Source organism: Pseudomonas sp. BF-R-30, assembly GCF_019956175.1.
Lineage (GTDB): Bacteria > Pseudomonadota > Gammaproteobacteria > Pseudomonadales > Pseudomonadaceae > Aquipseudomonas > Aquipseudomonas jessenii.
On the sequence record NZ_JAHBDE010000016.1, the window covers coordinates 1 to 56650 of the forward strand.

Genomic DNA, 56650 nt, shown 5'->3' on the forward strand with positions numbered 1-56650 from the left:
CCGCCGTCCTTCGCGTATGCGGAACCCATGATCGACAGGCCATCAGGGAGTAACGGAGCGGCTGCAAGCATCATGGCGCATGACATTACAGCAACGAGACTCTTGTTTTTAAAAAGCATGATTGCTTCCGTAGGAGGTTGATATCGCGTGACGTATGACGCGATATCCCTCGGACAGTTCAAGTGCCACGACAGACGGCTGGAGCGCCCTCAGTCAACGGGAAGACGACCTTCCCCACGTTAATCAAACGCACCGTCGAGAATCTCATAGACAAGCCCGGTGGCCAGCGCAACCAGGATCAGGTCCGTACCGACTTGCTGCCATTCGTAGCCATCGTAGTGGGGCAGCCTGCCGACCAGCCGGCCATCCAGTTTTTTGGCGATGCCGGGTGGAAGCGGCTTGCCTCGGGCAAGGTTCTTTTGAATGCCCGGTGGCAAATCAGGCCCGGGGCTCCAGTAGCCCGTGTTCACGCCAATGATCTGGAGCACGCTGCTGCGGTTGATGCTAGGGCCATTGCTCCAGTCCCCTCCGCCGGAATTCTTGTTCTTGTTGCCATGACTGCCCTGGTTGCCATGGTTGACCTTCCCGCCACCTTGGCCGTTACCGGGATCAGCCAGCGCCGTCGCCGAGCCGCTGATCAGGGTCAAACAGGTGATTGCTGCAATCAAAGATCGAGACCTGAACATGAGTCGCTCCTTCGTGGTGGGAAATGTTCCCTGAAATTTAGACGCTATTGACGTAGTTGGTTCCATCGAGTCACAGAGCCATGAACCGTCTGCGCTCATCCCCTCGAAGCCAGGTTTCGCGTCCAGGCATTCGCTGCAACCTTCTTCGATGTGCATCCACGCTTGATACGTCGCAGATACTTCAATGCGTGGCGCTGTTTCCCGATTGTTACCTCAGCGCCACAGTTGTCACTTCTGCGCCGCCGAACTGGCCAATAGAGTATGGCCGTCGGTGTGGAACAGGGTCGTCGACTTGTCGGCCCGCGTTGGCACCGATCCCCCCATCACGGAAGAGGTGAATCATGAGTTTCGTCAAAGTGGAAAAAAACCAGAGCAGCGCCCCGTCGGATGCCGACATGAAAAAAGCCATGGTCGAGTCGGGCGGCAAGCCGGGCGAGGTCACCGGGACCAATGCGGCCCGCACCCTGACCTACACCGGCGTGGTCAATCACACGGTGTACGAGAACAAGCTGATCGAGATCGCTAAGGGCAAACGCACCAGCTGGAACTTCGTCTGGGCCGATGCCCGGGCCGCCTGAGGTCAAGGCGGGGCGGCCGATCGGCTGCCCCGCTGACCCGGCCCCTGATACACCCCCGATACCCGCTTGTAACACCAAGACACTTAGCCGCCCTGCCCCTCGCCCCTAGAGTGAAGCCGTCAATGGACAGCAGCGCCAAGCGCCAGCAGCCCATTGTTTGCCCAACACACCACCAAGGAAGAAGGAAACCATGAGCAAATCAATCGCTGTCAGCCAACAGAGCCAGCAGCTTCACAATGATGTGCAAGAAGCCGTCAAGTCGATCATGGGTGCAACGCAACTGAAAGCGGCGGATTACGGCCGGGTACTGAGGTCGGCCCTGGCGGCTTCGCAAAAAACCGTCACCATCGAAATCGCCGCCGGCGACCTGGCGCTGCTCAAGAAGTCCGGCTACAAGCTGTGCTTTGCCAAGAAGGTGGGTGACGCCGACTACAACGTGGTCTGGCAGTCCTATGATGCTTACCTGAGCAACAACGAGTTCAGTTGGACGCCTCAATATCAGCTGTTTGCGTCCAACCTGTTCAAGGCAAATGTGCAGGTCAAAGTCTCGACCAACATCGTCAATATCGGCCTGGGGCAAACATCGACACTCGATGAGCACGGTCTGCTGAGTTCGGCGGTTACCGGGGGACCGAACATTTCCATAACCTTTGTAAATGACTACGACCCCATCCATCCGGGTATCAACCAGTTATCTACCGGCATTGATGGCAATCAGGTCAGCACCCCCATTTACGTTGCGGTGGATCAGGTGGTCACCGGTGAAACCGTGCTGACGCCGGTGGAAACCATCCTCGTGTGGTTCGAACAGAACGTACAGACCAGCACCATGTTCAGTACCTCACGCTCCAAGGCGATCGAAATCGACTTGACGTTCGATAACACCGCAGGTCGCCTTTACGAAGGCGGTCAGTGGAAAACCGTGTAACCGTCATGCCGGGGCAACCTTGCGGTTGCCCTTTCACTCCTCTTTGCCCGTCGTGGCGAAGTAGCCCGTCAGCGAGCGACAGATCGACTGCGCGAGGTCCTCCTGGGTGGCGATGCCATGGGGTCGATCACGATCGAACTGCGCCGACCAGCGAATCCGCCCCTGCGCCACATCCACCAGGCGCAATGACGCTCGCACCCGCGAAGGCTCGACCCGCACGCTGCCCTCCAGGCAATAGCTGTAACGCCCGCCACGCTTGAAGTCCGGTACCGGCTCGCTGTTGCGTGCCACCCGCATCAACACATGATTGGTCCCGGTCTGCGCCTGCTCGAACGACTCGAACAGTCGGCAGCTCAACTCCTCGCACAAGCCCCGGGTAAAGTCATCGCCATCGCGGGTGAGGCAGGTAAACGGCTGGATCTGGACCACGGGATGGCGAGTGCCGACGCCCTTGGGCCGCAGCCGCTGATAGGTCAAGCGATAACACCCGGGTGGAATGCTGAAGCGCACCGGGTCCTGCTGGCCGTTGCCGGCGTAATGCGCTGCAAGTTTGCGCCGCAAGCGCCCCACCTGCACTCGCACCACCGGATCGTCGCCCGTGCAATACACTGCCGGGTCACGACGAAACACCGCGATGCCAATGGCGTGTTCGGTCAGCGGCGTATTGCAAGCCTGAAGGTCGTGCTCGACCAGAAAGCGCAACAGACTGCCCATGCGCCTGGATTTGGCAAACAACGGGCTGACCAGCAACAGCGCCAGCACCCGCTCGATTTCTTCCCGATCGAGCGGCTCGGGTCTCCCCGCCGCAGTCGAATCGGCCATGCTTTTGATCACCATCGCCTGCCTCCGTGCAGGTTGCCGACAGGAATGGATGTCGCACTCCGTGATTACCCTTGCAGCGTGAGCAGGAATGGAACTCGGGCACTGCAACGACCAAGCGTAGCAGCCGTGTTGATATCGGCAGGCAATTGCGATGGTAGCAACCCGCCATCCGACGAACGTTCAATCTTGACGTCTGGAAAATTTGTAGGACTTGTCCCTTTGTGGCGAGGGAGCTCGCTCCCGCTGGGCTGCGAAGCGGCCCTGATCCTTTGCAACTCATTTCCTCAGACCCATCGCAGTGCCCGGTTTTACGGCGGCAGAGCCGCCGAACGGGAGCAAGCTCCCTCGCCACAGGGGTCATTTGGCGTCCTACAGGCCGGTTGCAGCGCTGGAGATCGACACCTAATGTGCGCCCGTCGCTGACTTGAATTGGCGACAGGGTTTCGCAGCCCTGTAGATACGTGTAGTAACCTTGCAGTCCATCAAGCCGATGACGGTCGCATCTGCGCCCGCATGTCGCTTTATGGTGGCTGTGTGTGGGAGATCTTCGGGTCTGCCGGGTTCCTCGTATCCTCGGTCTGCGAACCCGCACATAGCTACCACCCCATTCGAATCGCAGCGACCGGGAGTAGTTCTTCTTACAGATACGAGGAAGTTTTACTTATGACGACTAACAGTCCGCATCCCCGCTTCACCCCCATGAAACAAATCGCCACCAGCTACCCCGTCCTCCTCATCGACAGCGACGCCCCGCTGCGCGAGCTCCACAACTGCGCCGCCGAACGCCTCAACGCCGTCCTGCAATACCTCAACCTCATGGCCTGCACCAGCCTCCCCGACTACGCCGAAAACGACATCAACACCGTGACCAACATTTCGCGGATTCTGCTTCAGGATGTGCGGGATGTGTTTGGGGTGATCGAGCAGCGGGGGTTTGAGGGGCCGAAGAAGCAGTGACATTGTTCAAGCAAAAAAAAACCCGCATTTCTGCGGGTTTTCAATGGCCACCGTTCAGTTGGCTACAGCAGCCATCAGCAGACTGAAACGCGCAAAAACCGTTTTTGAGTAACGTCTAAAAAGCTCATCTACCCCGGCCGATTCATTTAGACTCGCCGTTGGCTCATGGGGCCGGGCCATGCCCGATAACGGATATCCAAGACAGCGGTTCATGAAAACAATAATTAGTTATTTGCGAAATAGTTACTGGAAAAGATGGATCCGCAAACACAAATGCAAAGTGGCGGGCGGTTTATTGTCGCTGCACAAAAGATCGACAGTGACCCTAGAAGAAGGCGTGACGCTTGGGCATGTGGTCATAGAGTCAAAAAAGCTGGAGATCGGTGCGCATACCTATATCCGCAGTGACTGCGTCCTTTCCGCGGTCTCATCCATTGGCAGGTTTTGCTCCATCGGCAGCAGCTGTTTTATCGGCCAACAAAAGAGCTCGCATCCGTTGGGCTGGCTCAGTTCACATCCCTTTCAATATACCGACACTGCGCTGGTTTACGACCCGGAGGTTGCGGACATCACGATTGGGCATGACGTCTGGATCGGCCATAGCGCGATGATCCTGGAAGGCGTGACTATAGGCACCGGCGCTGTCATCGCAACCCGCGCCCTGGTTGCCCATGACGTGCCACCGTACGCCATTGTTGCCGGCACCCCGGCAAAAATTGTCAAGTATCGGCATACACCCGAGTTGATTGAGGCGCTGATCAACAGCAAGTGGTGGGATGTTGATGTCGAGGTACTCAAGACATTACCGCTCAATGATCCGCAAGCCACTTTATCTCTGTTGGCCACCCTGCAGAAAGAAACGCGTGCCGACTACCAACAGATCGAAATAACCCGCAAAGGGTGCAGTATTTCGTCTTGAACATTGGAAATGACCAACACTGCACATTCAAGATGCCCGGCCAAACCAGATTCAAATGATAAAAAAACCCGCATCAGATGCGGGTTTTAACGGCTGGATCCTGATGATCCCTGCCCGCAAAGCGGTTATCAGAAGTTCGCCGGTGTGTTGGCGCTGATGATTTCCGCCTCATCTGCCCCGATATTGCGAAACCGGTGCGGCAAGGTCGTCGGGAAGTAATAGCCGTCCCCGGCGTTGAGCACACTCACCTGGCCATCCACGGTCAACTCCACGGTACCCCGGGTCACCAACCCACACTCCTCGCCTTCGGAATGCACGATCGGCTCTTCGCCGGAGCTTGCGCCCGGTGCGTATTGCTCGCGCAGCAAGCGCATCTGCCGGCTTGGCACGGACGCGCCGATCAGCAGCAGGCGCAGGCCATGGCGGCCGAGGTCGGGCTGTTCGTTGGCGCGGAAGACGTACTGGTGTTCGCGCGGCGGCTGATCGAAGGTGAAGAAGTCGGCCAGGGACATGGGGATGCCCTCCAGCAATTTCTTCAGGGAGCTGACGGAAGGACTGACCCGATTCTGTTCGATCAGGGAGATGGTTGCATTGGTGACGCCGCTACGCCGGGCCAGCTCGCGCTGGGACAGTTTGTAGCTTTCGCGTACTAATTTGAGTCGTGAGCCCGTGTCCATGACAGCCTTATGTGCCAACCCGTAGGAGCGAGCTTGCTCGCGATTGCGATCTGACCTTCAACATTGATGTCGACTCAACCAACGCTTTCGCGAGCAGGCTCGCTCCTACAGGGATAATGGAGGGGTGGAGTGCAGGCGCGGATCACGCCGTTTTCCGGTCCCGGAAACGTGAAAGGCGGCTATTAAATCACGTTTGTTGGTAATGCTCAGCAGGTTCGATAAACGGCTGGAAAAATAGCCATTTGCCACGAAGTTGTACAACCTGTGGGAGCGGGCTTGCTCGCGAAAGCGGTGTGTCAGGCGCCATCAGTTTTGGCTGATATGGCCTCTTCGCGAGCAAGCCCGCTCCCACAGGGGATTTGGTGTTTCTGGTATTAAAAAGCCGGCGGCACCCTTTGGGGAGATGCCGCCGGCGAGGTAAAGCTTAGATGCCGAAACGGTCACGCAGCGAGTAGTACACCGCGCCGAGGGCGGTCAACGGCGCCGAGAAGGTACGCCCGCCGATCATCGGCATGTGCGGCAGCGAGGCAAACGCATCGAAGCGCTCGGCGTCGCCACGGATCATTTCCGAGATCAGTTTGCCGGCCAGGTGCGAACAGGTGACGCCGTGGCCACTGTAGCCCTGCATGTAGTAGGCGTTTTTCTCGATACGGCCGAATTGCGGCATGCGCGACATGGTCAGCAGGAAATTGCCGGTCCAGCGGTAGTCGATCTTCACGTCCTTCAATTGCGGGAAGGTCTTGAGGATCTTCGGGCGGATCAGTTGTTCGATGTCGTCCGGCTCGCGCGCACCGTAGACCACGCCGCCGCCGTACAGCAGGCGGTTGTCGGCGGTCAGGCGGTAGTAGTCGAGCAGGTAGTTGCAGTCTTCCACGCAGTAGTTGTTGGTGATCAGGCTTCGGGCCTGCTTTTCAGACAACGGCTCGGTGACGACGATCTGCGAACCGCACGGCATGCTCTTGCTGGTCACGCGGTTGTCCAGGCCCTGCGGCAGGTAGGCGTTACCGGCGATCAGCAGGTACTTGGCCTTCACCACGCCTTTGGCGGTGCGCACGGTGATGGGCTCGCCATAGGTGATTTCCACCGCCGCCGATTGCTCGTAGATCTTGCCGCCCAGGCCGATGATGGCCGAGGCTTCGCCGAGGGCCAGGTTCAGCGGGTGAATGTGGCCGCCCTGCATGTCCAGCAGGCCGCCGACATAGGCATCGGAACCGATTTCGCGCTTGATGTCGGCCGCGTCGAGCATTTTCAGGTTCTTGTTGCCGTAACGTTCCCAGCTCTTCTTCTGTTCGGCCAGGCCCTTGAGTTGCTTTTTGTTCATCGCCGCGAAGATGCCGCCGGGGCGGTAGTCGCACTGGATGTCGTAGTGCTGTATGCGCTGACGGATGATGTCGGCGCCTTCGAAGATCATGCTGCCGAGGACTTCGGCAGTCTTGTCGCCGTAGCGCTCTTCGATGACATCGACGTCGCGGCTATAGGAGTTGACCAGTTGGCCGCCGTTGCGACCGCTGGCGCCGAAGCCGACTTTGGCCGCTTCGAGCACGGTCACGCTGTAGCCCGCTTCGGCGAGGAACAGAGCCGAGGACAGGCCGGTGTAGCCGGCGCCGATCACGCAGACGTCGCAGTCCACCGCCCCTTCCAGCACTGGGAAATCACCGGTGAAGTTGCGGGTGGCGGCGTAGTAGCTGTTTACATGTGCTTGTTTCATACAGTTCTCCGATGGCCGCCGACAGAGCCGGCGACCGTCGCTTTATTGTTATCAGAGCTTGATCCAGGTCGCCTTGAGTTCGGTGTACTTGTCGAACGCGTGCAGCGATTTGTCCCGACCGTTACCCGACTGCTTGAACCCGCCGAACGGCGCGGTCATGTCGCCGCCGTCGTACTGGTTGACCCAGACGCTGCCGGCACGCAGGCCACGGGCGAAGGTGTGGGCCTTGCTCAGGTTGCTGGTCCATACACCGGCGGCCAGGCCGAAGATGCTGTCGTTGGCAATCGCCAGGGCTTCATCGAAGGTGTCGAAGGTGATGACCGACAGCACCGGGCCGAAGATTTCTTCCCGGGCGATGGTCATGGCGTTGGTCACGCCGTCGAAAATCGTCGGTTCCACGTACAGGCCACCGGTGTCTTCGAGGGTGCGGCTGCCGCCGGCGATCAGTTCGGCACCCTGCTCTTTGCCGATGCCGATGTAGCGCAGTACGTTGTCCAGTTGACGCTGGTCGACGACCGCGCCGACGGTGGTCGCAGGGTCGAGGGCGTGGCCCGGTTTCCAGGCCTGCAGGGCTTCGACCAGCAATGGCATGAACTGCTCGCGAATCGAACGTTCCACCAGCAAGCGAGAACCGGCAGTGCAGACTTCACCCTGGTTGAAGGCGATGCCACTGGCCGCCGCCTGTGCTGCCGCGCGCAGATCCGGCGCGTCGGCGAACACCACGTTCGGGCTCTTGCCCCCGGCTTCGGCCCATACGCGTTTCATGTTGCTCTGCCCGGCGTAAACCATCAGCTGCTTGGCAATCGCCGTGGAGCCGGTGAAGGCCAGCACGTCGACGTCCATGTGCAACGCCAGTGCCTTGCCGACGGTGTGGCCGTAGCCCGGCAGGACGTTGAACACACCTTTCGGGATGCCGGCATCCAGCGCCAACTGGGCGATGCGGATCGCGGTCAGCGGGGACTTTTCCGAAGGCTTGAGGATGAACGAGTTGCCCATCGCCAGGGCCGGGGCGAATTTCCAGCTGGCCATGATCAACGGGAAGTTCCACGGCACGATGGCCGCGACCACGCCGGCCGCTTCGCGGGTCACCAGGCCCAGTTGATCCTGGGGCGTGGCGGCGACTTCGTCGTAGATCTTGTCGATGGCTTCGGCGGTCCAGCGGATCGCGTTGGCGGTCGCCGGAATGTCGATGCTCATGGAGTCGCTGATCGGCTTGCCCATGTCGAGGGTTTCGAGCAGGGCCAGTTCTTCCTGGTTCGCCAGGATCAGGTCGGCGAAACGGATCAGGATGCGCTTGCGCTCGGCCGGGGCCAGGTTGGCCCACACGCCGGATTCGAAAGTGCGGCGCGCCACGGCGACCGCTGCATTGGCATCGGCTTCGTCGGTGCTGGCGACGTTCGCCAGGAAACGACCGTCCACGGGGCTGATGCATTCGAACGTCGCGCCGCTGGCGGCTGCGCAGTATTGGCCGTCAATGAATGCGCGACCTTCGATGGTTAGGGACTGGAAGCGCTGCTCCCAATCGCTGCGAGTGTTTGTCATGGTTGTGACTCGACGCAGGGGAATAGGTGGTCGCCGGATTGAACGCCAACCAATTACGACCTTGGAAATACGATCCCCTGTGGGAGCGGGCTTGCTCGCGAAGGCGATGTGTCAGTCGACATCAGTGTTGACTGTGCCGCCCTCTTCGCGAGCAAGCCCGCTCCCACAGTTGATCGGTGTGATCCGTCTTAAACGGTATGCAAGTACCAGTTGTACTCAAGGTCCGAGATGGAGTTCTCGAACTCGGCCAGCTCGCTTTCCTTGCACGCCACGAACACGTCGATGTACATCGGGTCGATGTAGCGCGCCATGACTTCGCTGTCGTCCAGCTCGCGCAGTGCGTCGCGCAGGTTGTTCGGCAGGCTCTGCTCGTTCTGCTCGTAGCTGTTGCCTTCCACCGGGGCGCCCGGTTCGATCTGGTTGGTCAGACCGTGGTGAACACCGGCCAATACCGATGCCATCAGCAGGTACGGGTTGGCGTCGGCACCGGCCACGCGATGCTCGATGCGCACGGCGTCCTTGGAGCCGGTCGGTACACGCACGGCCACGGTGCGGTTATCGATGCCCCAGCTCGGCGAGTTCGGTACATAGAACTGTGCGCCGAAACGACGGTACGAGTTGACGTTCGGGCAAAGGAACGCCATCTGCGCCGGCAGGGTCTCGAGCACACCGCCGATCGCGTGTCGCAGCGCGGCGTTCTGCTCGGGATCCTCGCTGGCAAAGATGTTGTTGCCTTCTTTGTCGAGAATCGAAATGTGCACGTGCAGACCGTTACCCGCCTGGCCCGGATACGGCTTGGCCATGAAGGTGGTGTCCATCTCGTGGTCGTAGGCGATGTTCTTCACCAGACGCTTGAGCAGGACCGCGTAGTCGCAGGCCTTGATCGGGTCAGCCACGTGATGCAGGTTGACTTCGAATTGCGCCGGGGCGCTTTCCTTGACGATGGCGTCAGCCGGGATGCCCTGCTCTTTCGCGCCTTCGAGGATGTCTTGCAGGCAATCGACGTATTCGTCGAGGTCGTCGATCAGGTACACCTGGGTCGACATCGGACGCTTGCCGGACACCGGCGAACGTGGCGATTGCGGACGACCGTTCACGTTGTCCTGGTCGATCAGGTAGAACTCCAGTTCGAACGCGGCGCAGATGGTCAGGCCCATGTCGTCGAACTTGCGCACGATATTGGCCAGCACTTCACGCGGGTCGGCGAAGAATGGCTCGCCTTCGATTTCGTGCATGGTCATCAACAGTTGCGCGGTCGGGCGCTTCTGCCATGGCTCGATGCTGAGGGTGCCGGGGATCGGGTAGCAGATCCGGTCGGCATCGCCGATGTCCAGACCCAGGCCGGTGCTTTCCACCGTGGAACCATTGATGTCCAGAGCAAACAGAGAGGCCGGCAGGTTGATGCCTTTCTCGTAAACCTTATGAAGACTGGTGCGCTCGATGCGCTTGCCGCGCACCACACCGTTCATATCCGCAATCAGAAGGTCGACGTACAAAACCTCAGGATGTTTCTTAAGGAATGCGTTTGCTTCGTTGAGTTGAACGGCACGCAGAGGGACCGACATGATGCACCTATTTTTTTACTGTTAATTATTATGTTCACCGCCCTTTCACGAGCCCAGTCAATCCGAAAGGCAAAGTGAAGTCAATAGCGAACACCTGGCCTTTCAACGTTTATTTTCGGGCCTCACAGGGGGACGAGAGTGCCAGATACGCCCTCAAACACGCGTAAACCCTGAAGATCGGACGTGCGGCGTTTAGAATTTTTTACATGAGAGTTGTTAATTAAAATCAACAAGGCTAAGCTCCGGAAAAGCTCGTTCAAGTGTGAAACTTCGAGGTGATAAAAATGGCACTCAAGCCATTGATCGGCGTTACTGCGTGCGTCAAACAGATTGGCCTGCACCCCTACCACATCAGCGGTGACAAGTACTTGCGTGCTGTCAGCGTTGCGGCGCTGGGGCTGCCTGTCGTTATTCCTTCCTTAGGCGACCTGACCGAAATCGATGACCTGCTGCCGCAGCTCGACGGTCTGTTGCTGACCGGCTCGCCGTCGAACGTGGAACCCTTCCACTATCAAGGCCCCGACAGCGCCCCCGGCACGGATCATGATCCGGCGCGGGATGCCACCACCCTTCCCCTGATCCGCGCCGCTATTGCAGCGGGCGTGCCGGTACTCGGCATCTGCCGTGGTTTCCAGGAAATGAACGTGGCGTTCGGTGGCAGCCTGCATCAAAAGGTCCATGAACTGCCTGGCTTGCTCGACCATCGCGAGGCCGACCATCCGGACCTGGCCGTGCAATACGCACCCGCCCATGAGGTGAATGTGCAGCCCGGCGGTGTGTTCGAAGCGCTGGAGCTGCCTGCGGTGTTCCAGGTGAACTCGATTCACAGCCAGGGCATCGACCGCCTCGCGCCCGGCCTGCGCGCCGAAGCCGTCGCGCCTGATGGCCTGATCGAAGCGATCTCCGTCGAGCACAGCAAGGCCTTTGCCCTCGGTGTGCAATGGCACCCGGAATGGCAAGTGCTGAACAACCCTCCTTATTTGAGTATTTTCCGGGCGTTCGGCGAAGCCTGCCGGCAACGGGCGGCATTGCGTCACTCGAGCTGACGACCTGATATCCACATTCAACGATTGACTGCCCAACGCGAGCGGGCAGGCGCTTGTGCGTGCCTCGCTCGCGAAAACAACACACTGCAATAACAACAAGTACGACCAGGCAGCCAGGATGGCGGCGCCGAATAAACCCGGCCGCAGTGCAATGCCGGTCAACCTGATGCAACCCCATGTGGGAGCGGGCTTGCTCGCGAAGGCGGCGACACAATCAACACAGCTGTCGCCTGACACACCGCTTTCGCGAGCAAGCCCGCTCCCACAGGGTCCTGCGTTGGACTGACAGACATCATCTGATAAGGGTTTGCAATCCACTATTAAGCCGGGCCGTGTTGGCCGGGCGACTGAAACCTGTTGGGAGTTTCACATGGCAAACGCCTCCAGCATCTACAGGAAGGCTCTTGAGGGTCACCAGGCACCGAAAAAGGTGTTGGTGAAAATCGATCGCGTCACCAAGAAGTTCGACGAAACCATCGCTGTGGACGATGTGTCCCTGGAGATCCACCAGGGTGAAATCTTCGCCCTGCTCGGTGGTTCCGGTTCCGGCAAATCGACCCTGCTGCGCATGCTCGCCGGTTTCGAGCGCCCGACCGAAGGCCGGATTCTGCTCGACGGTGTCGACATCACCGACATGCCGCCGTACGAACGACCGATCAACATGATGTTCCAGTCCTACGCGCTGTTCCCGCACATGACGGTAGCGCAGAACATCGCCTTCGGCCTCAAGCAGGACCGTTTGCCAGCGGCCGAAATCGACGCCCGGGTGCAGGAGATGCTACGCCTGGTGCACATGACCCAGTACGCCAAGCGCAAGCCGCACCAACTGTCCGGCGGCCAGCGTCAGCGCGTGGCCCTGGCCCGTTCCCTGGCCAAGCGTCCGAAGCTGCTGCTGCTCGACGAACCGATGGGCGCACTGGATAAAAAGCTGCGTTCGCAGATGCAATTGGAACTGGTGGAGATCATCGAGCGCGTGGGCGTGACCTGCGTGATGGTGACCCACGACCAGGAAGAGGCCATGACCATGGCCCAGCGTATCGCGATCATGCACCTGGGCTGGATCGCCCAGATCGGCAGCCCGGTGGACATTTATGAAGCACCGGTCAGCCGCATGGTCTGCGAATTCATCGGCAACGTGAACGCCTTCGACGGCACCGTGGTCGAGGACCTGGAAGGTCACGCGATCATCCACAGTCCGGACCTGGAGCAGAAGATCTACGTCGGTCACGGCGTCAGCACTTCGGTGCAGGACAAGTCGATCACCTACGCGATCCGCCCGGAAAAACTGCTGGTCAGCACCGTCAAGCCGGATAACCGCTACAACTGGTCCGCTGGCAAAGTGCATGACATCGCCTACCTGGGCGGGCACTCGGTGTTCTACGTCGAACTGCCTGGGGGCAAGATCGTCCAGTCGTTCATGGCCAACGCCGAACGCCGTGGTGCGCGTCCGACCTGGGACGATCAGGTCTACGTGTGGTGGGAAGACGACAGCGGCGTGGTACTGCGCGCATGAAAACCTTCAATCAGCAATTCCTGAGGTGGGTCCCCAGCGGGCGCAAGTTCGTCATCGGGATTCCGTTCATCTGGCTGTTCCTGTTCTTCATGTTGCCATTCTTCCTGGTGATGAAGATCAGCTTCTCGGAAGCAGCCCTGGCCATTCCGCCCTACTCGGAGATCTACACCTTCGCCGAGCAGAAATTCCAGCTGTTGCTCAACATCGGCAACTACACCCTGCTGGGCGAGGATGAGCTGTACCTGTCTGCCTACCTGGGCTCGTTGAAGGTGGCGTTTTTCAGCACCGTGATGTGCCTGGTGATCGGTTTCCCGATGGCCTACGCCATCACCAAGGCCAGCAAGGAAGCGCAGAACGTGCTGATGCTGCTGATCATGATGCCGACCTGGACCGCGATCCTGATCCGCGTTTATGCGTGGATGGGCATCCTCAGCAACAACGGCCTGCTCAACGGGTTCCTGATGTGGACCGGGCTGACGTCGCACCCGATCGAGATCCTCAACACCAACACCGCCGTCTACATCGGCGTGGTGTATGCATACCTGCCGTTCATGGTGCTGCCGCTGTACGCCAACCTGGTCAAACATGACCAGAGCCTGCTGGAGGCCGCATCGGACCTGGGTTCGAGCACCTTCAACAGCTTCTGGAAAATCACCGTGCCTTTGGCCAAGAACGGCATCATCGCCGGTTGCATGCTGGTGTTCATTCCGGTGGTCGGTGAGTTCGTGATTCCGGAACTGCTGGGCGGCCCGGAAACCCTGATGATCGGCCGTGTGTTGTGGCAAGAGTTCTTCAACAACCGCGACTGGCCAGTGGCGTCCGCCCTGGCGGTGGTAATGCTGTTGATCCTGATTGTGCCGATTCTGCTGTTCAACCGCAGCCAGGCCAAAGAGATGGAGGCACGGGGATGAAACGCTTCGGATTTTCAAAGTTCATGCTGATTTTCGGCCTGTCGTTTATCTACCTGCCGATGCTGATTCTGGTGATCTACTCGTTCAACGCCTCAAAGCTGGTGACGGTGTGGGGTGGCTGGTCGATCAAGTGGTACGCCGGTTTGCTCGACAACAGCCAGTTGATGGGTTCGGTGCTGCGCTCGCTGGAAATCGCCTGCTACACCGCGATTGCGGCAGTCGCACTAGGGACGCTGGCCGCGTTCGTCCTGACCCGCGTCACACGCTTCAAGGGCCGCACGCTGTTCGGTGGCCTGGTCACCGCGCCGCTGGTGATGCCTGAAGTGATCACCGGCCTGTCGCTGTTGCTGCTGTTCGTGGCCATGGCGCAGTTGATCGGCTGGCCGATGGAGCGTGGCATCGTCACGATCTGGATCGCCCACACCACGTTTTGTGCCGCCTATGTGGCGGTGGTAGTCTCCGCCCGCCTTCGCGAACTGGACCTGTCCATCGAAGAAGCGGCCATGGACCTGGGTGCGAAGCCGTTCAAGGTGTTTTTCCTGATCACCATTCCGATGATCGCGCCGTCACTGGCGGCCGGCGGCATGATGTCGTTCGCCCTGTCGCTGGATGACCTGGTGCTGGCGAGTTTCGTGTCCGGCCCGGGTTCCACGACCCTGCCGATGGAGGTGTTCTCGGCGGTGCGTCTGGGCGTCAAGCCCGAGATCAACGCCGTGGCCAGCCTGATCCTGTTGGCAGTGTCGATCGTGACCTTCATGGTCTGGTACTTCAGCCGCCGTGCCGAAGAAAGCCGCAAGCGCGCGATCCAGGAAGCCATGGACCAGACCGCCAGCGAATCCTGGCAGCAACCTGAAAAGAAAATGCTAGAAGCCACCGCCTAAGACGCTGTGGTTTGCTCTTTGTGGCGAGGGGGCTTGCCCCCGTTCGGCTGCGCAGCAACCGTAAAACCAGTGCGTTCGGTGTAACTGAAACACCGCGGAATCCGGTTTTGGGGCCGCTGCGCGACCCAACGGGGGCAAGCCCCCTCGCCACAGGTGTTGTGTTCACTGTTTTGTGTTTTTGAATAAAAAAATGGAGTTGTACCGATGAAAATGTTTGGCAGGACTCTGCTGACACTGTCCTTATTGGGCGCAATCGCCACCGGCGCCCAGGCCAATGACAAGGTTCTGCGCGTCTATAACTGGTCGGATTACATAGGCCCGGATACCGTCAAGAAGTTCGAGGAAGAGACTGGCATCCAGGTGACCTACGATGTCTTCGACAGCAACGAAACCCTTGAGGCACGCCTGCTGGCGGGCAAATCCGGCTACGACATCGTCGTGCCGTCCAACAGCTTCCTGGCCAAGCAGGTCAAGGCCGGTGTCTATCAGGAACTGGACAAGTCGAAGCTGTCGAACTGGAAAAACCTCAACCCGGTGCTGCTGAAAAACGCCTCCGCGAGCGATCCCGACAACGCCCACGCCATCCCGTACATGTGGGGCTCGATCGGCATCGGCTTCAACCCGCAGAAGGTCAAGGAAGTGCTCGGCGCCAACGCCCCGACCAACTCCTGGGACCTGCTGTTCAAACCGGAAAACGCCGAGAAGCTAAAAGCCTGCGGCATCAGTTTCCTCGATTCGCCGACTGAAATGATCCCGACCGCCCTGCACTACCTGGGCTACCCGGTGAACGATCAGGACAAACAGCACATCGCCGAAGCCGAGGCGCTGTTCATGAAGATTCGCCCGAACGTGGCGTACTTCCATTCGTCGAAATACATCTCGGACCTGGCCAACGGCAACATCTGCGTGGCCGTCGGTTACTCCGGCGACGTGCTGCAGGCCAAGGCCCGCGCCCAGGAAGCCGGGGACAAGGTGAAGATCGACTACAGCATCCCGAAAGAAGGCGCCGCCAGTTTCTACGACATGCTCGCCATCCCGCGCGATGCCGCCAACGTCGAGAACGCGTACCTGTTCATGAACTTCCTGATGCGCCCCGACGTGATTGCCGACATCACCAACAACATCGGCTACAGCAACGCGAACGCTGCGGCCACGCCACTGGTCGATGAAGCGATCCGCAACGATCCGGGCTCCTACCCGCCGGAAGCGGTGATGGCCACGCTCTATGCCGTGCCGGACCAGCCGATTGCCGTCCAGCGGATCATGACCCGTGGCTGGACCAAGGTGAAGTTGGGCCAGTAATCCAGAACCCCACCTACCTAATGTGGGAGCGGGCTTGCTCGCGAAGGCGTCAGGTCAGTCGACATCTCTCTTGAATGTGCCGGCCTCTTCGCGAGCAAGCCCGCTCCCACAGTTGATCGGAGGGGTTCAACATTTTCCGTTCACGCAGCGCCTTACCACCGCTGCCTCTCCTGCAAGTAGAACGGCCTCACCTGGCTCCCTCGGTTCAGGTGAATTTTGGCGCCCTCGGGCGCCTTTTTTATTGGGGATCGATCAAAGGCCATTCGGCCAGCGCCCGATAGCGGCCCTTGTGGGATTCGAACAGGGTGAACCGGTCGGCACGCAGGAGGAATTCCGGCGCCGTTGCGGACTCCGGCACCGGTGCCCGATACTGCCGTGCCAGGGTCAGATGCGGACGGTATTCCCTTGGCGCTTCCTCCAGCCCGAACGGCAACATCGCCTGTTCCAGGGCGTACACCAGGCGTAACAATGCCGGGGGCGCCTGCTCCGGTGCGAGCACCAGCGCCCCTGCCCTGCGCCACACGTCCAGCCGATCCAGCACCACCGTCAAACGCTCGCCCGGTGTACGGATCGCCGCCGCAGCGGTACAGATATCGGCAATCTGCGCCGCGCCCACCGCCCCCAAAAACTTCAGCGTCAGGTGAAAGTTTTCCGCCGGCACCGGCCGTCCGTTGCGCAGTTGCAGCGCACTGCGCCACTGCGCTATCTCCCGGCGCTGGGCCGGGGCGCAGTTCAGCGCAAAGAACAGACGCTTGAACGGCTCGCGGGATTCGTCGTTCATGCCGGACACCTCGTGGGAAGACTGCCTGAGTGTACCCAACACTCGCGTACCGACCAGCGCATTTCTGGCATCGTGGGGCAAGCGCGTTATAGTTTTAGCATCCCGAAAAACCGGAGGGGGCCATGCGACAGATCATCAGCAAGGAACCATGGTGGGCCAGACCGCCCGAGCCCGGCCAGGATGAACTCAAGCTGGAATGGGGCTGGCTGGTGCACTACAGCGAAGGCGAGCCGCGCTTCGAGTTCATCCGCGAGCGGCCGACGGACGACGAGATCCGCCATCGAAAGAGTTGCAGGATCACCCCGACGCCGGAGTGATCCCGCGTGCGGCGTCAGGCCTGGAAGAGCAATTCGAACCCGCCGTACACCATGCGCTGGCCATCGAAGGGCATCGGATTGACGTCCGGTTTCATGCGCGGGTCCTGCATCATCTTGTCCATTCCGGCATTGCGCCTGGCCTTGTCCGGCCAGACGATCCAGCCAAAGGCAACGGTTTCGCCTTCCTTGAGCTTCACCGACATTGGAAACGAGGTGACCTTGCCTTCCGGGACATCCTCGCCCCAGCATTCGACCACGCTCAAGGCACCGTTTTCCTTGAAAATCGAGGCGGCGATTTCGGCGTGTTTGATGTATTGCTCACGGTTGGCGGTAGGTACGGCAGCAATAAAACCATCGACATATGACATGAGTATCTCTCCTTGGGTCATGGGGTGTTCTGCTGGGTAGTCGATTGCGCTGGCGTCCAATCGACAGCGCCGGTACTCAAACCGACCGGTGGTTCAGTACTCACCGCCAGGCTGCCTTCGATCTGCCCCGCCATGTAAAGCGTGCCAGCCATGACGCCGGTGGTCGGGTTCTGCACCAGTTTGAGCCAGGCCTTGTCGAAGGTATTGCCCAGGCTGCTGCGGATCAGCGCCTCGCTGTCGGGCCGGTCATTGGCCTGAATCAGTGCGCGAATGCCCGCCACCCCTATCGTGATCAAGCCACCGGCGAGTCTCCCGGCTGCCGCGGCCACGGCGCTGGCGGCCCCGCGCGGGGCCATCTCGGCTTCCATCCGCCGGCTGGCGCGCCTGGCCACCGGCGCCATCGCGGTGTCGGTCGAGCCCACCCCCTTGTCGCCACCGGCCTTGTGGATTTTGTCGACCAGCGCGGCGAAGGCCGGCAAGGTGTTCAGCGATTCGGTGTGCACGATCTGGTACAACGAAGCGTCCCGCGCCGGCGGCGGCCCGAGGGCGATGGCCGGGATTTTCTGGATGCGCCCGTTGAGCTGGGCCATCGGCACGCCGTGGCGGGTGGAGATTTTCTGCAGCTCTTCCTTGAGGATGTCGACGTAGAACGCCGCTGCCAGACCGAGAATCGCATCGGGATCGACTTCCAATGCCGCCGGGGCCAGGACCTTCTCCTGATAGGCTTCGAGCAGGTACGCCGCCAGGCGTTTTTCCGATGCGTCCTGCTCACCCCTGGCGCTGAGGGTGTACCAGCTGACCTTCACCGACAGCCATTCCTGGGTCCAGTAGCTGCTGAACCACGGAATGAAATTCTGTTCGGTCAACTCATAGACCCGTGTACGCCAGTACTCCATGGCGCCGCGGGCATAGATTCTGGTCTGCTCGGTGGCTGACTGCGACGCAGCGACGATCTCCCGGTCCACTTGCTGCCAGGTGCTGGCGGGAACGATGACTGGCGCCACTTCCACCGGCGCACGCGGCGGTGTGGCGCACCCCGCCAACACCACCAGCACGGCGACGATCAGCGAACGCAGGCTCAAGATTGCGACTTCCCGCAGTGTGCACCGGACGAAATGCCCGATACTCGAAACCATCGGTTTAAGTATAGGTGGCTGTGCCCTTGAGGCCGCCTTCGCGAGCAAGCCCGCTCCCACCTTGGTTGGCGGTGAACCTGTGGGAGCGGGCTTGCTCGCGAAGGGGTCCGCATCAACAACACAAAAACCACCATCACTGGCGTCGATATTCACCATCGCCGCGATTGCCTTCCGCTTGAACGCCGTCAGCGTAGGATCAATTCCAAGCCAACACGAAACCCCGAATCGGAGGGGAACCTCATGCTGATCCATCTGCTGACCTGCCTGGCCCTGACGGCGTTCACATTGAGTGTGTTTGCCTGGTACGTCCTGAGCGAGGAACAAACATCATGATTCACACTGTCACCCTCGCCGTACGTTTTCCGGTGTTCGGCAACAATTTCTACGCGCAGGAATTCGAGTCACGTAAAGAGTTGACTCTTCTGTTCGACGAGAAGTTCGAGGCGTTGCTGATCCCGGCAGCCGATCATCACTTCAGCAACGAAGTGGTCGGGCTCAATGATCAGTTCCGTTTTTTGAATGATGTGCTGGTCGAGCATCTGCTGGATGTCGAACTGGCAAAAAGCTCGGCCCGTTCGTTCGGGTTCTGACAGCGACCGCCGGTCGCCCGGGCACGGACGGCAACCGCTCACAACGTTCGCTGGCTATTGCCGATCCCCTTGGCAATATCAATCCCCCAATCCATCGCCGCTTCCATGTCCAGCATGTGCGGCCGCGGGTCGTGGTTCTCATCGATGGCCGAGCCGTCCGGCCGATAGACACCGATGAACATACCCAACGAACCGTCCTTCAATATCTCTGCCTTGACTTTGATGTTGCATCCGTTCGATAGCGTTTCCTTGTGCTCCATATGGCGCTCGGTCATGACTGCATTGCTCCCCTGACTGAATTCAAACCCTACTGGCCATGCTAGCTCAGCCCTCCGGAATGCGCCGATTGGCAGGACCGGAGGCCGGCCCTGACAGCGGCGCAATGCCACCTATACTCAAGGCCACCTCCCCCCTGGGGATCTGCACGTCCAACAATAAAAAGCAGAGGTGGAACATGGTCTGGCAGCAAGTCTACGATCCGTTCGGTAACCCGGTGCTTTCAACGCTCATGGCGGCTGTGCCGGTGGTGGTGATGCTGGCGTCCCTCGCGTTTTTTCATATCAAGGCGCACCTGGCGGCGTTGCTCGCCCTGGCCTCGGCCTTGCTGATCTCGATCTTCGCCTTCGGCATGCCGGCGAACATGGCCGGTTCCGCGGCGCTGTTCGGTGCGGCCAACGGCCTGCTGCCGATTGGCTGGATCGTGTTGAACATCATCTTCCTGCATCGCCTGACCACCGAGAACGGTTCGTTCAAGGTGCTGCAAGACTCCCTGGCGCGCATCACCGATGACCGGCGCCTGCAATTGCTGCTGATCGCCTTCTGCTTCGGGGCGTTTTTCGAGGGCGCGGCCGGTTTCGGTACGCCGGTGGCGGTGACCGGGGCGATTCTGATCGGGCTGGGGTTTTCGCCGCTCGCCGCTTCAGGGCTGGCACTGATCGCCAACACCGCCCCCGTGGCGTTCGGCGCCCTCGGCACACCGATCATCACCCTGGCCAAGGTCACCGGACTGGATGAAATGGAGCTGTCGATGATGGTCGGCCGACAGTTGCCGTTCTTCTCGGTGCTGGTGCCGTTCTGGTTGATCTGGGCCTTTGCCGGCTGGCGCAAGATGGTGGAAATCTGGCCGGCGATCCTGGTGGCCGGGGTCAGTTTTGCCGTGCCGCAGTTCCTGGTGTCCAACTATCACGGGCCGATGCTCGTGGACGTGATCGCCGCACTGATTTCCATGGCCTGCCTGACCGGTTTCCTCAAAGTGTGGAAACCGGCCACCGTGCATACCTCCGCCGCCCTGTCCGGCCGGGTCGACAACTCGAAGATCGACGCCGAGCACGACGAAAAGCCTGTACCCACTGCAACCTTTGCCAATGAAGCAAAACCGGCAGTGATGCGGGCGTGGATGCCGTGGCTCATCCTCACGGTCTTCGTGTTCATCTGGGGCACCCAGGGCTTCAAGAACACCTTCGACACCCGCCCCGCCATCGACCCGCAAACCAGTGCCGCCAAGCTCGATCCTCAGGGCAAGCCGATGCGCGAGGCGAACCCGCTGTTTGCGCCGGTCGTGACCTTCACCACCCTGCACTTGCAGGTCGAGAAAGTCCCGCCCGTGGTGGCCGCGCCGAAAACCGAAGAAGCGGTGTACAAGTTCACCTGGTTCACCGCCACCGGCAGCGGCATTCTGCTGGCGGCGATTGTCGGCGGTTTGCTGATGGGGTACTCGATCCCGCAACTGATTCACCAGTACCTGCGCACTTTGTGGGTGGTGCGTTATTCGCTGATCACCATTGCGGCGATGCTCGCGCTGGGCTTCCTCACGCGCTACTCGGGCCTGGATGCGACCATGGGCCTGGCTTTCGCCGCGACGGGCATTTTCTACCCGATGTTCGGCACCCTGCTCGGCTGGCTCGGCGTGGCGTTGACAGGTTCGGACACCGCGTCAAACGTGCTGTTCGGTGGCCTGCAACGGGTGACATCCGAGCAGTTGGGCATCAGCCCGGTGTTGATGGCTGCCGCCAACAGTTCCGGGGGGGTCATGGGCAAGATGGTCGACGCCCAGTCGATCGTGGTCGCCTCCACCGCCACCCGCTGGTACGGCCATGAAGGGGAAATCCTGCGCTACGTATTCTTCCACTCGATTGTGCTGGCGATCCTGGTCGGTGGCCTGGTGACGCTGCAGGCCTACGTCGCGCCGTTCAGCCATATGGTGGTGGGCGGGCATTGAGTCGAATACAAGCGTAATTCTGCTTGAGCCTGATCCCAGTGGGAAACCTGATCCCTGTGGGAGCGAGCTTGCTCGCGATGGCGGAGTGTCATTCAACATAGATGTCGAATGGTCTGCCGCTATCGCGAGCAAGCTCGCTCCCACATCTATGGATGGTGGTACGTCGAGCAGACAACGATCCCATGGACAGCTGAGCCTGACGGGCCAATGATTAAGACAGTGGACCGCGAAAACAGACCTCACGCATCAACAAAACGAGTGTCGAGCGCCGATGAACATTCTCTACGATGAACGCGTTGACGGCGCCTTGCCCGACGTCGACAAACAGGCGCTGTTGCACGCCCTGCAAACCCGCTTGCCAGCTCTTGAGATCCTGCATCAGCGCGAGGAAACCAAGCCCTACGAATGCGACGGGCTGTCGGCCTATCGCACCACGCCGATGCTGGTGGTGCTGCCCCGCTCCATCGACGAAGTCCAGGGGGTGCTGCGGGTCTGCCATGAACTGCGCGTCCCCGTCGTGGCCCGTGGCGCGGGCACCGGGTTGTCCGGCGGCGCGCTGCCCCTGGAGAAAGGCGTGCTGCTGGTGATGGCGCGCTTCAACAACATCCTGCACATCGATCCAGCCGCCCGTACCGCTCGGGTTCAGCCCGGCGTACGCAATCTGGCGATTTCCCAGGCAGCGGCACCCTTCGGCCTGTATTACGCGCCGGATCCTTCCTCGCAAATCGCCTGTTCCATCGGAGGCAACGTCGCGGAAAATGCCGGTGGCGTGCACTGCCTGAAGTACGGCCTGACCGTGCACAACGTGCTCAAGGTCGACATCCTCACCGTCGATGGCGAGCACCTGAGCCTGGGCTCCAACGCCCTCGACGCCCCCGGTTTCGACCTGCTGGCGCTGTTCACCGGATCCGAAGGCCTGCTCGGGGTGATCACCGAGGTCACGGTCAAGCTGCTGCCCAAACCGCAGACCGCCAAAGTGCTGCTGGCGGCGTTCGATTCCGTGGAAAAAGCCGGGCGCGCCGTCGGCGACATCATTGCCGCCGGCATCATCCCCGGTGGCCTGGAAATGATGGACAACCTGGCCATCCGCGCCGCCGAGGACTTCATCCACGCCGGTTATCCGGTGGATGCCCAGGCCATTCTGCTGTGCGAGCTCGATGGTGTCGAAGCCGATGTCTCAGAGGACTGCGACCGGGTGCGCCAGGTACTGCAACAGGCCGGCGCCACCGAGTTACGCCAGGCCAAGGACGAAGCCGAGCGCGTGCTGTTCTGGGCCGGGCGCAAGAATGCCTTCCCGGCGGTGGGTCGCCTCTCGCCGGACTACTACTGCATGGACGGCACCATTCCCCGTCGCGAACTGCCCGGCGTACTGCACGCCATCGCCGAGCTTTCGAACGAATACGGCCTGCGGGTGGCCAACGTGTTCCATGCCGGCGACGGCAACATGCACCCGCTGATCCTGTTCGATGCCAATCAACCCGGTGAACTTGATCGAGCTGAAGCCCTGGGTGGCAAGATTCTGGAGTTGTGCGTGAAAGTCGGCGGCAGCATCACCGGTGAACACGGCGTGGGCCGCGAGAAGATCAACCAGATGTGCGCGCAGTTCAACAGCGATGAGCTGACCCTGTTCCATGCCATCAAGGCCGCCTTCGACCCCAGCGGCCTGCTCAACCCCGGCAAGAACATTCCGACCCTGCACCGCTGCGCCGAATTCGGTGCCATGCACATACATGGCGGTCAATTGCCCTTCCCCGAGCTGGAGCGCTTCTGATGCACGGCCCTGAAGATTTCGATGACAGCCAGTCACTGCTGGAACAGGTCAATCAGGCGCTGGAAAACGCCACGCCCTTGCGCATCCAGGGTTCCAACAGCAAAGCCTTTCTCGGCCGCACCACGGCCGGGGAGATTCTCGACACCCGCTCGCACCGGGGTATCGTCAGTTACGACCCGACTGAACTGGTGATCACCGCCCGTTGCGGCACACCGTTGTCGCAACTGACGCAGGTACTGGACGCCGCGCAACAGATGCTGCCCTGCGAGCCACCATCCTTCGGCGACGGCGCTACCGTCGGCGGCATGATCGCCTGCGGGCTGTCCGGGCCACGGCGCCCGTGGTCCGGTTCGGTGCGCGATTTCGTGCTCGGCACGCGGGTCATCACAGGGCAAGGCAAGCTGTTGCGCTTCGGTGGCGAGGTGATGAAAAACGTCGCCGGCTACGACCTGTCGCGCCTGATGGCCGGCAGTTACGGCAGCCTCGGGCTGATTACCGAAGTGTCCCTCAAAGTGCTGCCCAAACCCCGGCAGTGCCTCAGTATCAGCCTGGAAATGGACGCCGAACGGGCCTTGTTGCGCCTGGCGGAATGGGGCCAGCAGCCGTTGCCGATCAGCGCGGCTTGTCACGACGGTTCACGCCTGCACCTGCGGCTTGAGGGCGGTGAAGGTTCGGTATCGGCGGCCCATGAGCGCCTCGGAGGCGAACGGCTGGAGTCTTGCTGGTGGGACGATCTCAACGAACAGCGCTTGAGTTTCTTCGATGAAGACCAACCGCTTTGGCGCCTGTCACTGCCACACAACACGCCGCTTCTGTCGTTGCCGGGGCGCCAGTTGATCGACTGGGGGGGCGCCCAGCGCTGGCTGAAATCCGATGCCGAAGCGGCGTACATCCGTCAGGTCGTCGACGAGGTCGGTGGCCATGCCACCTGCTTCAGCCACGGCCTGACCGACACTCCATTCCAGCCTCTGCCCCCGGCCCTGATGCGCTATCACCGCAACCTGAAACAACAGCTCGATCCACGGGGTATCTTCAACCCCGGACGCCTGTACGCGGAGCTTTGAACCATGCAGACGACCTTGAGTGAACGCGCCAGCCAATTGCCACGCGCCGCAGAAGCCGAAAGCATCCTGCGCACCTGCGTGCACTGCGGGTTCTGCAATGCCACCTGCCCGACCTATCAATTGCTCGGCGATGAACTGGACGGACCACGGGGTCGCATTTACCTGATCAAGCAGGTGCTGGAAGGCAACGACGTCACGCAAAAGACCCAGCAGCACCTGGACCGCTGCCTATCGTGCCGCAACTGCGAAACCACCTGTCCGTCGGGCGTCGACTACCACAACCTGCTGGACATCGGGCGGGCTGTGGTCGATGCGGCGGTGCCACGCCCGCTCGGTCAGCGCCTGTTGCGCGAGGGTTTGCGGCAGACTGTGCCGCATCCAGAGCTGTTCAAGAGCCTGGTCAATAGCGGTCAGGTGTTCCGCGCGCTGCTGCCCGGCAACCTGCAAAGCAAGTTGCCGCGCAATGTCTACCCGGCCAAGCCGCGACCCATGACCCTGCGCGAGCGTCAGGTGCTGATGCTCGAAGGTTGCGTGCAGCCCAGCCTGTCCCCCAACACCAATGCCGCGGCGGCGCGGGTGCTGGACCGGTTGGGGATCAGCGTCATCGCGAGCCGCGAAGCCGGTTGCTGCGGCGCCGTGGACTACCACCTGGACGCCCAGGCCATCGGCCTCGATCGTGCCCGTCGCAACATCGACGCGTGGTGGCCGAGCCTGGAAAAAGGCGCCGAGGCGATTGTGCAGACCGCCAGCGGTTGCGGCGCCTTCATCAAGGATTACGGCCACCTGCTCGCCAGCGATCCGGCCTATGCCGACAAGGCAAAAAAGGTCAGTGCGCTGGCCCGGGATCTGGTGGAAGTGTTGCGCGACGAACCGCTGGAGCAACTCGGCATTCACGCCTCGCAACGTCTGGCCTTCCATTGCCCCTGCACCTTGCAGCACGGGCAGAAACTCGGCGGTGCCGTGGAAGCGCTGCTGACCGGACTCGGTTTCAACCTGACGTCTGTCCCCGACGGGCACCTGTGCTGCGGCTCGGCGGGCACCTATTCGCTGACCCAGCCCGAACTGTCGCGACAACTGCGCGACAACAAGCTCGAGGCCCTGGAAAGCGGCCATCCGGAGGTCATTGTCACGGCCAACATCGGCTGCCAGTCGCACCTCGACGGCGCAGGGCGAACCCCGGTGCGGCACTGGATCGAACTGGTCGAAGCCAACTTGCCTTAACCGAACCCTGGAGATGCCCATGAACCGCAAAGCTGTCCTGAGCCAGGCCGAAGTCGGCCAGATCCTCACCGCCGCCCGCGCCGAAGCACAGGCCAATCAATGGGCCGTGACCATAGTGGTGGTCGATGACGGCGGCCACCCGCTGGCCCTCGAACGCCTCGATGGCTGCACGCCTGCCAGCGTGTATATCGCTACCGAAAAGGCACGCACCTCAGCCCTCGGGCGGCGCGAATCGAAAAGCTATGAGGACATGGTCAACGCTGGGCGCTACGCTTTCCTCTCGGCACCCTTGCTGACTTCGCTTGAGGGTGGCGTGCCGATTGTTTTTGATGGACAGGTGATTGGTGCTGTCGGGGTGTCGGGCGTCAAGCCCGAACAGGATGCGCAGGTAGCTAAGGCCGGGGCGCAGAGCCTGAAATGAGATGTTGGCTTCACCCTTTTCCCCTGTGGGAGCGGGCTTGCTCGCGAAGAGAGAGTGTCAGTCGAAGACATTGCTGTCTGACAGACCGCTTTCGCGAGCAAGCCCGCTCCCACAGGGGCCCCGTTAAACCAGACGAGAGGAGCTGAATCCATGACCCGTCTAACCGCAAAAGACTTCGCCCCCGAACTGCTGGAACTGTACGACTACTACGCCCACGGCAAGATCAACCGCCGGGAGTTTCTCGACCGTGCGGCGCTGTTTACCTTCGGCGGTTTGACCGCTGGAGCCCTGCTCGCCGCGCTAAGCCCCAACTATGCGCTGGCCGAGCAGGTCTCCTTCACCGATCCGGAGATTATTGCCGAGTACATCACCTACCCGTCGCCCAAGGGCCACGGCCAGGTTCGCGGTTATCTGGTGCGTCCGGCCAAAGCCACCGGCAAAGTACCAGCAGTGGTGGTCGTGCACGAAAACCGCGGGCTCAACCCGTACATCGAAGATGTGGCCCGGCGGCTGGCCAAGTCCGGCTTCATCGCCCTCGCCCCGGACGGCCTGAGTTCGGTCGGCGGTTATCCGGGCAATGACGACAAGGGCCGCGAGCTTCAGGCCAAGGTCGACCCGGAAAAGCTGATGAACGACTTTTTCGCCGCCGTCGAATGGATGATGAAAAACCCTGCCGCCAGCGGAAAAGTCGGCATCACCGGATTCTGCTACGGCGGTGGCGTGACCAACGCCGCTGCCGTGGCCTATCCGGAACTGGGGGCCGCCGTGTCGTTTTATGGCCGTCAGCCAACGGCCGAGGAAGTGCCCCGGATCAAGGCCCCGGTGATGTTGCACTACGGCGAACTGGATACGCGGATCAACGAAGGCTGGCCCGCCTATGAGCAAGCGTTGAAGGCCGGGGGCAAGACCTATGAGGCCTACATTTATCCGGGCTGCAATCATGGCTTTCACAATGATTCGACGCCGCGCTTTGACGAGGCGGCGGCCAAGCTGGCGTGGGAGCGGACGTTGGGGTGGTTTCGCAAGTATCTGGTTTGACTGGAAGTCCGGGGCTGGCCCCTTCGCGAGCAAGCCCGCTCCCACATGGATCTCTGTCGCACACAGATCTTGTGTTCACTGGAGATCCAGTGTGGGAGCGAGCTTGCTCGCGATGGCGGTATGACTGTTGGTGACTACTTCGGTTGAGCCACGGTCCGCAGATACGGCTTCAGGGTCTTGAAGCCATCCGGGTATTTCTTCTTCGCGTCTTCATCGGACACCGAGGTCGGGATGATTACGTCTTCACCCGGCCGCCAGTTCACTGGCGTGGCAACGGTGTGTTTGGCATTGAGTTGCAGGGAATCAAGCAGACGCAACACTTCATCGAAATTGCGCCCGGCGCTCATCGGGTAGATCAGCATGGCCTTGACCTTCTTGTCCGGGCCGACGATGAACACCGAACGCACCGTGGCGTTGTCCACTGCCGTGCGCGCGCCGCCACTGGCATTGGGGTGGATCATGTCGTAGAGCTTGGCCACCACCAGGTTTTCGTCGCCGATCAGCGGGTAGTTCACCGCCGTGCCCTGGGTCTCGGCGATGTCACCGACCCAACGGTTGTGGTCACTGACCGGGTCGACGCTGAGGCCCAGGACCTTGGTGTTGCGCTTGTCGAATTCCGGTTTGAGTTTGGCCAGGTAACCCAGTTCGGTGGTGCACACCGGGGTGAAATCCTTGGGATGGGAAAACAGGATGGCCCAGCCATCGCCGATCCATTGGTGAAAGTTGAGGGTGCCTTCGGTGGTGTCGGCGGTGAAATCCGGTGCTTCGTCGCCAATGCGGATAGCCATGTTCGATCTCCTTGCAGTGATGGACAGGGACGCCGTCAGGGCAGCGAATGCGCTTCCCGCGGCATGGACGCGACTCAGTATAGGAGAGGTTCGGCGACTCGCCGCAACGGGTTGAACACGTCGCTAGCCCACCAGCGCAATCAGTTGCTGACGCTGGGCATCGGTGAGCATCGGGCCGAAACCGGCCCGGACATTTTCCGCCATGTAGCGCGGGTTGCCGGTGCCGGGAATCACGCAGGTCACCGCCGAATGTGACAGCAGGTACTTCAGTGCCAGTTGCGGCCAGCTCTTGACCCCGACTTGCGCCGCCCAGCCTGGCAGCGGCTTATCTTTCAGTTTGGCCAGCAAGCCGCCACCGCCAAACGGCCGGTTGCAGATCACCGCCACTCCCCGCTCGCGGCACAACGGCAGCAAGCGTTTCTCTACGCCGCGATCATCCAGGGCGTAGTTGATCTGCAAGAAATCCACTGGCTCGGCCTTGAGTACCGCTTCCACCTCTTCATAGGCCGACGCCGTGTAATGGGTGATGCCGATGTAGCGGATGCGCCCAGCTTCCTTCCAGTGGCGCAGGGTCGGCAGGTGCGTCCGCCAGTCCAGCAGGTTGTGGATCTGCATCAGGTCGATCCGGTCGGTCTGCAACAGGGCGAAGGATTGTTCCATCTGCGCGATGCCTTCTTCGCGGCCCCGGGTCCACACCTTGGTGGCCAGAAAGGCCGGCGAGCGCGGCTCATGGATCGACAGCAGTTCGCCGGTGGTCTGTTCGGCGCGACCGTACATCGGCGAGCTGTCGATCAGCTTGCCACCCTTCTCGAACAACGCGTCCAGCACCGCGGGCAAGTCCTTGTAGGCCGGTTGCGAAGGCTCGACATCGAATCCGCGATAAGTGCCCAACCCTACGATCGGCAAGGACTCGTTGCTGGAAGGAATGGCGCGGGTCTGCATGGTCTTGCCTCCTGTTCCCGTCGACGGCACGGGTTGTGCCCCCGCCTGACCGAACGTGAAGACCGCCGAAGCACCGGCAGCCAGCGTGAGTATTGCTCTACGGGTGTACCCCACAGGATGGCTCATAAAACGCTTCTCACCAGTCGCCAGGGTCCGGCCTGTTGCGCCGACAATACGGATAACCCGCGCCAAGGGTCGATTGACTACACTCAGAAAGCCTTGTGGCGCCAGCCATTTTCAAACCCCGAGCAGTCAATGCCGCCCACTAACGTTAGTCGAATGTCGCGCACCCTGTTGTTACTCGTCGTCATCGTCGCTGCGTTGTACCTGGCGCTGTGCGTGGCGCTGTTCGTTTTCCAGCGAGCGCTGATTTACTACCCGCAACCGCGCGCCGTCGGGACTGCCGCGACGCTGCTCACCCTGCCGACTGCCGACGCACAGGTGCTGGTGTCCATCCGACCGCACGAGGGTCCCAACGCGCTGATTTATTTTGGCGGCAATGCCGAAGACGTCTCGCGCAACCTGCCCGGGTTCTCCCAAGCATTCCCTGACTACGCCCTGTATCTGCTGCATTACCGGGGTTATGGCGGGAGTTCCGGCTCGCCTTCCGAAGAGGCCATTGCCCGCGATGCCATCACCTTGTTCGACCAGGTACATGCCAGCCATCCGCATGTGGCAGTGGTCGGACGCAGCCTGGGCTCCGGGGTGGCCGTGCGCCTGGCCAGCGAGCGCCCGGCGGCGCGACTGGTGCTGATCACGCCCTACAACAGCCTCGAAGGGCTCGCTGCCCGTCAGTTCCGCTGGTTTCCGGTGCGCTGGTTGTTGAAGGACAAGTTTCAGTCCTGGCGGTACGCCGCCCGCATCACCGTGCCGACATTGTTGATCGCGGCCGAGCATGACGAGGTGATTGCGCGCTCAAGCACCGAGCGCCTGTTGAGTCACTTCACCCGTGGTGTGGCGTCATTGCAGGTCATTGCGGGGTCGGGCCATAACTCGATCAGTGACAGCCCCGACTACCTCAAACGTCTGCGTGAAGGGTTGTAAAACCTGAGTGCGAGGTGCCTTTTCCCATGACGAAATACGACCGTTAATCCGAGAGTTCACCCACGCCGAATAAAAACATATTTTTATGCCTATATTGATATTGTCGAACATTCCCACTCTCAGAGGGTGCCGTCATGAATATCAAGATCCTGGCTTTGCTCCTGCTGGCTTTCTGTGCGCAACCGGTCTGGAGCCAGACGCCTGCCGCCTCACCTGCCGCTGCCGACAGCCCCGCGCTGACCACGCGCCTGGCCCTTCGCGACCTTTGGGTCGAACACATTTTCTGGATCAGAAACTACGCGCTGGCCAATCAATCCGCCGACCAGAAGCAAGCCAAAGTGGCGGCGGACCAAGTGGTCGACAACGCCACCAAAATCGCCAACAGCATCGCCCCGCTCTACGGCCAACCGGCAGCCGATCAGTTGCTCAAGCTGCTTGCCGGTCATTGGGGCGCGGTGAAACACTACAGCGATGCCACCGTCGCGAAAGACGCGAAAGGCAAGCAGGCTGCCGTTACCGAGTTGACCGGCAATGCCAAGGCGATTGCGACTTTCCTGGCCACCGCCAACCCCAATCTGCCTGAAGCCACGTTGGTCAACATGTTGTCGGCCCATGGCGGTCACCACGTTGCCCAGATCGATGAATTCTCGGCACACGATTACACCGGCGAAGCCCGCACCTGGGCGATGATGCGCACGCACATCCTGGCCCTGGCCGACGCCTTGACCGGCGCGCTGGTCAAGCAATTCCCGGACAAGTTCTGATATCGCGCGAGGGCACACCATGCTGGAAGGACTGGGCCGAACACAGCAGGACCTGCTCAACGCACTGCTGCACCATGGGGGCGGCATGAGCATTGACGAGTTGGCTGAGCACCTGGCAGTCACGCGCACGGCGATCCGCCAACACCTGGCGGCGCTGGAGCGTGACGCTCTGGTGCTGCGCGGCGACACCCGGCCGACGGGCCGTCGCCCCGAGCAGTTGTATCAGCTCACCGACCACGCGCGGGAGCAGTTCCCTCGCCATTATCAGCTACTGGCCAGCGTATTGATTGATGAAGTCGCTGCCATCATCGGCCCTGAAGCCCTGGCCTCGCTGATGCGCAGCATGGGCCGCAAACTGGCTTCGGACCGTGAACAGCAGGTCGTGGATGAAGCCAGGATCGTCCAGCACATGAACCAGGCGGGCTACGAAGCCGAGGTGTTTTTTCGCTCAGGCGGCCCCCCGGAAATCGTCGCGCATAACTGCGTGTTCCATCGCTTGGCCGCTGCCCACCCGGTGGTCTGCGAACTGGACCTGGCCTTGATTGGCGCGTTGGGCGGCGGTGAAGTCGAGCACAGCGAGTGCATGGTGCGCGGCGGGCATGTCTGTCGCTTCAGGTTGCGTCCGAGCGAAACCCCGGACGTCGCGACAGAGCCTGCTTCAGGCAATACCGATCAGCCAGCCTAGCGCTGGCGTGACAACCGTTGCTGCCGGTTTCCGACGACCTGACACCCTTCGTCGGACTCATGGCTTCGCCCGCAAATAGACAGGTGCCCGCCGTGAACCTTGTTTCAAGGCACCAGTCATAGCCCAGCGTTTTTCCCCACTTTCTTCGTTGTCATCTCATCAGAGTTGTCCGTCCATGCGCCAAACTGTCGTTGCCTTGCGCTTATCTTCGCTGTGCCTGTTTTCCCTGCTCCCCGTTTTTGCAAGCCCCGCCCACGCCGATGGGCAACGGCAACTGGTAGACGCCATCAACGACTATCGCGCCCATCCGCAACGCTGCGACCGGCGGCCGACGCAACGCTTATCACCCCTGACGCTCAAGTCGAACCTGGCCCTGCCCGTTGGCTATGGCGGTGGGTTGCGGGACCGGTTAAAGGCTTCCGGCTATCAGGCCACCATGGTGAGGTCCATCCGCGTGGTGGGTGCACGGGATGCCGAAGAAGCCTTCGACATGTTCCAGGACGAGCACTGCGCCGCACTGCTCGACAATCAGTACGCCGACATCGGCGTCAGCCGCGCTGGGAGTGAGTGGCAAGTGGTGCTGGCACGGCCGGTGCTCGACGGGAAAACCGGCGATCCACGCAGCGCCGCTCAGGCGTTGCTGGCGCAGGTCAACGCAGCCCGGGCCAAACCGCGACTGTGTGGTCGCCAGCGTTTCGCCGCCGCACGGCCGCTGTCCTGGAGTGCAGCCTTGGGCTCCGCAGCACAAAGCCACAGCAAGGATATGGCCTACGGCAACTATTTCGCCCACCAGGACGCCGACGGTGACATGCCCTCCGACCGCGCCAGGGCCGCTGGCTACCGTGGCCGGCAGATCGGTGAAAACATCGCCGCCGGGCAAGGTTCACCCAGCAAGGCCATGGCCGGCTGGCTCGCCAGCCCCGGGCACTGCGCCAACCTGATGAACCCGATGTTCACCCAGGTCGGTGCCGCTTACGCCGCCAACGCGCGCAGCGACAACGGTGTTTACTGGACGATGCTGTTTGGCGCGCCTTGAGCCGCTGACCGGACCCACCTTGCGGGCATTAAAAAGCCCGCACTGAGCGGGCTTTGTGGGTGAATGTAACAAGTAGGTGGCCGGTGCTGGTCTCCGGCTTACAAGGTTTATCAGGCCTCCCACAAAAGAGTCGTGAAACTGTAATGGAACTCTTCTGCTTCACACGGCATAAGGGCTGGATCCCAGCGCGGGGATCTTTCTAACCGTGTACCCTTCGGAACGCGCCCCACGTCTCCTTGCTATCCTTTTGCGCATCAGTCTGCGTCTTCACCTACAGGTTTGAGGATAGCAAAACAGACACATTTGCCAACCGGGCTTTTAGACCGATTTCGACCAGCAGAAAACATGGCAGGACGGAAAAATACTATCGATCCACGGATGACTTTACATGGATGAGTTTCACCACGGCAGTTGCCTCTGCGGCGCCGTCAAATATCGCTTGTCGACCGAGCTGAAAGCCGTCACCCATTGCCATTGCAGCCAATGCCGAAAGGGCCATGGGGCTGCATTTGCAACCTATGCCAGCGCACCCGCCTCGGCGCTTGGCATCATGACCGGCGCAGATTCGCTGAAGACGTATGAATCGTCCAGGGGTGTCACACGGCAGTTCTGTTCTCACTGCGGATCTTCACTGTTCTGGACTGACTCGACAGGAGCGTTTTCCGAGTGGATTTCGATTGCCCTCGGTACGCTGGATACGGCGTTACGACCAAACAAGCAAAAACATGTTTTTGTCAGCTCGAAAGCGGATTGGTACGACATCAACGATCAGCATCCACGAACGGACTGAGTGGCTGGAGCGAGCTTGCTCGCGATGAGGTCAGCACATTCAACATTGATATCGACTGACCCACCGCTATCGCGAGCAAGCTCGCTCCCACAGTGATTTCGGTTGCTCGCAGATTTTGCGTACATCCACTAACCCTGTGGGAGCAAGCTTGCTCGCGATGGCGTCAAATCAGTCAACATCGATGTTGCCTGACACTCTGCAATCGCGAGCAAGCTCGCTCCCACACAGGTTGCACTTGGTAACCCGGCCTCACTCAGGCAGGCCGGCGCACCACCCTCACCTTGCCGCTATCGCCGCCACCGCAGAACAACCGCTCGCCACCATCGGACTCCAGCCCCGACACGCCCACGCCTTCGGGCATTTTCAGGCTCTGCAGCACTTCGCCCGTTTGCGGATCGATCCGGCGCAGCTCGCTTTCATCGCCTTCCCACGTACCGTGCCACAGCGCGCCGTCCACCCAGGTCACGCCGGTGACGAAACGGTTGGATTCGATGGTGCGCAGGATCTTGCCGTTCTCGGGGTCGATCTGGTGAATCTTGCGTTCGCGGTACTGGCCCACCCACAACGTCCCTTCGGCCCAGGTCAGCCCCGAATCGGCGCCTGCGCCGGGAGCAGGAATCGTCGAAAGGATGCGACCGGTGCGGGGGTCGATCTTGTGGATGCGGTCTTCGGCGATCTGGAACAGGTGCTCCCCGTCAAACGCGGTGCCGGCATGGGCAGCGACATCGATCGAGCTCAGAACCTTGCCGCTTTCCGGGTCCAGGGCGTTGATTTTGCTGTTGCATGCGAACCAGACCTTTTCGCCGTCCCAGGTGACGCCGCACACGTGGTCGACATCGGCAAACGGGCCATATTCACGAATGATTTCAGCAGTTGCGTGTTTCATCTGGCATTCCTCGATGGGGTTGGTGCCGTTCATCCTAGCCACCGGGCAGCGGCGCCGGGAGTAACAAGGTCGTCGCGAATCCCGGCACGGGCGGCGTCATCCAGCGCCGCGCTCGACCACGGCCAAACCACTGCACCTTGCCCTGCTCCGCCAGCGCATCGAGCGCCCGTTGCACCGTGCGCTGGCTGGTGCCCAGCGCCAGTGCCAGGGCGGAACTCGACCACGACTCGCCATCGGCGAGGCAGGCAAACACCGCGGCAAATTTTTCCTCGACCGGTTGCGCCAGCGTCACCACATGCGTACACACCGGCGAATGCAAGGCATAACCGCGCGCTGTCGCGATAACGCCGGCCAATGGCTTGAGTGCTTTACGCAGCCTGCCGATTTCCACGCGAAGCCGGGCGCGATGGGATTCATCCGAAAGCTTCAGACGAAACGCCCGGGCGATCAGCGTTTCCCGCGCAACGTCGGCGGGCCACGCCTCGGCCAACGCACGGGCGAGCACGAACAGGATCGGCCGCGTCGCGAGCGACACCGACATGCCACAACCGCGCACAACGTACCGGCAGGCATCCACCACCAGTGACGTTGAACAGAACAACGCTTCAACATCATCGAGCAACAGCGGCCGTACTTCACCCTGGGCAATCAGGCGTGCCGCAGGGGCATCGAGCAGATACACAGCGTGTTGGACCTCAGCCATCAGCGCCGCAATTCCGGCTTGACCGGCAGCCTGCCCGGCCCTGTTCAACGCCTCCCGCGCCGCGTGCGATTGCAGGCGCCGAATAGCGATCCCCGCCAGCACCAGTTCATGGGTTGCCCGCAAGGCCGGTGGCAATGGGCCGGGGTCGAGTCCGGCCAGCAACTGCTGTGCCTCATCGAGCTGGCCGATCAACAGCAGACGGCGGATTTGCAGATAACGCGCATGGGCGGCATTGACCCGGTCACCGTGGTGTTCAAGGGTGACCCGCGCCGTTTCAAGCGCCTTGACCGGCCACCCGAGCTCCCGCGAAGCCAGGGCGATTTCGGCCTCAGCCACCACACATCGCGCCCGGGCCAGCACTTCCTTGGGCGCAAAGGCCCGTTGCGCCCGCTTGACCAGCGCCCTGGCCCGCACCAGATCGCCCAGTTGCGCCATGGCGATACCGCGCAGGGCCAGGGCCGGCGCATCGTCGCGCAAGGCCACGCGGTCCAGTGCGCCCAGCGGATTGCCCGCCGCCAGCGCCTGTGCAGCTGCCGTGATCATCGAGTCCATCGTAATCCCGCCACGCTTGTCACTCCCATCATTCGATACCCGGGTTTAGTCTAAATCACGAGCTTTCACCAGGAGCGTACAACGATGAACACCCACAAAACCGCGACCCGGGAACAATGGCTGGCGGCACGTTTGCAACTGCTTGAAGCGGAAAAAGCACTGACCCGACGCAGCGATGATGTGGCCAGGCAACGCCAGGCATTGCCATGGTTTCACCTCGACAAGACGTACCGCTTCGATACCGACAACGGCAGCGCCACCTTGGCCGAACTCTTTCAAGGGCGCTCGCAACTGCTGGTCTACCACTTCATGTTCGGCCCCGACTACACAGCCGGCTGCCCTTCCTGCTCAGCCATCGCCGATGGCTTCGACCCCATCGTCGTCCACCTGGCGAACCACGACGTGACCCTGATGGCGATATCCCGCGCACCCTTGGCGAAACTGCAGGCCTACAAGCGCCGAATGGGCTGGACCTTCCCCTGGGCCTCGGCCGCCGATAGCGACTTCACCGCCGACTTCAATGTCTACTTCACCGAAGCGCAGCAGCGCGAAGGCTTGATCGAATACAACTACCAGCGCGGCGGCCATGCCATGGACGCCAGCCAGATCCCGGAACCGGTGAAACAATTCGCCGCGACCTGTGGCACCGATGCGCCGACCTATACCCGCGACAGGCCGGGGTTGAGTACGTTTGTGCTGGAGGACGGCGAGATTTATCACACCTACTCCACCTACGCGCGGGGCCTGGACGGATTGTGGAGCATGTACCAATGGCTCGACCGCGCGCCCAAGGGACGCAATGAAACGGGGCCCTGGTGGCGTCGGCATGATGAGTACCGGTGAGCGCCAGCGTTGTCACTGACCACCGATGAAAACGTCCGCCAGCTTGTCCACCAGTGCCGGCTTTGTCTGCGAGACTAGGTTTTGCAAGATCACGCAAGATTTGTGGGAAGGCGCAACTTATCTGTCGTGCAGATGCTTTTTCAAGAATGACCGGGTTCGTTCCTGGACAGGGTTTTGCAGGATCTCTTGCGGTGCCCCCTCCTCCACTACAACCCCGCCGTCCATAAAGACAATCCGGTCTGCCACTTCGCCGGCAAAGCGCATTTCGTGAGTGACGATCAACATTGTCATGTGCTCCGCAGCGAGTTGCTTCATGACCAGGTTGACCTCTTCGACAAGCTCAGGGTCCAGTGCCGATGTAGCCTCGTCGAACAACATGACTTTTGGTTGCATCGCCAGTGCCCTTGCTATGGCAACGCGCTGTTTCTGTCCGCCTGACAGGCGAGAAGGATACTCATCGAACTTGTTGGCCAAGCCAACTTTTGACAAGTATTCCATTGCCAACTCACGAGATGCTTTTTTTGTAAGGCCCTTGAGTTTTATCGGACCAAGAGCGATGTTTTCATACACGGTCAAATGCGGAAATAGATTGAAGTGTTGAAATACCATACCCATCTGCTGACGCACAGCATTTATATGCTGTTCAAACGCACGACCTTTCAATGGCCGATTGACTTGCTCACCCTCTAACCATATCTCGCCATCGTCAAGCACCTCCAGGTGGTTGATTGACCGCAGAAGCGTGCTTTTGCCAGATCCACTTGGGCCGATGATGGCGACAATTTGTCCGCGAGATATGGAAAGATCGATTCCCTTGAGTACTTCAAGTGCTCCGTAAGCCTTGCGAGCGCCCTTCACCTCAACCATGAATTCCTTGCTGATCATCGTGACATCTCTACCTTGTTTTCGAGAAGATGCAGACCGGCTTCGAGAACTAGATTGGCTGCATAATAAATAACCGCGACAGTCAGATAAAACTCAAACGGGCTATAGGTCTCGCTCACGGCAAGTTGTGCGCTGTACACCAACTCGGCAATACCGATTATGGAAACCAGAGAGGTGTCCTTCAACAGGACAATCAGATTGTTTCCCAGCGGCGCAATAGTCCTGCGAAGCGCCTGCGGTACGATGATGTAACGCTGAGTCTGTCCACGGCTGAGACCAATGGAGCGGGCACCTTCAATCTGACCAGGGTCTACCGATACCACACCGGCACGAATAACGTCGGCATTGTAGACGGCAAAGTGCAAACTGAGGCCTATGATGCCTGCCACCAGGGCAGGAATATCAATCCCCACTTGTACAAGACCATAATAAATCAAGTACAACTGAAGAAGCAGTGGAGTGCCCATGAGCAACCACGTCATAAAACGCACGGGCAGCGCCAGGATCCTGGGCGCATAAAGAACGATGAGTGCAAAGGCTACCCCTGCCATCAAACTCAATATGCTGGAACTTACAAACATCACAACCGTCCACCAAAGACCGGTCGCAAGTAGCTCGGAATAGGGTGTAACTATACTAAGATCCAGGCTTTGCATCTGAATGCTCTCACCTTGCCGCGAAGCGATTATCGAGATAGTCAACAACAAATCTGACCGAGTAGACCATCACGATGTAAAGCAGTGCCGACACCATGAAAATCTCAAAAGGTTTGTACGTTGAACTGATAAAGCGTTGCGCTGTATATGAAAGCTCAACAACAGAGATCGTCGACACCAGTGCAGAACCTTTGATAAGAGCGACAGCGTTCACTCCCAGCGGCCTGATCATCAACTTTGCAGCTTGTGGCAGCGTGATAAACCATAAGGTCTGGCCACGCCCGAAACCAATCGAACGTGCAGCTTCTTCCTGGCCTGGGTCAACGTTGGTGATAGCGCCACGAATGGATTCCGCCATGTAGGCAGCGATGTTCAGGCCCAAGCCGATTACCCCTGCGGCAAACGGCTCCAGTTCAATTCCGATCTGCGGCCCACCAAAGTAAATGATGAACAGCTGAACCAGGCAGGGAGTGCCGCGAAAAACGCTGATGTAGAGTCTTGCAAGGTATCGAAATGCGAGAGCAGTGGACAACCGGGCAGCAACCAGCACGATTGCGACCAGAAAACCAAGCAGAAGAGCAAGTACAGAGATTTGCACCGTAATCCAGGCCGCCTCCAGGAAAAACGGGAATGTGCGTTGTATGAGAGTCAGATCCATGGGAACGCTCGGAAAAGTCGGATTGGCTGGCCCGACGACAGGTCGGGCCATGCTGAACATGAATCAGCGGATATCGTTGCCAATCCACTTCATCGAGATCTTTTCGTAGGTGCCATCGGCGAGCATGTCTTCAAGCGCCTTCTGCATGGTCGCCTTGAGCTCAGGGTTATTCTTGCGCAGGGCAATGCCCATGCCTTCAATGCCACCATCGCTATCCGGTGGAGTAATGATGCGAACCTTCTGCCCTGTTTCTTTGACGGCGACCAACACCGGAACACTGTCCATCACTATCGCATCGATGCGCCCGGCCTCCAGGTCGACAAGCATTTCGGGTAGACCTTTGTACGTTCTCACCTTCAGGTTGCCGCGGGCCCTGGCCCATTTATCGTGTGCATCCCCAAGGGTAACGCCGACAACAACATCTTTAAGATCATCAAGACTTTTGATCGAAGAGTTGTCCTTCACTACGATCGTTCGGCCAGCGTGGTAATAAGGCCCAACAAAATCCACTGCTTTCTGGCGTTCCGGGGTAATGGTCATCGAAGCGACGATGGCGTCATATTTCTTCGCGAGAAGTCCTGCAATTATCCCGTCGAATGGCGTCGTGATGATCGTCACCTTTACCCCCATCCGCTCAGCCAGCGCCTCGCTGATGGAGGCGTCGAATCCGACGATCTGGTTCTGCTCGTTTGCAAAGCTGAAGGGAGAGTATTGACCGCTCATCGCGATACGGATCTCTTTGGAATCCTGGATCGACTTCAAATCATCAGCATGAACAGCTGAAGTGGAAAGTAGCGCCGCTGCCGCCACGGTAGAAGCGACAATCAAACCCTTGAGCTTTTTAGTTAGCATGGATGGCACCTTGGAAGAATTGTTTATTATTTTCTTGGGGTTATTCACCCGGCCTTCATGAAAAGTCTTGCATAGGCACTTCTGGAAAGCACCCGGCAAGGTGTCAGCCAACCTGACACATTGCCGGAGTTGGCCGACACTATGTCGGGGAGCCACATCGTCCAACCTGGTGTCTTGTCGCACGCCCCGCCCTTTGCGATCTACCGGAGTGCGGCCTTAAAGCTTTCGTCCAGGACCTCAAGCAGAAAATCAGCGTTTTTCTGACTGAAAATCATCGATGGGCGCATTTTCAGAACATTGTCATGGGGGCCTTCAGTACCGATCAAGATGCCTCGCTCCCTTGCACCATCGGCTACTTTCCTGGCCAGCTCCGTGGCTGGAACTTTCGTTTTGCGGTCCGTGACAAGTTCTATCCCGAGAAAAAGACCCAACCCGCGCACATCGCCTATTGCATCGTATCGCTGCTGCAACTTACGGAAGCCGTCGAGCAGATAGTTGCCAACGGTCAGTGCGTTGAGTTTCAGGTTATCGCGCTCAATTACATCGAGCACCGAGAGCCCTACAGCACAGGAAACCGGACTGCCGGCGAAGGTATTGAAGTACTCCATGCCATTGTTGAAGCTGTCTGCAATTTCTCGCGTGGTCACAACCGCCGACATGGGATGCCCATTGCCAATGGGTTTGCCCATGGACACTGCATCGGGAACGACACCCTGGGTTTCAAAAGCCCACCAATGGCTACCTACGCGACCAAAGCCGACCTGGACTTCGTCAGCCAGGCAAAGACCGCCCTCTGCACGAACCATTGCATAGACTTCTTTCAAGTAGTTTTCCGGGAAGAAAAGTTGCCCGGCGACACTTGGAATGGACTCCGCCAAAAAGAACGCCGGGGATCTGCCCTGCTTGCGCATGAGTTCAATCTGATCCGCCACGCTTTCAGCGAAACGCTTGCCAAGTTCCTCGAACGACCAGTGATCCACACCACGGTAGGCATCCGGGACGGCCGCCTCAAACACATGATCTGCACGCCCTTTACCGGCTTTACGCTTGTACTTGTAAGGGCTGAGGTCGATCAGTTCCTGCGTAGTGCCGTGGTAAGCCCAATCCAGCACAATTGCATCGTTACGCCCCGTGTGATTGCGCGCCATACGCAGCATGAGGCTGTTTGCTTCACTTCCCGAACAGCCGAAGGAAGCGACAGCCAGACCTTCAGGCAAGGTAGCGGTGAGTCGCTCTGCATACTCCACGATATTATCGTGCAGATAACGCGTGTTCGTGTTCAGGCGTGATGCCTGCCGCGAAAGCGCTTGCACCACATCTGGATGAGAGTGGCCGAGATGGCACACGTTATTGAAGCAGTCCAGATACGCCCTACCAAAGTTATCGATCAACCAGACCCCATCACCGCGAACGAACTTGATCGGATCTGAATAGGAAATCGACAGGTTTGGAAGCAACAACTCCTTTCGCTTCGCAACAATCTCTGCCTTGGTGCGTCCGTCCTGGCTGTAGGTTTCCGGAGGAATCCCCGCGAGACTCGATGCATCGGGAAAAATGTCGGCCCATACCTCAAGATAAGCCCGTTCACCTACGCCGATGAATTCGCTCGCTTTCAACGCTGTGTCCGTAGACATTTGAAAATGCACATGGGGAATCCATCCGCCATTTTCCGTATCCGCTCCCATGTATCCCACAAGCTCGCCAGCCTCCAGGCGGTCACCGGGCTTGAGCCGCGCCAAGGCTTCATGAGCCATATGCCCCCACAGCGTCAGGAATGGCGGGCAACCTTCAGGCGAGTGCTCGAGCATGATCAAACCACCATAACCAAGCGGCTCATGCTCGACCTCGACGCTCTGCACCACACCGGCAACGGGCGTATAGAGAGGCGTTCCAGCGGGCATGATCAAGTCGACACCGACGTGAAGGATCCGACGCTGCCCTTCAATGAATCGTGATTCAAACGCCGTGTCGGTGTAGATGGTCCTTTCCTCTCCCCATGGCCCGATACCGAGCGGCACCTTGTGTTCGGCAGAAAAATCATTCCACCACTTCGTTGCCTGCGCTGGACGTTGCTCGGCTGAAGCGATAGTCATCACATGCGAAGCGTCTCCGAACGGAGCAATGACCTTGTTCATCGTCGCAGCGGATGGACGCACGATATCCGCGAAGGACTTGCTGTTTTCGGCCACCCAGCGGCGAACCGCACCAGCGCCTTCGATCGCGTCAAAACCACAGGCTTTACGCAAGATCGCAGTCGCCAGACGAGGGTTCATGCGATCCATCCTTTCCAGAAGGCGCCAGGCCGGCGCTTCGCTGATGCCAAGGTAGGGATTGTCTTGCGTTCGGTCGTATCGCGATGCCGACAAGGTGACGCTCGTGACCAGGCGCATCGCAATGAGATTGAAGAGGACGTCAAGCTCCTCCGGCTGCAGAGGGTACTTCTCATGGAAACCGGCCGTGAGGGCGGCAGCCGCGCCGATTGGATCTTCCGTGTCGAGAATGGAATAGGCGCAGGTGATGGCGACTTCGGCAATCAGAATCGTATGGACCGCATCGCCAAAATCGATGATGCCCGAGACTTTCTGATGATTGCGGGAATCGACGAGGATGTTCCAGTCGTTGCCGTCATTGTGAATGACTTGTGCACGCAGTCGCGAAAGCTTCGGTTGAACGGTTTTTTCGAAACGTTCTATGAAGCGTTCCAGAATGGCCCTTCTGCCAGGATCTTTCACGAAATGCAGGCGTGAACTCGAACGTGCGGCGTGACGCAAATCCCAGTCGAGATCACGTACCGCGCCTGGATGCATGAAGCCCTGAAGTGCACGATCTATCTCACCGAACGATTGGCCAAGGCTGCGCATCAATTCGAACGTGCGCTCGACCTCGGCAAGCGGCGTTCCGTGCAACCAGCTGACCAGGCGGACCGCATGGGTTTCGCCGGAGGGCGCTACCGCAGAGGCCAGGTATTCACCGGCAAGGCTTTTCTTGAGAAAAGGCACGGTAAGCTCGGGACTGTGCGTGGCGAGGTGACTGAGAATGGCTGTCTGAAACTCGCTTTCAACTCGAGGTTCAGTCGAGTTGACGACTTTCAGAATCCATCCGGCATCGGTTCCTGTATTCAACCGGTAGTTGCGGTCGCGCTCGCCATCCAGAGGCGTGGCCGTACCGATAACGTTGAAAAGCTGCTCACTCAGTTTTTCGGCATCCCCTGTCGAGAACTGGGGGGCAGGATGGGAAAGATTTGTCATGGTAATTGTTTTCCAAGCCATTTTTTTCAGATAGCTTGGCACGCAAAGCCTTGGACGGCAGTAGGTATACGGTCGGCTTCAGCCTGCATATTGCCGGAATCGACCGGCACAATTTCGGTAGCAAAATTAGGGAGTTCTGATGCGCGACCTGGACACGAAAGATCGCGAAATACTCGAAATTCTTTCCAAAGAGGCTCGAATTGCCCTGAAGGCCCTGGCAGCGAGAATCGGGCTTTCAAGAAGTGCTACCAGCGAGCGAGTCATCAACCTTGAACGCAATGGTGTGATCAGAGGCTACCGAGCTGATATCGGCGAAATCGATGCCAACGTGATTCGCGCAATCCTTCTTGTATGCCTGAAACGCACACCCGCAATCAGCTTGCTGGACCTGCTTGCCCAAAACTCGCAGGTACGACGAGTCTCCTCGGTCAGTGGCCAGCTCGACCTGGTCATTGAGGTCGAATCGCGAACTATTGATGATCTGAATCGGGTCAGAGATGCAGTAGCCAGTCACGAAATCGTTGAAGACATCACCACCGCTGTCGTTCTGCGGCGCGATATTGATCGGCAGAGTTCCTGATTGGCAACGGGTGTAATCAAGTCGGCGGAATCGTCGCCAGCATACCGATCAGGATGGTCAACAGCAGAAAACCGCCGAGAAAAATCGTCATCTTGGCCATAGGGCCTCCCACACTATGAATTGGCGGTACAGCAGCGTCGGGGGCTGCCGTACCGGAGATTTATTGTGGGCTGGAGGCTGTATCCGTTACAGAGGCAGATTGCGCTGAAAAATACGGATCAGATCCGCTTTCAGGCTGTGCTTTCGGGCGTTTTGCAGGAAGGAATTTGCGCGCGATGTCCACAAACGGCGTGACGATCAAACCCTGCAGCGTCAAGTAACGCTCGTGATCGTGCTCGCCGGTGCCGAAGTGGATGGTTTCGGGTTTGGATTGTGTTACGTAGAGCGTGCCGAACATCCAGTCCCACAGTGACAGATTGATGCCGAAGTTCTTGTTGAAGTGTCGCGGCGCATCGCTGTGATGAATCTGGTGTTGCGCCGGGCTGCTCAGCACCCGTTCCAGCACCGGCCCGAAGGAAAACCAGACATGGCTGTGACGCAGGTTGGCCGCCAGGCCATTGAAGATGAACACCATGTAGGTCACGCCAAACAAGGTATAGCGGCTGATCTCCCCGCCGCAGGCGTACCAGAAGACCCCGGCAAATGCGCCGACGCAGATGATATCCGTGAGCTTTTCGACCACTTCTTCCAGAAAGTGCACGCGGCTGGCCGTCGCCGGCACCAGCACGGGCGCCGAATGATGGACTTTGTGGAAGGCCCACAGATACCGCGAATGGAAGGCGCGATGGCCCCAGTAATGGCTGAAATCCTTGACCAGAAATACGCCCAGCCCATAGAGCAGGGTCAGCGCCAGGTTCTCTTCCACTTGCGTACGCGCGCCCCACAGCTGGGTGAAGAACGCGATGTAGTCCGCTGAACGCAAGACGTACGGATCGACCAGGCCGACGATGGGCAGGACCAGGGTAACCTTGAGGATGGCGAGTACGAAGTAGTAGCGGTAGTCGAGCAGCGCCGAGCGATGCAGGTACACCCGGCAGCCGCCGATGAACTGCCCGAATGAGCGCGCGTCGGTCAAGCCCCGGGATTTGCGGTAGCGGAACAGGCAATAGGCGACGCTGTAAGACATGCAGAGAAAGGCTAGACCGAGTCTGCCGTTGAAGTCGAAAATGCCCAGGAACTGCCGGGTGACCGGCTCGATCACCCACTGGGATAAATGAAGATGGATTGCGGCGAAAACATCCATGCCAGGCTGCCCGACGTAAATGGAAGGGCAATTGTAAATGAGAACGAGTCTTTAGTGTGTTGAATGATGCCCGGTTTTTATCCACCCAGCGCAATGATTGCAAGGATCAGCACGCCCCCCGTGGCGGCCATGATCACCCCACCCTGCCATTGCGTGGCGCCAGCGTATCTGGCGAGCAGCCAGCCTGCGATGAACAGCACCACGAGTCCGATCAGGTTGGACAGGCGGATGGCGAGCGCCGTCTGATCGAGCAGCATGAACGGCACCACCAACGGAAATGTCGAGCACACGACCAACAGGAAAACACCGAGGGCGCCCCTGAAGTCGCTCCAGCCGAGGCCGGCCCTGATCGGCAAGGGGGGCTGCTCGAGCAGCCGACGGCGCAACAACTCCAGGCCCTCACTGCCGGCCGCCGTCGCGAACTGCAACGGCAACACTTGCGCAACGAGCGCCTGACCGGCCGCGGCGTCCGTGCCATTACGCAAGGCCATGTACAGCTTGATCCTGCGCGTGCGCTCGACCAGTGCGCGCAACAGGTACATGACCGCATCGGCCAGTCCCCAGGCGAGATTGCAGCCGAGCGCGGCAATCATCATCGTGCGTTCGGCGGCCTGGTCTGCCGTAGCCACGCTGATGGTGCCGGTGAACGTCATGGCCATCAGCAGGCCGAAGATCACCTCGGTAATGCGCTCGACAGGGTCAAGTACAGGCGCCCTTTCGAATTGAGCATTGGTTGGCATGAACTCACCTCGTCGGTCAAGCACCGGTTGTTCCGGCTGGATATCCGCATCCCCGTCAAGTGTAGATTGAACGGCTACACTCAGGCGCACACGCTATCTGCTTCAAGAGGACTGGTTCATGCTTGAATACTTCGCCCTGGGCGTACTGATATTTGTAGGACTCTTCTTGTTCTACGGGATCATCCTGCTCCACGACATCCCCTATGAAATTGCCGTCCACCGCAACCACCCTCACCAGGATGCGATCCACGCCACCGGCTGGGTCAGCCTCTTCACCTTGCACGCACTCTGGCCGTTCCTGTGGATCTGGGCGATGGCCTATCGGGAGGACCGGGGCTGGGGTTTCAGTGACGGACACTCACCCAAAAGTCATGTGGTTCACCTCGAACAACAGGTCGCCGAGCTGCAAGGCCGGATCGAGCGCCTGGAGTCAGCGATGGGTACGGCACAGAACCGTGTGCCAACGGACAATCTCGGCGAGGGCATTTGAGCCATGGATCTCTTACTCATTCTGACGTATGCCGCTCTCTGCGTAGCCATCTTCAAGATCTTCCGCATCCCCCTGAACAAATGGACGGTGCCCACGGCGGTGCTGGGCGGGATCGTGATTATCGGCACGCTGATTTTCACGATGAACTACAACCACCCCTACTCCGAGGTGGCGCGTTCCTATTTTGTATCGGTTCCGGTGATACCCGTGGTCAGCGGCCAGGTGATCGATGTATCGGTGAAGACCAACCATCCCCTGGAAAAAGGCGATGTGCTGTTTCGCATCGACCCTGCGCCTTTCGAATACCGGGTGAAATCCCTCAAGGCACAGCTGATTGCCGCCCAGGCCGATCGCGCCCGGATCACCGAGCTGATCAAGCGTAACTTCAGTACCCAACGGGAACTGGATATGGTGGTCGCTCGCAGTGATGACCTGAAGGCACAACTGGACAACGCGCAGTACGAACTCGACAACACCACCGTCCGTGCGCCGAGCAAAGGCTTCGTCACCCATGTTTCACTGCGTCCGGGCATGATGGCGACCAGGTTGCCGCTGCGCCCTTCGATGGTCTTCATTCCCGCCGAAGGACATTACTTCTCCGCGTGGATGCGCCAGAACAGCCTGTTGCGCCTGACCGAGGGCGACGAGGCCGAGGTCGCTTTCGACGGCATTCCAGGCAAGGTTTTCGAAGGCAAGGTCAAGACCGTCGTTTCGGTCATCGCCGAAGGCCAGATCCAACCGTCAGGCACACTGATCAGCTTCACCGGTTCACCACCGGCCGGCCGGGTTCCGGTGATCATTGAGATCACCGATCCCGACTATGCCCAGTACGCCGACCAGATGCCCGGCGGCGCCTACGGCCAGGCGGCGTTGTACAGCCAGCATTTCCATCACATCGCGATGATGCGCAAAATCCTTCTGCGCATGGCGGCATGGATGAATTACATCTTTCCGTTCCACTAACCTGGCAGCATCGGCAACTGGCTCAATCCTTGAATGGGGCCAGTTGCCGGTTCAGCGAACCGGCCTGATCGCGTGATTGCAGCGACTGATCGAGCAGGCTGAGGGTCAGAGGGAGAAGGCCAGACAGTGGATCGCACCATTGTGGTACTGGAAGAATCGACAAGGAGAAGCGAAGCAGCGAGGGTCGGCGCTAAATAATCCAATACAGCAGCAAGCGAGAAGCAATCCAGTGCGACGCCTGGATCACCCCCCATGCCAGCAGGACACACATCAACAGGTAGCCCGCAAGGAACCTGAACATCGCGTCCCTTTCCATGCAACCCTCCCGGCTTTACAGCCCTACAGGGCGTTCAATGCGAATGCGTAACCCATACTACGCCCGTCTCGCCCTTTAAGGTTTCGATTGCCAGAATGGTTTGCAGTTCCACCGGCTGAGCAATTGCACAGACTTGCCCACCGTTTTTCCAGTCATCCCTTTGCCCTGTATCAAGCGCCCAGAGGCGTGTCAGTGGTTGTCCTCTATGGTATCTGTTGGAGGTAGCTCCACTCATTTCACCTTCAGACGAGGATCAATCATGCGGATGTGGATGGAGGGCAGGCGAAGAACCGGCAAGTACCTGGTTGAAGAGGTAACTACAGAGGCAACGGCGACTTCATTGTTTTTTTCTCAAGTCCAGTAACAGTCAGGATGGCGTTGGGATTTTTTTCAACACAATAGACCTGAGCGGACGTTGAGATCTGTTTGTTGTCGCTTTATGTTGTTCGTTTTCATGGAGGATTCGGACTGATGGCACGCTTGGGCTTGATACTGACACCCGGTTTTGCGGACTGGGAATACGCTTTCATTGCAGGAACCGCATCCCCGTTTTACGGGATCGACGTCAGGTTTTTCACCTCTACTACGGGGCAGTTCCGCTCGCAGGGTGGATTGGCTGTAACTGTGGATAGCAGCTTGCAACAATGCCTGGACTGGAAGCCGGACGTTGTTGTCGTCATCGGTGGAATGATCTGGGAGCGTGCAGATGCACCGGACATTCGGGACTTTCTTCATGCTAGTCGTTCAAGTGGAGCGACAATTGCAGGTATCTGTGGGGGGACGCTGGCACTTGCGAGGGCCGGGCTTCTCGACACGGTCCCTCATACTTCGAACAGCGCTGACTTTTTACAACAGAATGCCGCAGGTTATGACGGGGCCACGCTTTATCGAAGCAGTCAAGTAGCGGTGGTTGCCGACCGCATCATAACTGCGCCAGGTCCTGCACCCGTTAGCTTTACCTGCGCAGTGTTCGAAGCTGCCGGGTTATCTTCAGAGATCATTTCGCAGTTCAGGTCAATGTTGGCAGCGGAACACGGGTGACCGCTTCGTCCTAAAAAAAACAGCCGATCAGGTGATGTGTTCGAGGTCCGCTCCTGGCCGGTTTCTGCCCCTCACGGACGGCCGCTATGGTTGCGATAGCGTTCGGTCAAGGACTGCACGAGGGTGACGTAGGATTGCGTCTCGGCGTAGGGAGGCACCCCGTTGTACTGGACCACAGACGCTTCGCCGGCGTTGTAACCTGCCAACGCCAGCATCTGGTTGCCGTTGAAGCGCTTGAGCAGCCAGGCCAGGTAGCGCACGCCGCCACGAATGTTCTGTCGTGCGTCGAACGGATCGTCCACGGCGAAGCGCTCGGCGGTGGCGGGCATCAACTGCATCAGCCCCTGGGCGCCGGCTTCGGAAATGACGTTGGGGCGAAACGCCGATTCGGCATGTATCACTGCGCGGACCAGCGCCCTGTCGACACCATAATGACCCGAAGCGGCTTCGATCTCCCGTCGATAGGAATGGGTGTCCAGGCGCAGTGAGGCGACCTTGAAATCCTTCGGCGCCATGCACAGATAGCAGCCCTTGATGTAATAGAGCTCAAGGACATCGACCCGTGCGGAGATCCCGACTGGGCGCCGGCTCACATATTGACGATTACCCTTGTGGATGAAAGTCCATACCCGGATCCGCACCGCGCCTGGGGTGTCGTCCCGCACAACCCGTGGCAGCGCCATTGCCTTGGCGCCGACACCGGCGCCCGCCATGCCATTGAGGCGAGTGCAGCGGGCGCTGGCGATGGCTTGGCTGGTGTAGCTGATGGCTCCGTCCCTGGCTTGGCACTTGAACATGGCGCTGGCGCACAGTGGAGTGACCAGCACGGCCAGCTCGATGCAGCCAAGAAAGCTCTTGCGAGCCCATCGCCATGCTCTGGAACTCATCACATCGCTCCGCGCCGCTGGCGCCGATCAGGCCTGGGGCGCCCGTCCCGGGCGCTGCCTTTGGAGGGCCGATTCTGGGTGACCCGCCTTTTGTTCTGATAGTTATACCCCTTGTAACCGGCCTTGGAACTTGCGTTGACGTACGGGCTGCCGACGTTCCCGGGCGAGGCGCAGGTCTGATTGCTCGCACGACGCGTCGTCCCGGCTTGCCAGGGCTGGGGCGGGACAGGCCCAAGCCACTGGATCTGATGTTTCGAGTATCTGCCGTAAATTTTTTACGCTTTCTTTACGACTGCTGTTTGCGCCCTCAAAGATACTGGCCGCGACTTTTTAGATCGTCCATGCGCCTTGAGGCTTCAGTGGCCCAGGCACATCGTTTTGCCCAAGGATGGCATGCATTTCCTCCCCGTAATTCGAGAGAAGCGACCCTTGAGTGAAACAGCAATCGGAGTACATGAAAACTCGCAATCCAAAGCGTCAGGAGTGGGCTTGCTCGTCGCCGCGGTCGGAGTGGTTTACGGGGACATTGGCACCAGCCCCCTCTACACGCTCAAAGAAGTATTTTCTGGCCACTACGGAGTTCAGGCCAACCACGACGGCGTGCTGGGTATTCTGTCGTTGGTCTTCTGGTCACTGATCTGGGTCGTCTCGATCAAATATGTGCTGTTCATCCTGCGTGCCGACAACCAGGGTGAAGGCGGCATCATGGCGTTGACGGCTTTAGCCCGCCGCGCAGCCGCCCCTTATCCGCGCATGAGTAAAATACTCGTTCTGCTTGGTCTGTTTGGTGCGGCACTTTTTTACGGGGACAGCATGATCACCCCGGCTATTTCGGTGCTCTCTGCGGTTGAAGGGCTACAGCTGGCGTTTGACGGAATTGAACACTGGGTCGTGCCTTTGTCAGTGATCGTGCTGGTGGCGCTGTTCTTGATACAGAAACACGGCACGGCTCGTATCGGCATTCTGTTCGGCCCAGTGATGGTGCTGTGGTTTGTCGTGCTGGGTGCGCTGGGGGTCTATGGCATTTTACAGCGGCCGGAAGTGCTGCAAGCGCTCAATCCATACTGGGGAGCGCATTTTTTCATCGCTCATCCGGGAATCGGTGTGGCCATCCTCGGGGCAGTGGTGCTCGCGCTGACGGGCGCCGAAGCACTGTATGCAGACATGGGGCACTTCGGTCGCAAACCCATTGCCCGCGCCTGGTTCATTTTGGTATTGCCAGGACTGGTACTCAATTATTTTGGCCAAGGTGCCTTGATCCTGGAAAACCCTGAGGCGGTGCGCAATCCATTTTATTTGCTCGCGCCGGGCTGGGCACTGCTGCCGATGGTCGCACTCTCTACACTGGCGACCATCATCGCTTCTCAAGCCGTGATCTCCGGCGCATTTTCCCTGACACACCAGGCCATCCAGCTTGGGTATGTCCCTCGCATGTTTATCCAGCATACCTCCAGCCAGGAGCAGGGACAGATTTACATCGGTACCGTTAACTGGGCGTTGATGGTCGGTGTTGTGCTGCTGGTACTTGGTTTCGAGTCGTCCAGTGCTTTGGCCGCCGCTTATGGGGTCGCTGTAACGGGCACCATGCTGATCACCACCATCCTGTCCTCGGCCGTCGTCCTGCTGCTATGGAAAACCCCGCGCTGGTTGGCCGTTCCGATGCTGCTCGGTTTTCTGCTGGTAGACAGCCTGTACTTCGCGGCCAATGCTCCGAAGATCTTCCAGGGCGGTGCGTTCCCGGTGATTGCTGGCATTGGCCTGTTCATTTTGATGACCACCTGGAAACGTGGGCGCAAGATCATTGTTGAACGGCTGGACGAAACCGCGCTGCCTCTACCACTGTTTATCGGTAGCATCCGCACGCAGCCTCCTCATCGGGTACTGGGTACGGCGGTATTTCTGACAGCCAGGTCCGATGCCGTTCCGCATGCGCTGCTGCACAATCTGCTGCATAACCAGGTTTTGCATGAGCAAGTGGTATTGCTTACGGTGGTGTCTGAAGACAGCCCTCGTGTAAGTGCTGATAGACGGTTTGAGGTTGAAGCGTATGGCGAAGGGTTCTTCCGGGTCAGTCTGCACTTTGGCTTTATCGAGGAGCCCGATGTCCCCTTGGCGTTGAGTCTCTGTCACTTGGCCGAGCTGGACTTCAGCCCGATGCGCACCACCTATTTCCTGAGCCGGGAAACGGTGATCCCGACCAAGCGCATCGGTATGGCCCGTTGGCGAGAAAGCCTTTTCGCCTTTTTACTCAAGAACGCCAACAGCAACCTTAAGTACTTCAAGTTGCCGTTGAATCGGGTGATAGAACTGGGCACACAGGTGGAGATGTAAGGAACTGGCAAGATCGCACCGGCGGTCTTGTTTGCTCGGCAGCAATCGGCCCATTCCCGAAAAGTGACGATCGGCCAAAAGCACTCTCTGACGACGAACCCTGCCCTTACGCAGTAGTCAAAGCAAGTGACGGCATCGCCACTCGCTATCACCGTCCTCACAAAGAGGGGGCCTGATGAATCTTCTTGCCACATGTAAGGGTGTGTGTGTTCCTCTGGCTCTGTGCATGGCTGTGCTCCTGGCATTTGTGGTTTCCTGCAGTACATTGCCCAGGATAGTGCCCGATATGGCTCACGCGCCCTCTGCGCCAGTGCAGCTCGACGGGGTACACGGGCCTCTGTCAGCCGAGCGCAGCAAGGCCATTCTCGAGCGACTCGAGTCCACCGGCGCAGAGACCGACATCTTCGACGTGCACCTCGCAATCGAAGAGTCCATCGTCGGCAGCCCGCTGACGGAAGGAAACAAGGTCGACTTGCTGCAGGACGGCCCCACCACCTACCAGTCGATGATCAAAGCCGTGGAAGCAGCGCGCGACCACATCAACATGGAGACCTACATCCTCGACGATGATGAAGTCGGCCAGCGCTTCGCCACCGCGCTGATCGCTCGGCAACGGCAAGGCGTACAGGTCAATCTGATCCGTGACAGCGTCGGAACCCTTAAAACATCATCGGCGTTTTTCTCTCAATTGACCGACGCAGGCGTCAAGGTGCTGGAGTACAACCCAGTCAATCCGGTGACGGCCAAAGCGGGCTGGGACGTGAACCAGCGCGACCACCGAAAGCTGCTGATAGTGGACGGCCGTATTGCCTTTCTCGGCGGGATCAACATCAGCAGCGTCTATTCGGGGAGCTCGTTCAATTCTTACTCAAAGACTCGCCCAAATGGTGATTTGCCCTGGCGCGATACCGACTTGCGCATCGAGGGGCCTGTGGTTGCGGAACTCCAGAAGCTGTTCATCGGAACCTGGGCTACCCAGAAAGGCGAACCACTCGCGGCTCGCCACTACTTTCCGCCACCTGAGCGCAAAGGCACCGAGGTGGTGCGGGCCATCGGAAGCTCGCCAAATGAGCCGTTCAGCCTGATCTATGCCACGCTGATTTCGGCGCTGCGTAGCGCGCAATCCGAGATATGGCTGACTAACGCCTACTTTATTCCCGACCCGCAGTTGCTGGCGGCCCTCAAGGAGGCTGCAGCACGTGGCGTCGACGTCAAGCTGGTGCTGCCCAGCAGCACCGATTCGTGGCTGGTGTTCCATGCTGGACGCGCCTACTACAGCGAGCTGTTGAAAGCCAACGTCAAGCTTTACGAACGCAAAGACGCGCTACTCCACGTCAAGACAGCAGTAATCGATGGCGTGTGGTCGACTGTCGGCTCCACCAACCTCGACTGGCGTAGTTTCCTGCACAACGATGAAGTCAACGTTGTTGTGCTGGGCGCCGGGTTTGGAAAAAAAATGCAGGAGGCATTCCTGGCCGATCTGGCCAAGTCGAACGAAATCAAGATGGAAAAGTGGCAGAGCCGCTCGCTCGGTGTGAAAGCCAAGGAGCAGATGGCGCGCCTTTGGGAGTACTGGCTCTGAGTTGAGTGGCGTGTCACCGGGATTACACACATAGGCACACAGATCGGAAAAAATCACCTGCCCCTGTTCTGAGGCAGGCCGCTCTGGCGCTCACGTCACTTCAGATACCACCCCCAGGGTTCGCCGTTGTAGCGGGTGATCTGCTTGGTTTCCAGGTAGTTGTTGTACCCCCACTCGCCCAGTTCACGACCGATGCCGCTTTGCTTGTAGCCGCCCCAGGGTGCCTCGACGAAAGTCGGCTGCGAGCAGTTGACCCACACGATGCCCGCGCGAAAACCGCGAGCGACCCGTTCGCAACGCGGGATATCCCGGGACATGACGGCCGCCGCCAAGCCGAACGGCGAGTCATTGGCCAAACGGATCGATTCGGCTTCCGTGTCGAAGGCGCGCAGGCACACCACCGGGCCGAAAATCTCCTCGCGCCAAACGGCGCTGTCCTCGGGGACATCGGCGAAAATCGCTGGCGTCAGGTAATAACCCTTTTGCAGATTAACCGGCCGCACACCGCCCGAAACCAGTCGGGCGCCCTCGGTCTGGCCGGCCGCAATGGCCGCCAGCACCTTGTCCAGCTGCCCCTGGCTGACCAGCGGCCCGAGCTTCACCCCTTCCTCGAAGCCCTGGCCAATCTGAATCTGCTCGGTGGCGGCAATCAAGCGCTCCAACAGCGCCGGGTACAACCGGCGTTCCACCAGCACCCGCGAGGTGGCTGAACAGACCTGCCCCTGGTTCCAGAAGATCCCGAACAGAATCCACTCCACCGCCGCTTCGAGGTCACTGTCAGCGAAGATCACGAAGGGTGATTTACCGCCCAGTTCCAGGCTGATGTTTTTGATCTCGCTGGCGGCGGCCTGCATGATCTTGCGTCCGGTCGGCACGCTGCCGGTGAAGGCGATCTTGTCGACCTGCGGGTGTTCGGCCAACGGCGCGCCCGCCTCGCGTCCCAAGCCCGTGACCACATTCAGCACCCCGGCCGGCAACCCGGCCTTGTCGGCGATGCCGGCCAGTTCGAGGGCAGTCAGCGGGGTCAGTTCGGAAGGCTTGAGCACCAGGGTGCAACCCGCTGCGAGTGCCGGGGCGACTTTCCACGCGGCCATCAGCATCGGGAAATTCCACGGGATGATCGCCGCGACCACGCCCATCGGTTCCTTGATCACCGATGACGTGAAGCGCGCATCCGGCAACTCAATCGACTGCTCGTTGTGTGAGTCCGACTGCTCGGCAAGTCCCGCATAGAAGTCGAAGCACCCGGCGGTATCGGCGATGTCCCACAATGCTTCCGGCAACGGCTTGCCATTATCACGCACTTCGATGGCCGCCAGTTCGTCCTGGCGAGCGCGGATGCCCTCGGCGATTTTCCTCAACACTTGCGCCCGTCGGGCACCGGGCCAGCGTGGCCAGTCGCCCTCGTCAAACGCCCTGCGCGCCGCCGACACGGCCAGATCGATGTCCTCTGCGGTCGCCGAGGCAACCCGCGCCAGAACCGACTCGTCACTCGGATCGAGCGTGTCGAAAACACCGCGCTGAACCGGGGCGATCCATTCGCCACCGATGTACAACCGTTGATAGTCACCCATGGGACACTCCTTGATCCTGCGGTGCCGACGCTGCTGGTAAAGCTGTTCGGCGACCTGCAATTGCTCGCGGTCATTGACCCCGAGCACGTCGACTTCATCCACTTCCACGGCCGTCACCGTCAGTCCCGCTTCGTTGGCCACCGCCACCGCTTCGGTGAGGTAGTACTCGCCTTGGGCGTTCAGGTTGCCGATACGCTCCAGCAGCCACAGACAGGTATCGGCGCGCAGGCCCATGACGCCGCCGTTGCAGAAGTTGATGTCCAGCTCCCGCGGGCTTGCATCCCTGGCTTCGCGAATGACCCGCAAGCGCCCCTGCTCCACCAGCAGCCGCCCGTAAGGCCCGGGCTGTTGGGTGTGGAAACCCGCCACCGCCACCGCCGCGCCGTCAATCAATGCCCTGCGCAAGCGATTCAAGGTCTGCGGGGTGATCAAGGGTGAGTCGCCGAACAGCACCAGCACACAACCCTGTTGCTGTTCGTGCGCCTGCAAGGCCGGTCGGGCCGCGAGCACCGCGTGGGCCGTGCCCAGTTGTTCGTGCTGGGTAAACACCTGCGCCGTCGGTGCCACCTGTTGCAGGTACTCGGCCACCTGCCCGCCGCCAGCGCCCACCACCACAGCCCGTTGCTCGATACCCGCCGCCGCCACCGCCGCCAGCACATGACCGAGCAGCGGCTGGTTGCCCACCGGGTGCAAGACCTTGGGCAGCGGCGAACGCATGCGCGTGCCCTGCCCGGCCGCGAGAATCACCGCCAGCGTCGGCCAACCAAAGTTGTCGCTCATCACCATCCTCCTGCGTGCATCCCGGCTTCAGGCCGGATCGCGATAGAACACATCGTCGGCGTACGGGTACCACCAGTCCTGAATCTTCGGCTGGTGGTCGATGATGACCATTTTCGAACGGCGGAACGCTTCCAGCCCCTGACGCCCTAGTTCGCGCCCAAGGCCGGACATCTTCCAGCCACCGAACGGCAGCGCATCGTTGTCGATCAGCGGATTGTTGACCCAGACCATCCCCGCCTCCAGACGCTCGGCGGCTTCCATGGCTTCGGCCAGGTCAGTGGAAAACAGCGAGGCACCGAGGCCGAACGGCGAGTCGTTGGCCAACCGCACCGCCTCATCGAAATCGCTGACCCGGCAGATTGCCGCCACCGGGCCGAAGCACTCTTCCTGCAAAATCGCCATGTCACCGGTCACGCCGGTGAGGATGGTCGGTTCATAGAACCAGCCGACGCTGTGCCCGGGTGGAATGCGCCCGCCACACACCACTTTCGCGCCCTTGGCCACGGCGTCATCGACCAGGCGCATGACTTTATTGCGCGCGGCTTCGCTGACCATCGGCCCGATCTCCGAGCGTTCCAGGCCATGACCAATGCGCAAGGCACGGGTGCGCTCGGCGAATTTCGCGACAAATTCGTCATGGATATCATCGACGACGTAGAAGCGTTCCGCCGAGGTGCAGATCTGCCCGCTCAAGTGGAACGCCGCGGTCACCGCGCCTGCCGCTGCCACTTCCAGCGGTGCATGCCTGGAGATGATCAGCGGATCGCTGCCACCGGCCTCGATCACACAAGGTTTCATCCGTTCGGCACAGGCCACGGCCACCGCTTTGCCTGCCGCCACACTGCCGGTGAAGGCCACCGCGTGGGTCTGCGCCGACTGCACCAGCAACTGCGCGGTGACCGCATCGCCCGGTACACAAGACACCAGCCCAGGCAGCAACGCGGTGAAGTGCTCCATGAACTTGAGGGTGCACAGGGTCGTGGCTTCCGCCGGTTTGATGATGCAGGCGTTGCCCGCCGCCAAGGACGCGGCGACCGTCCAGCACATCAGCAGGATCGGAAAGTTGAACGGCATGATGTGCACGCTGACACCATACGGCTCGTAACGCACATGCTGGAACGAGCCGATCTGCGTGGTGCCGGCGACCTTGCCGGCATCGTCCCGGGCCATTTCTGCGTAGTAGCGAAAGATCGGCGCGCAGTTGGCCAGCTCGCCCATGGCTTCGGGAAACGGCTTGCCCATTTCCAGGGTCATCAGGCTCGCGACTTCACGGTTGCAGGCAGCGTTCTGTTCGATGGCGTTGGCCAGCTGATGCAGGCGCGCGGCGCGGCTTTTCGCGTCGATCAGGCGCCATTGGCGTTGCGCGGCGGTGGCGGCATCGGTGGCGGCTTGCACATCGGCTTCGCCACACACGCCGACTTGCCCGACCGGTTGCAGGGTCGCCGGGTCGAGCACTTCGCGCACGCGGCCCTCAGTCAGCGGCAGGAACTCGGGGTTGATGAAACGCAATGTAATGTCAGTGTTGAACGTGGCCATGGGATGATCCTTGAACCAATCGATAAGGGGTTTCACGCAACGTCGCCAGGGTCTGGGCGGGCAGTTCTTCACGCCAGCCCGGCACGTGCCGGTCGAGCCATTGGCGCAGCGGCGCAAAGGCCTCGGCGTCCAGGGCGCGGACAAACAGACTCAGGGTGCGCGGCAGGTGCGCCAGGTAACCGTGCTTGCCGTCACGGCCGGCCAGGCGCACGAAAATCCCCAGCACCTTGGCGTGACGCTGGGCGGCCAGGCGCCGGTAATCTTCAAGAAAGCCCGACGCATCCAGCTCCGGGCG

General features: G+C 59.9%; 54 protein-coding genes and 1 pseudogene (1 of these 55 cut by a window edge). 29 read left to right on the forward strand and 26 right to left on the reverse strand.

The annotated features are described in order from the left end of the window. Positions 1-239: 239 nt before the first annotated feature. Positions 240-686 (reverse strand): anti-virulence regulator CigR family protein, encoded by a 447-nt coding sequence (locus tag KGB20_RS10585; RefSeq protein ID WP_090456156.1) that lies wholly within the window; start codon positions 684-686, stop codon positions 240-242. Positions 687-1027: 341 nt separating this feature from the next. On the opposite strand from KGB20_RS10585, the gene KGB20_RS10590 reads away from it, so the two are divergent. Both KGB20_RS10590 and KGB20_RS10595 read left to right on the forward strand, forming a co-directional pair. Continuing rightward, a complete protein-coding gene (locus KGB20_RS10590) occupies positions 1028-1264 on the forward strand; it encodes a hypothetical protein (protein ID WP_090456158.1) in 237 nt (78 codons plus the stop codon). Positions 1265-1454: 190 nt separating this feature from the next. Next, positions 1455-2192 (forward strand): hypothetical protein, encoded by a 738-nt coding sequence (locus tag KGB20_RS10595; protein WP_150814404.1) that lies wholly within the window; start codon positions 1455-1457, stop codon positions 2190-2192. A gap of 33 nt (positions 2193-2225) precedes the next feature. Here KGB20_RS10595 and KGB20_RS10600 read toward each other — a convergent pair whose 3' ends face one another. Next, positions 2226-3029: a hypothetical protein gene (locus KGB20_RS10600; RefSeq protein WP_154861980.1), complete on the reverse strand. Its 804-nt coding sequence runs from the start codon at positions 3027-3029 to the stop codon at positions 2226-2228. A gap of 648 nt (positions 3030-3677) precedes the next feature. On the opposite strand from KGB20_RS10600, the gene KGB20_RS10605 reads away from it, so the two are divergent. Then, positions 3678-3971, forward strand: a complete 294-nt coding sequence (locus KGB20_RS10605) for a fructose-bisphosphate aldolase (protein ID WP_150814401.1) — start codon at positions 3678-3680, stop codon at positions 3969-3971. A 211-nt stretch (positions 3972-4182) separates the two neighbouring features. Next, entirely contained in the window at positions 4183-4890 is a 708-nt protein-coding gene (locus tag KGB20_RS10610; RefSeq protein ID WP_159390417.1) for a CatB-related O-acetyltransferase, read from the forward strand. Between the two features lie 128 nt (positions 4891-5018). Here KGB20_RS10610 and KGB20_RS10615 read toward each other — a convergent pair whose 3' ends face one another. From KGB20_RS10615 to KGB20_RS10630, 4 genes are all read right to left on the reverse strand, one after another. Next, positions 5019-5567 (reverse strand): cupin domain-containing protein, encoded by a 549-nt coding sequence (locus KGB20_RS10615; protein ID WP_007975263.1) that lies wholly within the window; start codon positions 5565-5567, stop codon positions 5019-5021. 424 nt (positions 5568-5991) lie between these two features. Further along, positions 5992-7275, reverse strand: a complete 1284-nt coding sequence (locus KGB20_RS10620) for an NAD(P)/FAD-dependent oxidoreductase (protein WP_159390186.1) — start codon at positions 7273-7275, stop codon at positions 5992-5994. A 51-nt stretch (positions 7276-7326) separates the two neighbouring features. Beyond that, positions 7327-8817 carry an aldehyde dehydrogenase gene (locus tag KGB20_RS10625; RefSeq protein ID WP_159390187.1) on the reverse strand — a complete coding sequence of 497 codons (1491 nt, stop codon included), beginning with the start codon at positions 8815-8817 and terminating at the stop codon, positions 7327-7329. A gap of 188 nt (positions 8818-9005) precedes the next feature. Beyond that, positions 9006-10382 (reverse strand): glutamine synthetase family protein, encoded by a 1377-nt coding sequence (locus KGB20_RS10630; RefSeq protein ID WP_090456168.1) that lies wholly within the window; start codon positions 10380-10382, stop codon positions 9006-9008. A gap of 284 nt (positions 10383-10666) precedes the next feature. Between KGB20_RS10630 and KGB20_RS10635 the strand changes: the two genes are divergently transcribed. The 5 genes from KGB20_RS10635 to KGB20_RS10660 all read left to right on the forward strand — a co-directional run bounded on the left by KGB20_RS10635 (position 10667) and on the right by KGB20_RS10660 (position 16035). Continuing rightward, on the forward strand, positions 10667-11428 hold the full coding sequence (locus KGB20_RS10635; protein WP_159390188.1) for a gamma-glutamyl-gamma-aminobutyrate hydrolase family protein: 762 nt from the start codon (positions 10667-10669) through the stop codon (positions 11426-11428). Between the two features lie 370 nt (positions 11429-11798). Continuing rightward, on the forward strand, positions 11799-12941 hold the full coding sequence (gene potA, locus KGB20_RS10645) for a polyamine ABC transporter ATP-binding protein (RefSeq protein WP_102672777.1): 1143 nt from the start codon (positions 11799-11801) through the stop codon (positions 12939-12941). Further along, complete coding sequence (locus tag KGB20_RS10650) at positions 12938-13852, forward strand: ABC transporter permease subunit (RefSeq protein WP_090456173.1); 915 nt, start codon at positions 12938-12940, stop codon at positions 13850-13852. Before potA ends, KGB20_RS10650 begins: the two co-directional genes overlap by 4 nt. Next, positions 13849-14733, forward strand: a complete 885-nt coding sequence (locus KGB20_RS10655) for an ABC transporter permease subunit (RefSeq protein WP_154908602.1) — start codon at positions 13849-13851, stop codon at positions 14731-14733. Before KGB20_RS10650 ends, KGB20_RS10655 begins: the two co-directional genes overlap by 4 nt. A 204-nt stretch (positions 14734-14937) precedes the next feature. Then, positions 14938-16035 carry a polyamine ABC transporter substrate-binding protein gene (locus KGB20_RS10660; RefSeq protein WP_159390189.1) on the forward strand — a complete coding sequence of 366 codons (1098 nt, stop codon included), beginning with the start codon at positions 14938-14940 and terminating at the stop codon, positions 16033-16035. A 238-nt stretch (positions 16036-16273) separates the two neighbouring features. On the opposite strand, the gene thpR is transcribed toward KGB20_RS10660, so the two are convergent. Continuing rightward, entirely contained in the window at positions 16274-16816 is a 543-nt protein-coding gene (thpR, locus tag KGB20_RS10670) for an RNA 2',3'-cyclic phosphodiesterase (RefSeq protein WP_150814394.1), read from the reverse strand. A gap of 122 nt (positions 16817-16938) precedes the next feature. Between thpR and KGB20_RS10675 the strand changes: the two genes are divergently transcribed. Beyond that, positions 16939-17133, forward strand: a complete 195-nt coding sequence (locus tag KGB20_RS10675) for a hypothetical protein (protein WP_150814393.1) — start codon at positions 16939-16941, stop codon at positions 17131-17133. Between the two features lie 14 nt (positions 17134-17147). Here the strand turns inward: KGB20_RS10675 and KGB20_RS10680 are convergent, their stop codons facing one another. Continuing rightward, complete coding sequence (locus KGB20_RS10680; protein ID WP_102671872.1) at positions 17148-17501, reverse strand: DUF1428 domain-containing protein; 354 nt, start codon at positions 17499-17501, stop codon at positions 17148-17150. 17 nt (positions 17502-17518) lie between these two features. Further along, positions 17519-18583, reverse strand: coding sequence for a hypothetical protein (locus KGB20_RS10685; RefSeq protein ID WP_154947727.1), 1065 nt, complete (start codon positions 18581-18583; stop codon positions 17519-17521). 383 nt (positions 18584-18966) lie between these two features. Here KGB20_RS10685 and KGB20_RS10690 point away from each other — a divergent pair, with 383 nt between their 5' ends. Continuing rightward, positions 18967-19227, forward strand: coding sequence for a hypothetical protein (locus KGB20_RS10690; RefSeq protein WP_150814588.1), 261 nt, complete (start codon positions 18967-18969; stop codon positions 19225-19227). 38 nt (positions 19228-19265) lie between these two features. Here KGB20_RS10690 and KGB20_RS10695 read toward each other — a convergent pair whose 3' ends face one another. Further along, complete coding sequence (locus KGB20_RS10695; protein WP_090456183.1) at positions 19266-19502, reverse strand: hypothetical protein; 237 nt, start codon at positions 19500-19502, stop codon at positions 19266-19268. Between the two features lie 179 nt (positions 19503-19681). Between KGB20_RS10695 and KGB20_RS10700 the strand changes: the two genes are divergently transcribed. From KGB20_RS10700 to yghX, 6 genes are all read left to right on the forward strand, one after another. Continuing rightward, positions 19682-21445 carry an L-lactate permease gene (locus KGB20_RS10700; protein ID WP_150814589.1) on the forward strand — a complete coding sequence of 588 codons (1764 nt, stop codon included), beginning with the start codon at positions 19682-19684 and terminating at the stop codon, positions 21443-21445. Between the two features lie 271 nt (positions 21446-21716). Further along, positions 21717-23216, forward strand: coding sequence for a glycolate oxidase subunit GlcD (gene glcD, locus KGB20_RS10710; RefSeq protein ID WP_154908610.1), 1500 nt, complete (start codon positions 21717-21719; stop codon positions 23214-23216). Further along, positions 23216-24280, forward strand: a complete 1065-nt coding sequence (gene glcE / locus KGB20_RS10715; RefSeq protein WP_150814590.1) for a glycolate oxidase subunit GlcE — start codon at positions 23216-23218, stop codon at positions 24278-24280. Before glcD ends, glcE begins: the two co-directional genes overlap by 1 nt. 3 nt (positions 24281-24283) lie before the next feature. Continuing rightward, positions 24284-25501, forward strand: coding sequence for a glycolate oxidase subunit GlcF (glcF, locus tag KGB20_RS10720; protein WP_223532228.1), 1218 nt, complete (start codon positions 24284-24286; stop codon positions 25499-25501). Positions 25502-25520: 19 nt separating this feature from the next. Then, positions 25521-25922, forward strand: coding sequence for a heme-binding protein (locus KGB20_RS10725; RefSeq protein ID WP_159390190.1), 402 nt, complete (start codon positions 25521-25523; stop codon positions 25920-25922). A gap of 150 nt (positions 25923-26072) precedes the next feature. After that, entirely contained in the window at positions 26073-26960 is an 888-nt protein-coding gene (gene yghX / locus KGB20_RS10730) for a YghX family hydrolase (RefSeq protein WP_154908615.1), read from the forward strand. A 134-nt stretch (positions 26961-27094) separates the two neighbouring features. Here the strand turns inward: yghX and KGB20_RS10735 are convergent, their stop codons facing one another. Both KGB20_RS10735 and KGB20_RS10740 read right to left on the reverse strand, forming a co-directional pair. Beyond that, on the reverse strand, positions 27095-27748 hold the full coding sequence (locus tag KGB20_RS10735; protein WP_056727305.1) for a peroxiredoxin: 654 nt from the start codon (positions 27746-27748) through the stop codon (positions 27095-27097). 123 nt (positions 27749-27871) lie between these two features. Beyond that, positions 27872-28816 (reverse strand): aldo/keto reductase, encoded by a 945-nt coding sequence (locus tag KGB20_RS10740; RefSeq protein WP_174245523.1) that lies wholly within the window; start codon positions 28814-28816, stop codon positions 27872-27874. 129 nt (positions 28817-28945) lie between these two features. On the opposite strand from KGB20_RS10740, the gene KGB20_RS10745 reads away from it, so the two are divergent. From KGB20_RS10745 to KGB20_RS10765, 5 genes are all read left to right on the forward strand, one after another. Next, the gene (locus tag KGB20_RS10745) at positions 28946-29734 is read left to right on the forward strand and encodes an alpha/beta hydrolase (protein ID WP_159390191.1); all 789 of its coding nucleotides are present in this window, start codon (positions 28946-28948) and stop codon (positions 29732-29734) included. 134 nt (positions 29735-29868) lie between these two features. Beyond that, positions 29869-30498, forward strand: coding sequence for a hypothetical protein (locus KGB20_RS10750; protein WP_154861990.1), 630 nt, complete (start codon positions 29869-29871; stop codon positions 30496-30498). A 19-nt stretch (positions 30499-30517) separates the two neighbouring features. After that, entirely contained in the window at positions 30518-31183 is a 666-nt protein-coding gene (locus KGB20_RS10755; protein WP_159390193.1) for a helix-turn-helix transcriptional regulator, read from the forward strand. 175 nt (positions 31184-31358) lie between these two features. After that, positions 31359-32219, forward strand: a complete 861-nt coding sequence (locus tag KGB20_RS10760; protein ID WP_154947394.1) for a CAP domain-containing protein — start codon at positions 31359-31361, stop codon at positions 32217-32219. A 388-nt stretch (positions 32220-32607) separates the two neighbouring features. Beyond that, positions 32608-33009, forward strand: coding sequence for a GFA family protein (locus tag KGB20_RS10765; protein WP_154861993.1), 402 nt, complete (start codon positions 32608-32610; stop codon positions 33007-33009). Between the two features lie 253 nt (positions 33010-33262). Here the strand turns inward: KGB20_RS10765 and KGB20_RS10770 are convergent, their stop codons facing one another. Both KGB20_RS10770 and KGB20_RS10775 read right to left on the reverse strand, forming a co-directional pair. Further along, a complete protein-coding gene (locus KGB20_RS10770) occupies positions 33263-33895 on the reverse strand; it encodes a glutaminyl-peptide cyclotransferase (RefSeq protein WP_150814606.1) in 633 nt (210 codons plus the stop codon). 34 nt (positions 33896-33929) lie between these two features. Next, a complete protein-coding gene (locus tag KGB20_RS10775) occupies positions 33930-35150 on the reverse strand; it encodes a helix-turn-helix domain-containing protein (protein WP_159390194.1) in 1221 nt (406 codons plus the stop codon). A gap of 84 nt (positions 35151-35234) precedes the next feature. Here KGB20_RS10775 and KGB20_RS10780 point away from each other — a divergent pair, with 84 nt between their 5' ends. Next, positions 35235-35993, forward strand: coding sequence for a DUF899 domain-containing protein (locus tag KGB20_RS10780; RefSeq protein ID WP_159390195.1), 759 nt, complete (start codon positions 35235-35237; stop codon positions 35991-35993). Between the two features lie 117 nt (positions 35994-36110). Here KGB20_RS10780 and KGB20_RS10785 read toward each other — a convergent pair whose 3' ends face one another. The 5 genes from KGB20_RS10785 to KGB20_RS10805 all read right to left on the reverse strand — a co-directional run bounded on the left by KGB20_RS10785 (position 36111) and on the right by KGB20_RS10805 (position 42292). Then, on the reverse strand, positions 36111-36878 hold the full coding sequence (locus KGB20_RS10785; protein WP_154861996.1) for an amino acid ABC transporter ATP-binding protein: 768 nt from the start codon (positions 36876-36878) through the stop codon (positions 36111-36113). Beyond that, positions 36875-37534, reverse strand: coding sequence for an amino acid ABC transporter permease (locus KGB20_RS10790; protein WP_154861997.1), 660 nt, complete (start codon positions 37532-37534; stop codon positions 36875-36877). Before KGB20_RS10790 ends, KGB20_RS10785 begins: the two co-directional genes overlap by 4 nt. 10 nt (positions 37535-37544) lie before the next feature. Continuing rightward, positions 37545-38192 (reverse strand): amino acid ABC transporter permease, encoded by a 648-nt coding sequence (locus KGB20_RS10795; protein WP_159390196.1) that lies wholly within the window; start codon positions 38190-38192, stop codon positions 37545-37547. 63 nt (positions 38193-38255) lie between these two features. Beyond that, on the reverse strand, positions 38256-39044 hold the full coding sequence (locus KGB20_RS10800; protein WP_159390197.1) for an ABC transporter substrate-binding protein: 789 nt from the start codon (positions 39042-39044) through the stop codon (positions 38256-38258). Between the two features lie 200 nt (positions 39045-39244). Continuing rightward, positions 39245-42292 (reverse strand): aminotransferase class III-fold pyridoxal phosphate-dependent enzyme, encoded by a 3048-nt coding sequence (locus tag KGB20_RS10805; RefSeq protein WP_159390198.1) that lies wholly within the window; start codon positions 42290-42292, stop codon positions 39245-39247. 139 nt (positions 42293-42431) lie between these two features. On the opposite strand from KGB20_RS10805, the gene KGB20_RS10810 reads away from it, so the two are divergent. Then, a complete protein-coding gene (locus KGB20_RS10810; RefSeq protein WP_102671896.1) occupies positions 42432-42872 on the forward strand; it encodes an Lrp/AsnC family transcriptional regulator in 441 nt (146 codons plus the stop codon). A 160-nt stretch (positions 42873-43032) separates the two neighbouring features. Here the strand turns inward: KGB20_RS10810 and KGB20_RS10815 are convergent, their stop codons facing one another. Both KGB20_RS10815 and KGB20_RS10820 read right to left on the reverse strand, forming a co-directional pair. Then, entirely contained in the window at positions 43033-44115 is a 1083-nt protein-coding gene (locus tag KGB20_RS10815) for a sterol desaturase family protein (protein ID WP_154947390.1), read from the reverse strand. Between the two features lie 77 nt (positions 44116-44192). Then, complete coding sequence (locus tag KGB20_RS10820) at positions 44193-44855, reverse strand: hypothetical protein (protein WP_150814615.1); 663 nt, start codon at positions 44853-44855, stop codon at positions 44193-44195. Between the two features lie 118 nt (positions 44856-44973). On the opposite strand from KGB20_RS10820, the gene KGB20_RS10825 reads away from it, so the two are divergent. From KGB20_RS10825 to KGB20_RS10835, 3 genes are all read left to right on the forward strand, one after another. Continuing rightward, the gene (locus KGB20_RS10825) at positions 44974-45345 is read left to right on the forward strand and encodes a DUF3302 domain-containing protein (RefSeq protein WP_090456221.1); all 372 of its coding nucleotides are present in this window, start codon (positions 44974-44976) and stop codon (positions 45343-45345) included. 3 nt (positions 45346-45348) lie between these two features. Continuing rightward, positions 45349-46308: an HlyD family secretion protein gene (locus KGB20_RS10830; protein ID WP_159390199.1), complete on the forward strand. Its 960-nt coding sequence runs from the start codon at positions 45349-45351 to the stop codon at positions 46306-46308. Between the two features lie 787 nt (positions 46309-47095). Continuing rightward, positions 47096-47665, forward strand: coding sequence for a DJ-1/PfpI family protein (locus tag KGB20_RS10835; protein ID WP_159390200.1), 570 nt, complete (start codon positions 47096-47098; stop codon positions 47663-47665). A gap of 71 nt (positions 47666-47736) precedes the next feature. Here the strand turns inward: KGB20_RS10835 and KGB20_RS10840 are convergent, their stop codons facing one another. Then, a complete protein-coding gene (locus KGB20_RS10840) occupies positions 47737-48552 on the reverse strand; it encodes a lytic transglycosylase domain-containing protein (protein WP_090456229.1) in 816 nt (271 codons plus the stop codon). Positions 48553-48981: 429 nt separating this feature from the next. Between KGB20_RS10840 and KGB20_RS10845 the strand changes: the two genes are divergently transcribed. Both KGB20_RS10845 and cls read left to right on the forward strand, forming a co-directional pair. Next, positions 48982-50883: a potassium transporter Kup gene (locus KGB20_RS10845; RefSeq protein ID WP_159390201.1), complete on the forward strand. Its 1902-nt coding sequence runs from the start codon at positions 48982-48984 to the stop codon at positions 50881-50883. Positions 50884-51169: 286 nt separating this feature from the next. Next, the gene (gene cls, locus KGB20_RS10850) at positions 51170-52465 is read left to right on the forward strand and encodes a cardiolipin synthase (protein WP_223532229.1); all 1296 of its coding nucleotides are present in this window, start codon (positions 51170-51172) and stop codon (positions 52463-52465) included. A 95-nt stretch (positions 52466-52560) separates the two neighbouring features. Here the strand turns inward: cls and KGB20_RS10855 are convergent, their stop codons facing one another. The 4 genes and pseudogenes from KGB20_RS10855 to KGB20_RS10870 form a co-directional block, all read right to left on the reverse strand. After that, positions 52561-54039 (reverse strand): aldehyde dehydrogenase family protein, encoded by a 1479-nt coding sequence (locus KGB20_RS10855; protein ID WP_223532239.1) that lies wholly within the window; start codon positions 54037-54039, stop codon positions 52561-52563. Between the two features lie 306 nt (positions 54040-54345). Next, positions 54346-54825, reverse strand: a pseudogene (locus KGB20_RS10860) (NTP transferase domain-containing protein); the annotation flags it as partial. A 21-nt stretch (positions 54826-54846) separates the two neighbouring features. Beyond that, a complete protein-coding gene (locus KGB20_RS10865; protein WP_159390204.1) occupies positions 54847-56355 on the reverse strand; it encodes an aldehyde dehydrogenase family protein in 1509 nt (502 codons plus the stop codon). Further along, positions 56336-56650 carry the final stretch of an aminoglycoside phosphotransferase family protein gene (locus KGB20_RS10870; protein ID WP_223532231.1) on the reverse strand. It continues 759 nt past the right edge of the window, so 315 of the gene's 1074 nt are visible here — the last part of the coding sequence; its start codon lies beyond the right edge, outside the window — the gene reads right to left on this strand; it ends in the stop codon at positions 56336-56338. Before KGB20_RS10870 ends, KGB20_RS10865 begins: the two co-directional genes overlap by 20 nt.

Bases quoted from the DNA above. Each gene is read 5' to 3' on its own strand.
- KGB20_RS10800 (WP_159390197.1), bottom strand. From the start codon at position 39,044: ATGCTAACTAAAAAGCTCAAGGGTTTGATTGTCGCTTCTACCGTGGCG.
- KGB20_RS10615 (WP_007975263.1), bottom strand. From the start codon at position 5,567: ATGGACACGGGCTCACGACTCAAATTAGTACGCGAAAGCTACAAACTG.
- KGB20_RS10595 (WP_150814404.1), top strand. From the start codon at position 1,455: ATGAGCAAATCAATCGCTGTCAGCCAACAGAGCCAGCAGCTTCACAAT.
- potA (WP_102672777.1), top strand. From the start codon at position 11,799: ATGGCAAACGCCTCCAGCATCTACAGGAAGGCTCTTGAGGGTCACCAG.
- KGB20_RS10770 (WP_150814606.1), bottom strand. From the start codon at position 33,895: ATGAAACACGCAACTGCTGAAATCATTCGTGAATATGGCCCGTTTGCC.
- KGB20_RS10725 (WP_159390190.1), top strand. From the start codon at position 25,521: ATGAACCGCAAAGCTGTCCTGAGCCAGGCCGAAGTCGGCCAGATCCTC.
- KGB20_RS10605 (WP_150814401.1), top strand. From the start codon at position 3,678: ATGACGACTAACAGTCCGCATCCCCGCTTCACCCCCATGAAACAAATC.
- KGB20_RS10820 (WP_150814615.1), bottom strand. From the start codon at position 44,855: ATGCCAACCAATGCTCAATTCGAAAGGGCGCCTGTACTTGACCCTGTC.
- KGB20_RS10700 (WP_150814589.1), top strand. From the start codon at position 19,682: ATGGTCTGGCAGCAAGTCTACGATCCGTTCGGTAACCCGGTGCTTTCA.
- glcD (WP_154908610.1), top strand. From the start codon at position 21,717: ATGAACATTCTCTACGATGAACGCGTTGACGGCGCCTTGCCCGACGTC.
- KGB20_RS10625 (WP_159390187.1), bottom strand. From the start codon at position 8,817: ATGACAAACACTCGCAGCGATTGGGAGCAGCGCTTCCAGTCCCTAACC.
- KGB20_RS10630 (WP_090456168.1), bottom strand. From the start codon at position 10,382: ATGTCGGTCCCTCTGCGTGCCGTTCAACTCAACGAAGCAAACGCATTC.
- KGB20_RS10585 (WP_090456156.1), bottom strand. From the start codon at position 686: ATGTTCAGGTCTCGATCTTTGATTGCAGCAATCACCTGTTTGACCCTG.
- KGB20_RS10785 (WP_154861996.1), bottom strand. From the start codon at position 36,878: ATGATCAGCAAGGAATTCATGGTTGAGGTGAAGGGCGCTCGCAAGGCT.
- KGB20_RS10825 (WP_090456221.1), top strand. From the start codon at position 44,974: ATGCTTGAATACTTCGCCCTGGGCGTACTGATATTTGTAGGACTCTTC.
- KGB20_RS10795 (WP_159390196.1), bottom strand. From the start codon at position 38,192: ATGGATCTGACTCTCATACAACGCACATTCCCGTTTTTCCTGGAGGCG.
- KGB20_RS10765 (WP_154861993.1), top strand. From the start codon at position 32,608: ATGGATGAGTTTCACCACGGCAGTTGCCTCTGCGGCGCCGTCAAATAT.
- KGB20_RS10855 (WP_223532239.1), bottom strand. From the start codon at position 54,039: ATGGGTGACTATCAACGGTTGTACATCGGTGGCGAATGGATCGCCCCG.
- KGB20_RS10650 (WP_090456173.1), top strand. From the start codon at position 12,938: ATGAAAACCTTCAATCAGCAATTCCTGAGGTGGGTCCCCAGCGGGCGC.
- KGB20_RS10690 (WP_150814588.1), top strand. From the start codon at position 18,967: ATGATTCACACTGTCACCCTCGCCGTACGTTTTCCGGTGTTCGGCAAC.
- yghX (WP_154908615.1), top strand. From the start codon at position 26,073: ATGACCCGTCTAACCGCAAAAGACTTCGCCCCCGAACTGCTGGAACTG.
- KGB20_RS10610 (WP_159390417.1), top strand. From the start codon at position 4,183: ATGAAAACAATAATTAGTTATTTGCGAAATAGTTACTGGAAAAGATGG.
- cls (WP_223532229.1), top strand. From the start codon at position 51,170: ATGGCTCACGCGCCCTCTGCGCCAGTGCAGCTCGACGGGGTACACGGG.
- KGB20_RS10830 (WP_159390199.1), top strand. From the start codon at position 45,349: ATGGATCTCTTACTCATTCTGACGTATGCCGCTCTCTGCGTAGCCATC.
- KGB20_RS10750 (WP_154861990.1), top strand. From the start codon at position 29,869: ATGAATATCAAGATCCTGGCTTTGCTCCTGCTGGCTTTCTGTGCGCAA.
- KGB20_RS10735 (WP_056727305.1), bottom strand. From the start codon at position 27,748: ATGGCTATCCGCATTGGCGACGAAGCACCGGATTTCACCGCCGACACC.
- KGB20_RS10740 (WP_174245523.1), bottom strand. From the start codon at position 28,816: ATGAGCCATCCTGTGGGGTACACCCGTAGAGCAATACTCACGCTGGCT.
- KGB20_RS10680 (WP_102671872.1), bottom strand. From the start codon at position 17,501: ATGTCATATGTCGATGGTTTTATTGCTGCCGTACCTACCGCCAACCGT.
- KGB20_RS10590 (WP_090456158.1), top strand. From the start codon at position 1,028: ATGAGTTTCGTCAAAGTGGAAAAAAACCAGAGCAGCGCCCCGTCGGAT.
- KGB20_RS10865 (WP_159390204.1), bottom strand. From the start codon at position 56,355: ATGGCCACGTTCAACACTGACATTACATTGCGTTTCATCAACCCCGAG.
- KGB20_RS10775 (WP_159390194.1), bottom strand. From the start codon at position 35,150: ATGGACTCGATGATCACGGCAGCTGCACAGGCGCTGGCGGCGGGCAAT.
- glcF (WP_223532228.1), top strand. From the start codon at position 24,284: ATGCAGACGACCTTGAGTGAACGCGCCAGCCAATTGCCACGCGCCGCA.
- glcE (WP_150814590.1), top strand. From the start codon at position 23,216: ATGCACGGCCCTGAAGATTTCGATGACAGCCAGTCACTGCTGGAACAG.
- KGB20_RS10760 (WP_154947394.1), top strand. From the start codon at position 31,359: ATGCGCCAAACTGTCGTTGCCTTGCGCTTATCTTCGCTGTGCCTGTTT.
- KGB20_RS10745 (WP_159390191.1), top strand. From the start codon at position 28,946: ATGCCGCCCACTAACGTTAGTCGAATGTCGCGCACCCTGTTGTTACTC.
- KGB20_RS10835 (WP_159390200.1), top strand. From the start codon at position 47,096: ATGGCACGCTTGGGCTTGATACTGACACCCGGTTTTGCGGACTGGGAA.
- KGB20_RS10660 (WP_159390189.1), top strand. From the start codon at position 14,938: ATGAAAATGTTTGGCAGGACTCTGCTGACACTGTCCTTATTGGGCGCA.
- KGB20_RS10755 (WP_159390193.1), top strand. From the start codon at position 30,518: ATGCTGGAAGGACTGGGCCGAACACAGCAGGACCTGCTCAACGCACTG.
- KGB20_RS10810 (WP_102671896.1), top strand. From the start codon at position 42,432: ATGCGCGACCTGGACACGAAAGATCGCGAAATACTCGAAATTCTTTCC.
- KGB20_RS10790 (WP_154861997.1), bottom strand. From the start codon at position 37,534: ATGCAAAGCCTGGATCTTAGTATAGTTACACCCTATTCCGAGCTACTT.
- thpR (WP_150814394.1), bottom strand. From the start codon at position 16,816: ATGAACGACGAATCCCGCGAGCCGTTCAAGCGTCTGTTCTTTGCGCTG.
- KGB20_RS10815 (WP_154947390.1), bottom strand. From the start codon at position 44,115: ATGGATGTTTTCGCCGCAATCCATCTTCATTTATCCCAGTGGGTGATC.
- KGB20_RS10620 (WP_159390186.1), bottom strand. From the start codon at position 7,275: ATGAAACAAGCACATGTAAACAGCTACTACGCCGCCACCCGCAACTTC.
- KGB20_RS10805 (WP_159390198.1), bottom strand. From the start codon at position 42,292: ATGACAAATCTTTCCCATCCTGCCCCCCAGTTCTCGACAGGGGATGCC.
- KGB20_RS10840 (WP_090456229.1), bottom strand. From the start codon at position 48,552: ATGAGTTCCAGAGCATGGCGATGGGCTCGCAAGAGCTTTCTTGGCTGC.
- KGB20_RS10655 (WP_154908602.1), top strand. From the start codon at position 13,849: ATGAAACGCTTCGGATTTTCAAAGTTCATGCTGATTTTCGGCCTGTCG.
- KGB20_RS10600 (WP_154861980.1), bottom strand. From the start codon at position 3,029: ATGGTGATCAAAAGCATGGCCGATTCGACTGCGGCGGGGAGACCCGAG.
- KGB20_RS10635 (WP_159390188.1), top strand. From the start codon at position 10,667: ATGGCACTCAAGCCATTGATCGGCGTTACTGCGTGCGTCAAACAGATT.
- KGB20_RS10780 (WP_159390195.1), top strand. From the start codon at position 35,235: ATGAACACCCACAAAACCGCGACCCGGGAACAATGGCTGGCGGCACGT.
- KGB20_RS10695 (WP_090456183.1), bottom strand. From the start codon at position 19,502: ATGACCGAGCGCCATATGGAGCACAAGGAAACGCTATCGAACGGATGC.
- KGB20_RS10675 (WP_150814393.1), top strand. From the start codon at position 16,939: ATGCGACAGATCATCAGCAAGGAACCATGGTGGGCCAGACCGCCCGAG.